Annotated in this window: 55 protein-coding genes and 1 pseudogene (1 of these 56 cut by a window edge); 19 read left to right on the forward strand and 37 right to left on the reverse strand. The window is 67.6% G+C overall.

The features are described from left to right. Positions 1-109: 109 nt before the first annotated feature. From HPC46_RS07095 to lepA, 4 genes and pseudogenes are all read right to left on the reverse strand, one after another. A pseudogene (locus HPC46_RS07095) lies at positions 110-460 on the reverse strand (IS110 family transposase); the annotation flags it as partial. Positions 461-884: 424 nt separating this feature from the next. Then, the gene (locus HPC46_RS07100) at positions 885-1,589 is read right to left on the reverse strand and encodes a sensor domain-containing protein (RefSeq protein WP_179468256.1); all 705 of its coding nucleotides are present in this window, start codon (positions 1,587-1,589) and stop codon (positions 885-887) included. Positions 1,590-1,638: 49 nt separating this feature from the next. Next, positions 1,639-2,358, reverse strand: a complete 720-nt coding sequence (locus tag HPC46_RS07105) for a sensor domain-containing protein (protein ID WP_179468258.1) — start codon at positions 2,356-2,358, stop codon at positions 1,639-1,641. Between the two features lie 53 nt (positions 2,359-2,411). Continuing rightward, complete coding sequence (lepA, locus tag HPC46_RS07110) at positions 2,412-4,346, reverse strand: translation elongation factor 4 (RefSeq protein ID WP_407665475.1); 1,935 nt, start codon at positions 4,344-4,346, stop codon at positions 2,412-2,414. Between the two features lie 43 nt (positions 4,347-4,389). Here lepA and HPC46_RS07115 point away from each other — a divergent pair, with 43 nt between their 5' ends. Further along, positions 4,390-4,989, forward strand: a complete 600-nt coding sequence (locus HPC46_RS07115; protein WP_179468260.1) for a type II toxin-antitoxin system PemK/MazF family toxin — start codon at positions 4,390-4,392, stop codon at positions 4,987-4,989. On the opposite strand, the gene HPC46_RS07120 is transcribed toward HPC46_RS07115, so the two are convergent. After that, on the reverse strand, positions 4,986-5,420 hold the full coding sequence (locus HPC46_RS07120) for a CBS domain-containing protein (RefSeq protein ID WP_005144921.1): 435 nt from the start codon (positions 5,418-5,420) through the stop codon (positions 4,986-4,988). The genes HPC46_RS07115 and HPC46_RS07120 overlap by 4 nt on opposite strands. Before the next feature lie 107 nt (positions 5,421-5,527). On the opposite strand from HPC46_RS07120, the gene HPC46_RS07125 reads away from it, so the two are divergent. Beyond that, entirely contained in the window at positions 5,528-6,532 is a 1,005-nt protein-coding gene (locus HPC46_RS07125) for an aldo/keto reductase (RefSeq protein WP_179468262.1), read from the forward strand. A gap of 6 nt (positions 6,533-6,538) precedes the next feature. Here HPC46_RS07125 and HPC46_RS07130 read toward each other — a convergent pair whose 3' ends face one another. The 4 genes from HPC46_RS07130 to HPC46_RS07145 form a co-directional block, all read right to left on the reverse strand. Further along, a complete protein-coding gene (locus HPC46_RS07130; RefSeq protein WP_325096589.1) occupies positions 6,539-7,252 on the reverse strand; it encodes a TetR/AcrR family transcriptional regulator in 714 nt (237 codons plus the stop codon). Positions 7,253-7,314: 62 nt separating this feature from the next. Then, entirely contained in the window at positions 7,315-8,058 is a 744-nt protein-coding gene (locus tag HPC46_RS07135; RefSeq protein ID WP_179468264.1) for a creatininase family protein, read from the reverse strand. Then, positions 8,058-9,428, reverse strand: coding sequence for a type III glutamate--ammonia ligase (glnT, locus tag HPC46_RS07140; protein ID WP_179468266.1), 1,371 nt, complete (start codon positions 9,426-9,428; stop codon positions 8,058-8,060). The genes HPC46_RS07135 and glnT overlap by 1 nt, the downstream gene beginning before the upstream one ends. Positions 9,429-9,438: 10 nt before the next feature. Further along, on the reverse strand, positions 9,439-10,602 hold the full coding sequence (locus HPC46_RS07145; RefSeq protein WP_179468268.1) for an aromatic ring-hydroxylating oxygenase subunit alpha: 1,164 nt from the start codon (positions 10,600-10,602) through the stop codon (positions 9,439-9,441). A 269-nt stretch (positions 10,603-10,871) separates the two neighbouring features. Between HPC46_RS07145 and HPC46_RS07150 the strand changes: the two genes are divergently transcribed. Continuing rightward, positions 10,872-11,702 (forward strand): ribonuclease Z, encoded by an 831-nt coding sequence (locus HPC46_RS07150; protein ID WP_179468270.1) that lies wholly within the window; start codon positions 10,872-10,874, stop codon positions 11,700-11,702. 27 nt (positions 11,703-11,729) lie between these two features. Continuing rightward, entirely contained in the window at positions 11,730-13,280 is a 1,551-nt protein-coding gene (locus tag HPC46_RS07155; RefSeq protein ID WP_179468272.1) for a PepSY-associated TM helix domain-containing protein, read from the forward strand. Here HPC46_RS07155 and HPC46_RS07160 read toward each other — a convergent pair. The 3 genes from HPC46_RS07160 to HPC46_RS07170 form a co-directional block, all read right to left on the reverse strand. After that, positions 13,220-14,059, reverse strand: coding sequence for a transglutaminase family protein (locus tag HPC46_RS07160; protein ID WP_179468274.1), 840 nt, complete (start codon positions 14,057-14,059; stop codon positions 13,220-13,222). The two genes, HPC46_RS07155 and HPC46_RS07160, sit on opposite strands and share 61 nt — an antisense overlap. 67 nt (positions 14,060-14,126) lie before the next feature. Next, the gene (locus tag HPC46_RS07165; protein ID WP_179468276.1) at positions 14,127-15,104 is read right to left on the reverse strand and encodes an alpha-E domain-containing protein; all 978 of its coding nucleotides are present in this window, start codon (positions 15,102-15,104) and stop codon (positions 14,127-14,129) included. Beyond that, positions 15,104-16,795: a circularly permuted type 2 ATP-grasp protein gene (locus HPC46_RS07170; protein WP_179468278.1), complete on the reverse strand. Its 1,692-nt coding sequence runs from the start codon at positions 16,793-16,795 to the stop codon at positions 15,104-15,106. Before HPC46_RS07170 ends, HPC46_RS07165 begins: the two co-directional genes overlap by 1 nt. A gap of 157 nt (positions 16,796-16,952) precedes the next feature. On the opposite strand from HPC46_RS07170, the gene rpsT reads away from it, so the two are divergent. Then, positions 16,953-17,213: a 30S ribosomal protein S20 gene (gene rpsT / locus HPC46_RS07175; protein WP_179468280.1), complete on the forward strand. Its 261-nt coding sequence runs from the start codon at positions 16,953-16,955 to the stop codon at positions 17,211-17,213. 1 nt (position 17,214) lies between these two features. On the opposite strand, the gene holA is transcribed toward rpsT, so the two are convergent. Genes holA through HPC46_RS07190 form a run of 3 tightly spaced genes read right to left on the reverse strand, consistent with a single transcriptional unit; the run spans position 17,215 to position 20,454 of the window. After that, positions 17,215-18,186: a DNA polymerase III subunit delta gene (gene holA, locus HPC46_RS07180; protein WP_179468282.1), complete on the reverse strand. Its 972-nt coding sequence runs from the start codon at positions 18,184-18,186 to the stop codon at positions 17,215-17,217. Next, entirely contained in the window at positions 18,149-19,675 is a 1,527-nt protein-coding gene (locus tag HPC46_RS07185) for a ComEC/Rec2 family competence protein (RefSeq protein WP_179468284.1), read from the reverse strand. Before HPC46_RS07185 ends, holA begins: the two co-directional genes overlap by 38 nt. Then, the gene (locus tag HPC46_RS07190) at positions 19,672-20,454 is read right to left on the reverse strand and encodes a ComEA family DNA-binding protein (protein ID WP_179468286.1); all 783 of its coding nucleotides are present in this window, start codon (positions 20,452-20,454) and stop codon (positions 19,672-19,674) included. The genes HPC46_RS07185 and HPC46_RS07190 overlap by 4 nt, the downstream gene beginning before the upstream one ends. A gap of 117 nt (positions 20,455-20,571) precedes the next feature. Here HPC46_RS07190 and HPC46_RS07195 point away from each other — a divergent pair, with 117 nt between their 5' ends. Together HPC46_RS07195 and HPC46_RS07200 are read left to right on the forward strand one after the other, a co-directional pair. Beyond that, positions 20,572-21,642, forward strand: coding sequence for an NAD(P)H-dependent amine dehydrogenase family protein (locus HPC46_RS07195; RefSeq protein WP_179468288.1), 1,071 nt, complete (start codon positions 20,572-20,574; stop codon positions 21,640-21,642). Between the two features lie 93 nt (positions 21,643-21,735). After that, positions 21,736-22,287 (forward strand): YceI family protein, encoded by a 552-nt coding sequence (locus tag HPC46_RS07200; RefSeq protein ID WP_179468290.1) that lies wholly within the window; start codon positions 21,736-21,738, stop codon positions 22,285-22,287. Here HPC46_RS07200 and HPC46_RS07205 read toward each other — a convergent pair. Genes HPC46_RS07205 through nadD form a run of 5 tightly spaced genes read right to left on the reverse strand, consistent with a single transcriptional unit; the run spans position 22,274 to position 25,580 of the window. After that, complete coding sequence (locus HPC46_RS07205) at positions 22,274-23,137, reverse strand: DegV family protein (RefSeq protein WP_179468292.1); 864 nt, start codon at positions 23,135-23,137, stop codon at positions 22,274-22,276. The two genes, HPC46_RS07200 and HPC46_RS07205, sit on opposite strands and share 14 nt — an antisense overlap. A 2-nt stretch (positions 23,138-23,139) precedes the next feature. Beyond that, entirely contained in the window at positions 23,140-23,880 is a 741-nt protein-coding gene (gene octT, locus HPC46_RS07210) for a diglucosylglycerate octanoyltransferase (RefSeq protein ID WP_179468294.1), read from the reverse strand. Further along, the gene (gpgP, locus tag HPC46_RS07215; RefSeq protein WP_179468296.1) at positions 23,870-24,538 is read right to left on the reverse strand and encodes a glucosyl-3-phosphoglycerate phosphatase; all 669 of its coding nucleotides are present in this window, start codon (positions 24,536-24,538) and stop codon (positions 23,870-23,872) included. The genes octT and gpgP overlap by 11 nt, the downstream gene beginning before the upstream one ends. Then, positions 24,535-24,918 carry a ribosome silencing factor gene (rsfS, locus tag HPC46_RS07220; RefSeq protein ID WP_179468298.1) on the reverse strand — a complete coding sequence of 128 codons (384 nt, stop codon included), beginning with the start codon at positions 24,916-24,918 and terminating at the stop codon, positions 24,535-24,537. The genes gpgP and rsfS overlap by 4 nt, the downstream gene beginning before the upstream one ends. After that, positions 24,915-25,580 carry a nicotinate-nucleotide adenylyltransferase gene (gene nadD, locus HPC46_RS07225; protein WP_325096590.1) on the reverse strand — a complete coding sequence of 222 codons (666 nt, stop codon included), beginning with the start codon at positions 25,578-25,580 and terminating at the stop codon, positions 24,915-24,917. The genes rsfS and nadD overlap by 4 nt, the downstream gene beginning before the upstream one ends. A gap of 151 nt (positions 25,581-25,731) precedes the next feature. On the opposite strand from nadD, the gene HPC46_RS07230 reads away from it, so the two are divergent. Together HPC46_RS07230 and HPC46_RS07235 are read left to right on the forward strand one after the other, a co-directional pair. Beyond that, positions 25,732-26,916 carry a PE-PPE domain-containing protein gene (locus HPC46_RS07230; protein WP_179468300.1) on the forward strand — a complete coding sequence of 395 codons (1,185 nt, stop codon included), beginning with the start codon at positions 25,732-25,734 and terminating at the stop codon, positions 26,914-26,916. A 34-nt stretch (positions 26,917-26,950) separates the two neighbouring features. Next, positions 26,951-27,436, forward strand: coding sequence for a DUF6790 family protein (locus tag HPC46_RS07235; RefSeq protein ID WP_179468302.1), 486 nt, complete (start codon positions 26,951-26,953; stop codon positions 27,434-27,436). Here the strand turns inward: HPC46_RS07235 and HPC46_RS07240 are convergent. Genes HPC46_RS07240 through HPC46_RS07250 form a run of 3 tightly spaced genes read right to left on the reverse strand, consistent with a single transcriptional unit; the run spans position 27,433 to position 31,023 of the window. Beyond that, on the reverse strand, positions 27,433-28,878 hold the full coding sequence (locus tag HPC46_RS07240; RefSeq protein ID WP_179468304.1) for a vWA domain-containing protein: 1,446 nt from the start codon (positions 28,876-28,878) through the stop codon (positions 27,433-27,435). The genes HPC46_RS07235 and HPC46_RS07240 overlap by 4 nt on opposite strands. A 4-nt stretch (positions 28,879-28,882) precedes the next feature. Continuing rightward, positions 28,883-29,761, reverse strand: a complete 879-nt coding sequence (locus HPC46_RS07245; protein ID WP_005144981.1) for an AAA family ATPase — start codon at positions 29,759-29,761, stop codon at positions 28,883-28,885. Between the two features lie 17 nt (positions 29,762-29,778). Beyond that, on the reverse strand, positions 29,779-31,023 hold the full coding sequence (locus HPC46_RS07250) for a glutamate-5-semialdehyde dehydrogenase (RefSeq protein WP_179468306.1): 1,245 nt from the start codon (positions 31,021-31,023) through the stop codon (positions 29,779-29,781). Positions 31,024-31,090: 67 nt separating this feature from the next. Here HPC46_RS07250 and HPC46_RS07255 point away from each other — a divergent pair, with 67 nt between their 5' ends. From HPC46_RS07255 to HPC46_RS07275, 5 genes are read left to right on the forward strand one after another with little or no spacing between them, the layout of a single operon-like run. Continuing rightward, a complete protein-coding gene (locus HPC46_RS07255) occupies positions 31,091-31,945 on the forward strand; it encodes a ribokinase (RefSeq protein WP_179468308.1) in 855 nt (284 codons plus the stop codon). Between the two features lie 32 nt (positions 31,946-31,977). Continuing rightward, the gene (locus HPC46_RS07260; RefSeq protein ID WP_179468310.1) at positions 31,978-32,799 is read left to right on the forward strand and encodes an enoyl-CoA hydratase/isomerase family protein; all 822 of its coding nucleotides are present in this window, start codon (positions 31,978-31,980) and stop codon (positions 32,797-32,799) included. A 43-nt stretch (positions 32,800-32,842) separates the two neighbouring features. Continuing rightward, entirely contained in the window at positions 32,843-33,172 is a 330-nt protein-coding gene (locus HPC46_RS07265; protein ID WP_179468312.1) for an ArsR/SmtB family transcription factor, read from the forward strand. Further along, entirely contained in the window at positions 33,172-33,840 is a 669-nt protein-coding gene (locus HPC46_RS07270; protein WP_179468314.1) for a cation efflux transmembrane domain-containing protein, read from the forward strand. The genes HPC46_RS07265 and HPC46_RS07270 overlap by 1 nt, the downstream gene beginning before the upstream one ends. After that, positions 33,822-34,427, forward strand: coding sequence for a methyltransferase family protein (locus HPC46_RS07275; protein WP_179468316.1), 606 nt, complete (start codon positions 33,822-33,824; stop codon positions 34,425-34,427). The genes HPC46_RS07270 and HPC46_RS07275 overlap by 19 nt, the downstream gene beginning before the upstream one ends. Here HPC46_RS07275 and HPC46_RS07280 read toward each other — a convergent pair whose 3' ends face one another. Continuing rightward, positions 34,428-36,470, reverse strand: coding sequence for an NAD(+) synthase (locus HPC46_RS07280; protein WP_179468318.1), 2,043 nt, complete (start codon positions 36,468-36,470; stop codon positions 34,428-34,430). An 89-nt stretch (positions 36,471-36,559) separates the two neighbouring features. Between HPC46_RS07280 and HPC46_RS07285 the strand changes: the two genes are divergently transcribed. From HPC46_RS07285 to HPC46_RS07300, 4 genes are all read left to right on the forward strand, one after another. Continuing rightward, a complete protein-coding gene (locus tag HPC46_RS07285) occupies positions 36,560-37,099 on the forward strand; it encodes a cysteine hydrolase family protein (protein ID WP_179468320.1) in 540 nt (179 codons plus the stop codon). A 115-nt stretch (positions 37,100-37,214) separates the two neighbouring features. After that, positions 37,215-37,535, forward strand: a complete 321-nt coding sequence (locus HPC46_RS07290; RefSeq protein WP_179468322.1) for a hypothetical protein — start codon at positions 37,215-37,217, stop codon at positions 37,533-37,535. 74 nt (positions 37,536-37,609) lie between these two features. Then, entirely contained in the window at positions 37,610-38,197 is a 588-nt protein-coding gene (locus tag HPC46_RS07295; protein ID WP_179468324.1) for a YdcF family protein, read from the forward strand. 14 nt (positions 38,198-38,211) lie between these two features. Continuing rightward, positions 38,212-39,045: an NAD-dependent protein deacetylase gene (locus tag HPC46_RS07300; protein WP_179468326.1), complete on the forward strand. Its 834-nt coding sequence runs from the start codon at positions 38,212-38,214 to the stop codon at positions 39,043-39,045. Between the two features lie 9 nt (positions 39,046-39,054). Here HPC46_RS07300 and proB read toward each other — a convergent pair whose 3' ends face one another. From proB to HPC46_RS07360, 12 genes are all read right to left on the reverse strand, one after another. Further along, positions 39,055-40,155: a glutamate 5-kinase gene (proB, locus tag HPC46_RS07305; RefSeq protein ID WP_179468328.1), complete on the reverse strand. Its 1,101-nt coding sequence runs from the start codon at positions 40,153-40,155 to the stop codon at positions 39,055-39,057. Further along, positions 40,152-41,600: a GTPase ObgE gene (gene obgE / locus HPC46_RS07310; protein ID WP_179468330.1), complete on the reverse strand. Its 1,449-nt coding sequence runs from the start codon at positions 41,598-41,600 to the stop codon at positions 40,152-40,154. The genes proB and obgE overlap by 4 nt, the downstream gene beginning before the upstream one ends. 86 nt (positions 41,601-41,686) lie before the next feature. Then, the gene (gene rpmA / locus HPC46_RS07315) at positions 41,687-41,950 is read right to left on the reverse strand and encodes a 50S ribosomal protein L27 (RefSeq protein ID WP_005145025.1); all 264 of its coding nucleotides are present in this window, start codon (positions 41,948-41,950) and stop codon (positions 41,687-41,689) included. Positions 41,951-41,968: 18 nt separating this feature from the next. Then, complete coding sequence (rplU, locus tag HPC46_RS07320) at positions 41,969-42,292, reverse strand: 50S ribosomal protein L21 (protein WP_005145026.1); 324 nt, start codon at positions 42,290-42,292, stop codon at positions 41,969-41,971. Between the two features lie 159 nt (positions 42,293-42,451). Further along, complete coding sequence (locus HPC46_RS07325) at positions 42,452-45,349, reverse strand: ribonuclease E (RefSeq protein WP_407665476.1); 2,898 nt, start codon at positions 45,347-45,349, stop codon at positions 42,452-42,454. A gap of 284 nt (positions 45,350-45,633) precedes the next feature. Beyond that, a complete protein-coding gene (gene ndk / locus HPC46_RS07330; protein ID WP_005145030.1) occupies positions 45,634-46,044 on the reverse strand; it encodes a nucleoside-diphosphate kinase in 411 nt (136 codons plus the stop codon). A 69-nt stretch (positions 46,045-46,113) separates the two neighbouring features. Then, positions 46,114-46,539 (reverse strand): DUF4233 domain-containing protein, encoded by a 426-nt coding sequence (locus HPC46_RS07335; protein WP_179468332.1) that lies wholly within the window; start codon positions 46,537-46,539, stop codon positions 46,114-46,116. Then, complete coding sequence (gene folC / locus HPC46_RS07340) at positions 46,536-47,942, reverse strand: bifunctional tetrahydrofolate synthase/dihydrofolate synthase (protein ID WP_179468333.1); 1,407 nt, start codon at positions 47,940-47,942, stop codon at positions 46,536-46,538. The genes HPC46_RS07335 and folC overlap by 4 nt, the downstream gene beginning before the upstream one ends. Before the next feature lie 91 nt (positions 47,943-48,033). Next, positions 48,034-50,715 (reverse strand): valine--tRNA ligase, encoded by a 2,682-nt coding sequence (locus HPC46_RS07345; protein WP_179468334.1) that lies wholly within the window; start codon positions 50,713-50,715, stop codon positions 48,034-48,036. A gap of 53 nt (positions 50,716-50,768) precedes the next feature. Further along, positions 50,769-51,314, reverse strand: a complete 546-nt coding sequence (locus HPC46_RS07350) for a DUF937 domain-containing protein (RefSeq protein ID WP_179468336.1) — start codon at positions 51,312-51,314, stop codon at positions 50,769-50,771. Positions 51,315-51,358: 44 nt separating this feature from the next. Further along, on the reverse strand, positions 51,359-52,618 hold the full coding sequence (locus tag HPC46_RS07355; protein WP_179468338.1) for a saccharopine dehydrogenase family protein: 1,260 nt from the start codon (positions 52,616-52,618) through the stop codon (positions 51,359-51,361). 23 nt (positions 52,619-52,641) lie between these two features. Then, entirely contained in the window at positions 52,642-54,621 is a 1,980-nt protein-coding gene (locus tag HPC46_RS07360; RefSeq protein WP_179468340.1) for a S9 family peptidase, read from the reverse strand. On the opposite strand from HPC46_RS07360, the gene HPC46_RS07365 reads away from it, so the two are divergent. Beyond that, positions 54,620-55,795: an FAD-dependent oxidoreductase gene (locus HPC46_RS07365; protein ID WP_407665477.1), complete on the forward strand. Its 1,176-nt coding sequence runs from the start codon at positions 54,620-54,622 to the stop codon at positions 55,793-55,795. The genes HPC46_RS07360 and HPC46_RS07365 overlap by 2 nt on opposite strands. On the opposite strand, the gene HPC46_RS07370 is transcribed toward HPC46_RS07365, so the two are convergent. Further along, on the reverse strand, positions 55,792-56,221 hold the 3' portion of the coding sequence (locus HPC46_RS07370; RefSeq protein ID WP_179468342.1) for a transglycosylase family protein. The gene runs 62 nt beyond the window's last position; 430 of the gene's 492 nt are visible here — the last part of the coding sequence; its start codon lies beyond the right edge, outside the window — the gene reads right to left on this strand; its stop codon occupies positions 55,792-55,794. The genes HPC46_RS07365 and HPC46_RS07370 overlap by 4 nt on opposite strands.

A 56,221-nucleotide genomic window follows, 5' to 3' on the forward strand; every position in this document is an offset into this window, starting at 1 on the left:
CAGCTCGTCGACGCCCTGCGCCGACACGCTCACCCCGACACCGGCGCCGACACCAAATCTGTCGGTGCCGCCGCCTAGAGTTCATCGTGGATCGTCACCCAAATTCCACGCGACTCGGGACATGCTCCGCGATCACCCGGGCATCTTTAGCGTCTGTCTTGGCCTCCCCGCCACGATAGGTCGCCGACGCCTGCCACACCGAACGGCCCGCCAAATACCGCACCGGCTTGCCCGCCTCGGCCAGCACCGTCAACAACAACGAGGCATACACCGAGCTCAGATCGACCGTCCAGGACACCTCCTGGCCCAGCTGCTCGACCTCGGCGATCACCGCAGCGATCGGGTGCTCGTCGTTGACGAGCTTGCGCGAGAGCACCTGCTTGCCAGCGCCATCAACCACGCAGACCCAGTGATGTTCCTTACCGACATCCACACCAACCCAGAGCCGGTCCGCCGCCATCGCCACCCCTTTTCACTTGTCTGCCAACATAATCCCCACAGACAACCCCGCCAGCACATCCCTAAAACAGCGATCGCATCGCAGATCTCAATCAGCGGCCAGAGAAGTCCAAGCGGGTCGGGCGGCCAGTCCATTCAAGCCGCACTTGTCGAGCTCGGCAATCCCACCACAGCCTCACCCGACCCACCGGGTTGCAACACAACGTAGCAACACGCTGCAACTGCACCTACAAACTTAGGGATCCCACCACCAAACCTGCCCATGCTCCGCGGCGGCGTCAACGACTACCACCACCCAGAACGCCTCCTAGGCAAGGGTGACGAAGCGGTCTAGTTGGCTTGATCCCCGCGCCTGAGCGAGGCGAGATCAGCCAGGCAAAATCCGTGCCGAATTAATTGCCATACGAGGCGAATTGAGCTTTACGCTACTTCTTCGCCGCGTTCGCGAGCATCTCCGCGGCAATGCTCTCGGCCTCGTCGTCGATCGAGTTGCTGCACGCCCAGGCTTCCACGACCACATTGGACACCGACGCCAGCGCATGCTGGCAGCCCCATCCCCCGGCGTAGCGCTGCGTGGACTGCTGGGTCAGGATGTCGCCAGAAACGTTGGCCTCGCCGATCTTCCAGGTCGAGTGCACATCGGAGTTGTCGATGTCGATCGACGTGCCGCTGCACTTCTCCCACGATGTCCTGGATCCCTCGACGAACGCCCTCGCCTTCTCCGACGACGGATAGAGCACCGCGATCTGCTCGACCCAATGCTCGTTGTCGGTGTCCGGCTCCTGCAGCACCTCATCACGTACAGCCGTCCAATCACTGCCGCCGTAGACCAGTTCCTCGGCGCCGTAGATCGCGCCCAGGCAGTCGATGTCTGACACCCCGTCGGAGTTGTCGCTCAAGCTCTGCGCTGACGCGGTCACCCGGATTCCGGTGGCACCCATGACGCCGTTGACCTCACCGGAGCTGAGCAGGACCCGGTCGAGATCGGACTCATCAAGGCGAGCCACGTCGGTGGGAACGGGACCGCCGCCCTGGCCGCGCAACGCCGTGCCGCTGACGGTGGACACACATCCGGACAGCAATGCACCGACCAGGACGGCGGTGCAGAACGCAGGCGCGCAACGGTTCACGCTCGATATTGTCCCCCGGCTGGGAGTTTCCTGTGTCCCCAACGCCGGATTAACGTCCTCGGATGACCTTGTCCTGCATGGTCCTGACCAGGCTGACCGCCCGGCCCGAAGACTGCCGCTGAGCCGCCGTGCCGCCGGTGACCGCGGCGTCGACGTCGATGACACAATCGGCGGCCAGACCGACGGCTCGTTCGGTGGGAAACGCCGCGTCGCCCTGGTTGTCTGAGTTGATTACTGTCGCCGACAACACCCGCCCGTCCACCTTCACATCGGTGACCTTCTGATACAGCTCGATACCGGCCTGGTTGTGCAGTGGGGTGCGTACGGTTTTACCTTCGCACTCCTTCCACCGCGCGACGAAACCGTCGAACATACGTTGTGCATCCGTCTCGGAGCCGAGCTCGACGACACCCGCGTCCACGCTGGACACCGTCTGGCCGCCACCGAAATTCGAGAATTCCTGCCAGGCGGCACGACGGACGTCGCCGCCCTCGTAGACCACCCGCATGAACGGTGTGATCGGGCCGAGGCATTCGATGGGATCGGCTCCCGCGTTGTCCCGAATCCCGTTGGGCAACACGTCAATTCCGCCGATTGTCGGGAAGTCGGTGTCGGGCAAGGGGTTTCCCGCGGCCTGGCCGACCTCGGCCCTGGTGGGCAGGACGGCGGCGAGGTCACGCACCGAGCCTGCAGGGCCCTGGCGCGACGCGGTGCCGTCGACCATGCTCGTGCAGCCCGCCAGCATGACGATGCCGACAACGGCACCCACTGTCGATCGCCCCCGAACGACGGGTTGGTCGCGTGTGATCGAGCCGCCCCCTACTACTTCTTCGCCTTGTCGCCGGTCTTGTCTCCGCCGGCGTCGGTGGACAGCGCGGCGACGAAGGCTTCCTGCGGCACGTCGACCCGCCCGATCGTCTTCATCCGCTTCTTGCCCTCTTTCTGCTTCTCCAGCAGCTTGCGCTTACGGGTGATGTCACCGCCGTAGCACTTCGCGAGCACATCCTTGCGGATGGCCCGGATATTCTCGCGCGCAATGATTCTCGACCCGATGGCCGCCTGCACCGGCACCTCGAACTGCTGGCGCGGGATCAGCTCCTTGAGCTTGGTGGTCATCTTGTTGCCGTAGGCCTGCGCCGAATCCTTGTGCACGATCGCACTGAACGCGTCGACGGCCTCGCCCTGCAGCAGGATGTCCACCTTGACCAGTGCGGCCTCCTGCTCGCCGGCCTCCTCGTAGTCCAGGCTGGCGTAGCCGCGGGTGCGCGACTTCAGCGAGTCGAAGAAGTCGAAGATGATCTCCCCCAGCGGCATCGTGTAGCGCAGTTCGACACGTTCGGGCGACAGGTAGTCCATGCCGCCGAGTTCACCGCGCCGGGACTGGCAGAGCTCCATGATCGTGCCGATGAATTCGCTCGGCGCGATGATCGTGGTCTTCACCACCGGCTCGTAGACCTCGCGGACCTTGCCCTCAGGCCAGTCCGACGGGTTGGTGACGACGAGCTCGGTGTCGTCGTCCTTGATCACCCGGTAGACGACGTTGGGCGAGGTGGAGATCAGATCGAGGTCGAACTCACGCTCGAGGCGTTCGCGGGTGATCTCCATGTGCAGCAGGCCCAGGAAGCCGCACCGGAACCCGAAGCCCAGGGCCACCGACGTTTCCGGTTCGTAGGTGAGCGCGGCGTCGTTGAGCTGCAACTTGTCCAGCGCCTCACGCAGATTCGGATAGTCCGAGCCGTCGACCGGATACAGCCCGGAATAGACCATCGGCTTGGGTTCGCGGTAACCCGTCAGCGCCTCGGTGGCGCCGTGGCGGGCGGTGGTCACCGTGTCACCGACCTTGGACTGGCGAACGTCCTTCACACCGGTGATCAGGTAGCCGACCTCGCCGACGCCCAGGCCGTCGCTGGGCTTGGGTTCTGGCGAGACGATGCCGACCTCGAGCAGTTCGTGAGTGGCGCCGGTGGACATCATCTTGATCCGCTCGCGCGGGTTGAGCTTGCCGTCGACCACTCGGACGTAGGTCACCACACCGCGGTAGATGTCGTACACCGAGTCGAAGATCATGGCTCGCGCGGGAGCGTCGGCGTCTCCGACCGGTGCTGGGATCAGCCGGACCACCTCGTCGAGCAGCTCGGGGACACCCTCGCCGGTCTTACCGGACACCCGCAGCACGTCATCCGGCTCGCAACCGATGATGTGGGCGATTTCGGCGGCGTAGCGCTCAGGGTCGGCGGCGGGCAGGTCGATCTTGTTGAGCACCGGGATGATCGTCAGGTCCCGGTCCAGCGCCAGGTAGAGATTGGCCAGGGTCTGCGCCTCGATGCCCTGAGCGGCGTCCACCAACAGCACCGCACCCTCGCAGGCCTCCAGCGCGCGCGACACCTCGTAGGTGAAGTCGACGTGGCCCGGGGTGTCGATCAGGTGCAGGACGTAATCGGTGTCGCCCACTTTCCAGGGCAGCCGCACGTTCTGAGCCTTGATCGTGATGCCGCGTTCGCGCTCGATGTCCATCCGGTCGAGGTACTGCGCGCGCATGTCACGGTCGGCGACCACCCCGGTGATGCCGAGCATCCGGTCGGCCAGCGTGGACTTCCCATGGTCGATGTGGGCGATGATGCAGAAGTTCCGAATCTGCGCCGGCGCCGTGAAAGTCTTGTCGGCGAAACTGCTGATTGTGTTTCTCCTGGTCGGGTGGTGCTTCGAGGGGGCCCTCGGGTCTGTCCAGGGTATCGACTGGGGCCCTTCGGAACACAATCGCCGGCAGCCGAGCCTCCGCGTTCCGCCTAAGCTGTCGAGAATGGCGTCGCAGTGGAAGACGTTCCAGAGGTTCGCAGAGCACCTCGTCTTCAACGAGGCACCCAAATTCATCCGGCAGCTGCCGATCCCCCCGGCCGTGCCGCGCACCATCCAGCAGGGTCTCAAGCTGGGTATCGAAGCGCTGGTGGCCGGTTCGGTGGCAACCGAGGAGCGGCCCGCCGCGATCACGGCCGGCCGGCCGGTCACCGACAACAGCGTGCCGACCGCGCACCGCGCCCGCCGGCTGGTCTACGCACCGGATCTCGACGGGCGCGCGGATCCCGGCGAGGTGGTCTGGACCTGGGTGGTCTACGAGGATGACCCGACCAAAGGCAAGGACCGGCCGGTGCTGGTGGTCGGGCGCGACCGACGCACGCTACTGGGGCTGATGCTGTCCAGCCAGGCCCACCATGCCGAGGACGGCAATTGGATCGGTATCGGCACCGGCAGCTGGGACTACGACGGCCGGCCCAGCTGGGTGCGGCTGGACCGGGTGCTCGACGTGCCCGAGGAGGGCATTCGCCGCGAGGGCGCAATCCTGGAGAAGTCGACGTTCGAGCTGGTCGCCGCGCGGCTGCGCGCCGAGTATTCGTGGAGCTAGCCGCCTTGCGTGATGTAGGCCTGTAACTGCTCCTGCTCGGCCTGCAGCTGTTCCATCCGGTTCTTCACGACGTCGCCGATGCTGACGATGCCGACCAACCGGTCGCCCTGCATCACCGGGACGTGGCGTACTCGGTTGTTGGTCATCAACGCGCTCAGGTCGTCGATCTGGTCGTCGGCCGTGCAGGTCACCACGACTGTGCTCATGATGTCGGACACTGAGCTCCGTAGCAGCTCAGGGCCGTGATCGTGCAGCTTGCGGACCACGTCGCGCTCCGAGACGATGCCCACCACACGCCCGTCGGGGCCGACCACGACCATGGCGCCGATGTTGTGGATGACCAACTCGGCGAGCAGACCGGTGACGGTCGTCGTCTCGGTGACCGTGGCCACGGTCGATCCCTTGGTGCGCAGGATGTCGGCGATACGCATCGCCACCCCCTAGTGATGGATGTCACACCAGGCTAAGACTTTCCGCGCCCCCGCGGGAAGCAAACCGCGATGGTTGCGTTAAGACAGAACGGACGAAGGAGGTCGGCATGGGCACACTGCCTACGACGCAGTTGGGCGACGGACTGACGGTCAGTGCGATCGGTTTCGGCGGGATGGCGCTGACACCGGTCTACGGCGCGGTCGACGACGCCGAATCGCTGGCCACCCTGCATCACTGCCTCGACGTGGGCGTGACCTTCATCGACACCGCCAACGTGTACGGCGTCGGCGCCAACGAGAAGTTGATCGCCAGGCTGCTGGCCGACCGCCGCGACGAGGTTCAGCTGGCGACGAAGTTCGGCATCGACGGCGATCCGACCACCGGCAAGCGGATCGCCCGCGGTGACGCCGAGTATGTGCGCACAAGTATCGACGAGAGCCTGGAGCGGCTGCAGACCGATGCCGTCGACCTCTACTACATGCACCGCCGGGATGTGTCGGTGCCGATCGAGGAGACCGTCGGGGCGATGGCGGAACTGGTGGCCGCGGGCAAGGTGCGCCATCTCGGGCTCTCCGAGGTGACCGCCGACGAGTTGCGCGCCGCCGTGGCCGTGCACCCGATCGCGGCGGTCCAGAGCGAATGGTCGATCTGGAGCCGCGACGTCGAACGCAATGTGGTGCCTGCCGCTGCCGAACTCGGCGTCGGATTCGTCCCGTATTCGCCGCTGGGGCGCGGCTTCCTCGCCGGCGCGGTCCGGTCGGCCGATGACCTGACCTCGGCCGGCGACCTCCGCAGCTACATGCCACGCTTCGGCGCCGATGTCCTGGACGCGAATCTGGCTGTGGTGCAAGAGGTCACCTCGGTCGCCGAGGAGGTCGGCGCGACGCCGGCCCAGGTGGCGCTGGCGTGGCTGCGGCAACGGGCCGATGCGCTGGGGGTGGCCTCGTCGCCGATCCCCGGCACTCGCCGGGCCGCGCGCGTCGACGAGAACGCCGCCTCACTGTCGGTGACACTGACTGCCGACCAGATGGAGACGCTGGAAGCAGCAGGCGCCAAGGTGTCCGGCCACCGCTCGATCGACCCGGGCTGGGTGTCCTCGGCCCGCGAGTGAATGCGCTCACTCCGATAGGGACTGGCTGACCCGCAACGCCATTGCGGCATCGTCGAATTGTGCGGCCTGACTAGTGATCCGGCCGATTTCGCTGGGGCGCTTCAGTAGACCCCGAACCGAGATGACCGCGACCTGTTCGGCAACCCGGATCGCTTCGGCGACGCGGTCGCCTTCGTCGGTGTGCAGCCGGGTGCGTTTCTGGGCGCCCTCGTCGAAGTTCAGCAACAGCCCGGCCGTCTCCTCCCGATCGCAGTCGATGAACTTGCCTTCGGCGATCGCCGCGCCGATCAGGTCGGCCACCCAGTCTTTGAGCCGTTCGTAGTCGGTCCAGAACTGGTGGAATTCGGTGCGCTGGTCGTGGGCGATCCGTTGGATCTCGTTGAAGTCGATCGGCGACAACGCCAGCTGCATGGTGTCGAAGCGCAACAGCCGGTACAGCTTGACCGCAGGCGATCCGGAACCGGCGCCGACGCCGGAAATGAACTTCAGCGGCGCCCGGTTCACCAGCAGCGTCTCCCCCAGCAGCTGCTCCTTGTTGCGGAACCAGTAGTAGAGCGACGACTGCTGAAGTCCTGCGGCCCGCGCGATATCGCTCATCGTGGTTTGCGCGTAACCCTTTTCGGAGAACAGCCGGGTCGCGGCGTTGACGATCCCGGCGCGCGGCGACGTCCTCGCCGTCGACTCGGCGTCGTTGCGGGGTCGTCCGATGGATCTCGGCACGCCGCGAATTGTACGGTGATCATGGCCGATCACCGTCAGCTCCGGACCGGCGGAATCGGGCGTCATCGGCGCGGTGGGACCTCGGAGTGCGCCCGGTCGACCACATCGCGGGCGGCAGCCACGACATCTCGCCACAGCTCGAGGCCGAACGCCTTCGACGCGCGCGACGGGAATCCGGTCACCCCGTTTGTCGAAACCTGTTGGACCGGATAACGGAACACCGTGCCCGCGGTGCGATCGGGATCGTCGGCGGTCAGCATCGCATCGGTGTCGACCAGTTCGGGCCGCACCACCAGCATCAGCGCGGTCTCGGCCGCGTTGGCGTGCCAGTCGACTGCGTCCTCGGTGGCTCGGCGGGAGATGTCGGGCGTGAGATCCCACCACTGCATGACACCGATGCGGCGATCGGGGTGTATCCGCCGGAACGTGTCGCAGGCCAGCCAGAGGGGTGCGGAGTTGCCGACGTGGCCGTTGACGAACAGGATCCGGCGTACCCCGGAATGCACACAGGCCTGCGCGACGCGCACGGCGGCCGCCGCGGTCTCCTCCCCGGTGAACGCGACGGTACCTGCGAGCTCGGTGCCGTGAAAGAAGCTGGCGCCGAAGGCCAGCGGCGGCAACACCAGCGCCACGTCACCGGCGGCGGCCTCGGCCACCGCGACGGCCATGATGGTGTCGGTGCCGACCGGCAGATGCGGTCCGTGCTGTTCGGTGGCACCGACCGGGATCAGGGCCACCGTGTCGGGGTCGTGGGCCAGGCGCGCTGCGATCTGGACCGAGTTCAGCTCCTCCCAGCTGCTGCCCATCAGAAGAACCGCAGATAACGCTCTGACTCCCACGACGACACGTGGGCGTTGAACGAATCCCACTCCAACTTCTTCTCGGAGATGAACGAGTCGTACATCTCCGGTCCGAACACGTTGCGCACCAGCGGGTCTGCCTCCATCGCCTCGATCGCCTCACCGAGCGAACGGGGCAGCCAGCTGATCCCGCGGTCGATCAGCTCGGCTTCGGAGAGCCGGTAGAGGTTGTCGCGGTTGGGCTCTCCGGGGTCGAGCCCTTCGCGGACACCTTCCAGTCCGGCCGCCAGCATCAGCGCCCCACCGAGGTAGGGATTGTTGGCACTGTCGGCGGCCCGGCATTCGACCCGGCCGCCGCCCCTGGGGATTCGCAACATGTTGGTGCGGTTGTTGTCGCCGTAGCAGGCGAATACCGGCGCCCAGGTCAGTCCGGACATGCTGCCCTGCTTGACGAGCCGCTTGTAACTGTTGACGGTCGGCGCGATCACCGCGCAGATCGCCGGGGCGTGCCGCAGCACGCCTGCGATGAACTGATAGCCGAGTTCGGACAGGCCGCAGCCGCGCGGATCATCGGGAGCGGCGAACGCGTTCACCCCGTCGGGGGTTGCCAGGGACATGTTGTAGTGCGCGCCGCTACCGGTCCGGTCGGCGAACGGTTTGGGCATCCAGGACGCGAACAGGCCGTGCTTGCGAGCGATTTCACCGACCATCATCCGGAAGAAGACGAAGCGGTCAGCCATCGAGACGACGTCGGTGTAGGTGAAGTCGGTCTCGAACTGCCCGTTGCCGTCTTCATGGTCGAATGAGTAGACATCCCAGCCCAATTCGTTCATCGATGTGACAATCTCGTCCACCACACCGAAGTTGTGCAGCATGCCCCTCAGGTCGTAGCACGGCTTGTCGAGGTTGTCGTCCGTGCTGGCGGGCTCCGGTACGCCGGAGCTGTCGGACAGCAAGAAGAACTCGGTTTCGATGCCGAGGTTGAACGTGTAGCCCAGCGACGCCGCGTCAGCCGTCACCCGCTTGAGGATCTGCCTGCTGCACGCCTCGAAAGGTGTGGTTCCGATCCACAGATCGCCAGGAAACCAAGCGATCTCGCGGTTGAACGGCATGATGATCGCGGCGCTGAGGTCCGGGTGCGGAGCGACCTCGTCGTCGTTGACATCCTGGGGCACCCCATCCAGCGCGGCGCCGGTGAACATCTCCGACCCGAGTGCGGCCTGGTGCAGATGGCCGAGCGGAACCATCTTCGCCTTCGGTTTGCCGTGCATGTCGACGAAGCTGATCGCCGCGTAGCGGACTCCGGCTGCGGTGAGCTTCTCGGCCACCTCGTCCACTTGCGCGTGCTGGGTCTTGCCGTTGAGCGTGGCGGTCATCGTTTCCCTTTCAGCCTGCCGAGGCGAGATCGTCTGTCTTGCCGATGATTCCGAGCTCGCGCCCGAGATAGCGGTAGAACTCCCAGAGCGGACGTTCCAGATGTGACAGGCGACCGGTGGAGCTCACCCCCGACCGGATCGCCCGCTGTACCGCCGCGCAGACGTCGAGGTCTTCGCGATGGATATCGCAGATCATCTTGATCAGCTCACTACGACGGGCGTCGAGGCCCGGCGCGGCCAGCGCGGCCGGTGACATGCAGATGTCGAGGAACAGGTCGATCTTGCCGGCACCGACCGGAAGAACCTTGAGCCAGTAGAAGTAGCCGGGCCCCATGGCGATCTGCAACAACGGGTAGGCGATGAAGATGAGTGACTTGTGCGAATGTTCGGGACTCAACGTCGGCGCGCCCGGCGACAAGAACGGCGGGTCCGCGGGATAGCCGGGCGCCTGCTGCGACCACATCGTGGTGAAGTAGTCGCCGACCTCGCCGGTGTAGCTCAGCGCCGCCGGGAACTGCTCCTCCAGCGAGCCGCGGTGCGGGCCCATGTGGTGGTAGCACTCCATGAAGTTGTCCACCATGATCTTCCAGTCCCAGTCGCAGATTCCCCACTCGGTCTGCTCGACGGTCTGGTAGTTCTCGAAATCGTAGGGATCGACGACCGGTTCGAGGGCCGCATACTGCTCGGCGACGGGGCTTGCCTGGCCGTCGATGTTGACGAACACGAAGCCTTTCCACACGTCGTGACGGAACTGCTTGAGCGCCCAGTCTTTCCGCTCGAATCCCGCGGACTGCTTCATCTCCGGCGCGCCCGCCAGATGGCCGTCCAGGCCGAAGGACCAGAGGTGGTAGGGGCATTGCAGCACCCCGGCCGCGCCGGCACCACTGCATACCTCCATCCAGCGATGGGTGCAGTTGCGGGACAACACCCGGATGTCGTCGTTGCGGTCGCGGGTCACCACCAACGGCATGCCGAGGATGTCGATGCTGTAGTAGCTGCCCGGCGTGGCGAGCTGCTCGGTCCGGCACAGCGGAATCCAGCCACGCTTGAAGATGCGATCGACCTCGTCGGCGTAGAGGTCGTCGCTGCCGTAGGCCTCCGGCGGCAGGGTGATGGCGTTCTCAGGCGAGTCCACCGCGCAGGTGGTGGCGAGTCGGGAGTAATCGAATGACATTGCCGTTCCTCGTGTTGCGATGGAAAAGCGAGCGATGGCCGCCACAGGCGTCGTGACAGTGTCGACGGTACGGGCCGTCTGTAACTGTGCTGTTTCCGATCAGTGAATGACCTATTGAAACTCATTACGCCGATCGAGTGGTGATCACGAGATTTAGCGACCGGTTCTGGCCGGAAGGCCTCAATAGGCTATTGAAAATAGCTCGGCACGCCGGACCAACGGGGTTCAATTGCCGCTCTGTCACGTCCCAGCGGGGTACTAATGACGCCATGATCGACATCACGCTGCTGGGCACTGGAAGTCCGATGATCGACCCGAACCGCGCCGGACCGTCGACCCTGGTCAAAGCCGGCGAACAACTGTTCCTGGTGGACTGCGGGCGCGGGGCGCTGATGCGGGCCGCCGCAGCCGGTGTCGGCGCGGCCAACGTCACCGCGCTGCTGCTGACGCACCTGCACAGCGACCACATCACCGATTTGTCCGACGTCATCACCACCCGCTGGGTGACGACGTTCGTGCCCACCCCGCTGCCGATCATCGGCCCGCCGGGCACCAAGGCCGTCGTCGACGCGACGCTGGCCGCGCTGGCACCCGACATCTCCTACCGGATCCACCATCACCCCGACATCACCGAACCGCCCTCGATTCAGGTGTACGAGTACACCGAGGGCCAGGTATGGGACGAGGGCGGTGTCCGGATCACCGCCGCACCCACCGACCACCGGCCGGTCGAACCGACGCTGGGCTTCCGCGTCGAACACGACGGCGCGACGGTGGTGCTGGCCGGTGACACCGTGCCGTGCACCAGCCTGGACACGCTGGCGCAGGGAGCCGACGCCCTGGTACACACGGTGATCCGCGCAGACCTGGTCCAGCAGATACCGCTGCAACGTCTCCGCGACATCCTCGACTACCACTCGTCGGTCGAGCAGGCCGCGGCCACCGCGGCCCGCGCCGGGGTCGGCACGCTGGTGCTCACCCATTACGTGCCGCCGCTGGTTCCCGGGCAGGAGGATCAGTGGCGCGCACTGGCTGCCACCGAGTTCAGCGGACCGGTGGAAATCGGCGACGATCTGCTCCAGGTGTCCATCGGGAACTAAACCACCGCCGCGCACGACTGATGTGCGATGACGACGACGGCAGAACCCTCGACACGACGCGCTGACTCCGCGGTGCTGCGCCGGATCTGGCGGCTGCACTTCTGGGTGGGATTGTTCGCGGCCCCGGTCCTGGTGGTCCTGGCCTGCTCCGGGCTGGTGATCCTCTACAGCCAGCCGCTGGACGCCTGGACCAACAAACACCTGCTGGTGGTCGAGCCGGGACCGGAGACCGTGCCGCTGGACGCCCAGGTCGCCACCGCCAAGCAACACGTCAGCGCCACCGACACACTCGAGGCGGTCACCCCGCCTGACAGTCCGACCGGGTCGACACGCATGGACTTCTCGGCCGCCGACGCGCAGGGCTATCCGCAGGCCGAGGCCAACGTGATCCAGGTGTTCGTGGATCCGTACACCGGCGCGTATCTGGGCCAGCGCGATCAGCTGTCCGGTTTGGTCGGCTGGGCCAATCAGCTGCACCGGATGTTCGGCAACGACGGGCCGCACGTGCAGCTGCCGTCCTTGGGACACCTGATCAACCCGTCGGCGTATCCCGAGTCCACGATCCCGGTCGGGATCGGCAACCTCTGGATGGAGCTGACTGCGACGTGGATTCTGGTGCTGCTGGGCACCGGCATCTATCTGTGGTGGCCGCGGGCGATCGAGGCCGCCAAGCCGCTGCTGAAGGTCCGGTGGCGACAAGGTGGCCGGGTCCGGTGGCGTGACGTGCACGCGCTGACCGGCGTGATCATTGCCGTCATCCTGGCCGGCTACGTCCTGTCCGGGATGACCTGGACGCGCTACTGGGGTGAGAACTGGCGAGCGGTCACCGCCACAGTCACGCCCTCGAGCGAGATCGATGCTCCCTCGACTCCGGCGAAGCTCGGCGACTACGACCGGCTGGGCCGGCGCATCGCCTGGGCGGCGACCGACGATCCGATCTATGCCTCGCAACCCGACGGCACCGGTGCAGCCCGGCTGTCCTACGCCGACATCGACAAGATCGCGAAGGACGAGCACATGGTGCCCGGCTACTCGATCTTCCCGCCGTCGGACTCCAGCGAGGATGGCACGACGGTGTTCGGCAGCTACACCGTGGTCAACCGCTGGCCGCAACGGGTCTCCGAACAACGCACGCTGTACCTCAACCAGTTCACCGGCGCGACGATCACCAACGCGACCGCCGCTCAGGACGGCGCGCTGTCGAAATTGACCAGTTTCGGGATCGCGATGCACATGGGCAACCAAATGGGTTGGCTGACACGCATTTCGGCCACCGTCGCCTGCCTCGGCGTCCTGCTCAGCGCGCTGACGGGCCTACTGATGTGGTGGAAGCGCCGCCCGTCCGGACAGAGCGGACTGCCCGGTCCGGCCAGTGCGGCGACGCGCACCAACACACCGAAGCGGGCGATGGTGACCGTTGCCGTCGTCGCAATCGTGCTCGGGATCTTGTTCCCCGCGTTCGGCATCTCGCTGATCGTGGTGCTCGTCGCCGAGGCGATCATCGCCGCCCGGCGTGATCACGCCAGCCGGGTGACCTCCACCACCACGTCCAAGTCGGTGGACCCCTCCCCGGAGTAGATGCCCTTCAATGGGGTCACGTCGGCGTAGTCGCGGCCGACCCCGACGCTGATGTACTGCTCGTTGATCTGAGAATCGTTGGTGGGGTCGTAGTTCCACCAACTGCCCGTCCAGGCCTGGATCCAGGCGTGACTCTGGCCGTCGACGGTGTCACCGACCTTCGCGTTGCGTTTGGGATGTAGATACCCCGAAACGTAGCGCGACGGAATTCCCATGCTCCGCAACAGAATCAGTGTCAGGTGCGCGAAATCCTGGCAGACACCCTTCCCCTCGCGCAGGGCGTCGACGCCCGAGGAGTGCACACCCGTGGTGCCGGGGACGTAGTTCAGTTCGCTATGCGCCCACTGGGCGGCGGCGATAACCGCCGCTTGCGGGTCGTTCTCCTTGACGATGCGCCTGCCGACCCGCTCGAGGCGCTTGCTCACCGGGGTGTAGTGGGTGGCGCTGAGCACCTCATCGAAGCGGTCCCGAACCGCCTCGGAAGCGAGCTCGTTCCAGGACACTTCGTCAGTCGGGGCTTCGTCCTCCTCGGTCTCGACCACCGACGATGCCGTCACCTCGAGTTCGGTGTGTGGCGCGTGCAGGTCGAAAGCCGTTACCGCAGTGCCCCAATAGTCGACGTAGCGGTAGGACCGAGTGGCCGGAATGGTCTCGACGCGGTTGAGGATGACGTTCTGCCGTGAATCCGAGCGCGGCGTGAGCCGCGCTTCGTTGTAAGAAGCCGTGACCGGCGATTTGTAGGCATAGCCCGTCGCGTGCACTACCCGCATCCGCCACATCAGCTGCTCCTCTTCTTCGTCGGCTCTTCGCCCGAGAGGCTCATCGCTGCACAAGCGCTCATCAACGTCAGATCTCCCCTTCTTCGATGACCAGCGCGCCGTGCTGCCCGGCATCCGACCACGCCACCCACGGGGCGGAGTGGAAGTACTGCAGCGCCACCGCTTCTCCGACGTCGCGGCAGGTCTCCTGCAGGCTCGCGAGCCGTTCTTCCAGCGACTCGAGCAGCACGCCGGGTTGGATGAATTCCAGCTCGCTGCGCGCCCTGCCCAGCAGCCGCTGAGCTTCTGCGGTGGAGCCGACTCGGTTGTGCGCACGGTGCATGAGCTCGTCGAGACTGTGCTCGGCCAGCTTGAGCGAGTAGTAGATCGACCGCGGGAAAAGCCGGTCCAGCAACATGAATTCGACGACCCGACTGGCGTCGAGCACACCGCGGTAGGTACGCAAGTAGGTGTCGTGGGCGCCGGCCGAGCGCAACACCGTCACCCATGCCGGCGAAGAGGCGCTGTCCCCGACCCGGGACAGCAAGAGCCGCACCGTCATATCGACGCGCTCGATCGCGCGGCCCAGCACGAGGAAGCGGTAGCCGTCGTCGCGGGACAATGTGGAGTCGGCCAGTCCCGCGAACATCGCCGCCCGGCCCTCGATGAAGCTGAAAAACTCGTGCGGGCCGAGCCTGCGAGCCGCGCGCTCACGTTCGGCCAGCGCATTGTAGGTGGTGTTCAGGCACTCCCACATGTCCGAGGAGGTGACTTCCCGTGCAGAGCGGGCGTTTTCACGCGCCGCCGAGATCGCATCGACGATCGAGCAGCCGCCTTCCAGATCTCGGCTGAACGCCACCAGATCGGTCAGCGACCACAGGTCGAGCTGATGTTTGGGCGGCTCGATGCCCAACACCTGCAGCAAGATGCGGGACGTCTGGTCGGGGTCGACGCTGGAGTCCTCGAGGAGCTGGTGGACCGTGATGTCGAGGATGCGGGCGGTGTCGTCGGCCCGTTCCACGTAGCGGCCGATCCAATAGAGCGCTTCGGCATTGCGGGCCAACATCAGTGCATCACCTGCTGCTGCTGTTGCTGTTGCTGGCCTTGTTGCTGTCCTTGCTGTTGCTGGCCTTGCTGCTGCTGACCGGAGGATTCGGAGCCCTTCTCGGCCACCGGATTCTTGGCGGGTTTGGGGATCTTGCGGACGACCTCGGCGGCGCCGAGCTCGCGGGCCGCCACCGACGTCTTCGAGGCCAGCACCCAGGTGTCCTTGGACCCGCCGCCCTGACTGGAATTCACCACCAGCGAGCCCTCGATCAATGCGGTGCGGGTCAGGCCGCCGGGCAGCACCCACACCTCCTCGCCGTCGTTGACGGCGAACGGTCGCAGGTCGACGTGCCGCGGCGCCAGCGCATCCCCGACCTTGGTCGGCACCGTGGACAACTGCACCACCGGCTGCGCGATCCAGCCGCGCGGGTCGCCGATGACCTTCTTACGAATCGTGGCCAGTTCCTTTTCCGAGGCGTCCGGGCCGAACACGATCCCGTACCCGCCGGAGCCCTCGACCGGTTTGATCACGAGCTCGTCGAGTCGGTCGAGGACCTCTTCGCGTTCGTTGTCGAGCCAGCAGCGCAGCGTGTCGACGTTGGCCAGCGACGGCTTTTCGCCGAGGTAGTACTCGATGATGGTCGGCACATAGGTGTAGACCAGCTTGTCGTCGCCGACGCCGTTACCGACCGCGCTGGAGATCACCACATTGCCGGCGCGTGCGGCGTTGAGCAGGCCCGCCACCCCCAGCACGGAGTCGGGGCGGAACTGCATCGGATCGAGGAAGTCGTCGTCGATGCGGCGGTAGATCACGTCGACCTGGCGCTCACCCTCGGTGGTGCGCATGTAGACGACGTTGTCGCGACAGAACAGATCGCGGCCCTCGACCAGTTCGACACCCATCTGGCGGGCCAGCAGGGAGTGCTCGAAGTAGGCGGAGTTGAACGGGCCCGGGGTCAGGACGACGACGGTGGGGTCGGCCTCGTTGGTTGCCGCGGCGTTGCGCAGCGCCCGAAGCAGGTGCGACGAGTAGTCGCCGACCGCGCGCACCCGGTGGGTGGCGAACAGATTCGGGAAGACCCGTGCCATCGTGCGCCGGTTCTCCATGACATAGGAGACGCCCGACGGTGAACGCAGGTTGTCCTCCAGCACCCGGAACGTGCCCTGGGCGTCACGGACCAGGTCGATGCCGGCAACGTGGATGCGCACCCCGTTGGGCGGATTGATCCCGGCGGCCTGCCGGTGGAAGTGCTCGCAGGACGTGATCAACCGGCGCGGGATGACGCCGTCGCGCAGGATCTCCTGGTCGCCGTAGATGTCGTCGAGGTACATCTCCAGCGCCTTGACCCGCTGGGTGATGCCGCGCTCGAGCCGGGACCATTCGGCGGCGGAGATGACGCGGGGCACCAAGTCGAGCGGGAATGGCCGCTCCTGACCGGACAGCGAGAAGGTGATGCCCTGGTCAATGAAGGCGCGGCCGAGCGCCTCGGCCCTGGCTTCCAGCTCCTCGGCGTCCGACGGGGCGAGTTCGGCGAAGATCCCCTTGTACGGCCCGCGGACGTTGCCCTGGTTGTCGAACATCTCGTCGAAGGCCTTGGCGTATGAGCCCATGTTGTTGTAGCCGCCGAAGATATGGTCGTGTTTATGCGGCTGTCGCGAACCGTTGCGTGACGACCGGCTGGCTTCCGAAGGCAGGGTACGAAGGCTCACCCGTCACATGCTGCCGCAACATCGCCGTTTCGGCAGGCCAGTGAGCTCCGCTTTGGGAGATTGATGCCCAGACTGGTACCCTGAACAGTCGCTGCACGTGGGCCCGGCGGCCCCGGCAAGACAGAGACCCCCAAGCTTGAAGACGAGGAACTAACGCGTGGCCAACATCAAGTCGCAGGAAAAGCGCATCCGGACCAACGAGCGGCGCCGGGTGCGCAACAAGTCGGTGAAGAGCTCGCTGCACACTGCGATCCGCGGGTTCCGTGAGGCAGCTGCCGAGGGCGACAAGGACAAGGCGGGCGAGCTGCTGGTGGCGACCAGCCGCAAGCTGGACAAGGCCGCCAGCAAGGGCGTGATTCACAAGAACCAAGCGGCCAACAAGAAGTCCGCGCTGGCTCAGGCCTTCAACAAGATCTGATTCAGTCCCGGCCGCTACCGGCGGCCAGGTGCGCGACCTTGCGCACCGCATCCTCAAGGGCGTAGTCGGCGTCAGCCGCTACGCCTTTGACGTCTGCATTCAGCGCCGCCACCAGCCGGATCGCGGTCGCCACGTTGTCGCGTGACCACCGCCGCGACTGTTTCTGCGCCTTCTGGATGCGCCACGGCGGCATGCCCAGCTCGCCGGCCAGCCGGTACGGGTCTCCCGACAGCGGCGCCACGCGGGCGATCGTGTGCAACGCCTCGGCCAGCGCGTCGGCCAGGACGACGTGCGGGACGCCGGCCATCATCGCCCACCGCAGCGCTTCGGCCGACCCGGCGACGTCGCCGACCACGGCCTTGTCCGCAATTTCGAATCCGGTGACCTCGGCCTTGCCGCTGTGATAGCGCCGGACCGCGACCGCGTCGATCCGGCCGTCGGTGTCGGCGACCAGCTGTGAACAGGCCGCCGCGAGTTCCCGGATGTCGGAGCCAACGGCGTCGAGCAGTGCGGTGACCGTGTTGTCGTCGACCTTGACCTTCAGCGCGCGGAACTCGGCGCGGACGAAGTCGGCCCGTTCGGCGGGCTTGGTGATCTTGGCGCACGGGTGCACCTGGGCGCCGAGCTTCTTCAGCTGGTCGGCCAACGCCTTGGCCCGCCCGCCGCCGGAGTGCACGACTGCCAGCACCGTGCCCGGCGGCAGGTCGGCGGCCGCGTTGGCGATCAGCTCGACGGCCTCCTTGCCCGCTTCGCCGGCCGACTCGAGCACGACCACCCGCTCGTCGGCGAACAGAGACGGGCTGAGCAGTTCGGCGAGCTCGTTGACCGACACCTCGCCGGCGCGCAGCCGGTCCACCGGAACATCGGCGCTGCCGGCTGTGGCGCGGGCGGTCCGCAGCACCTCGGAGATGGCGCGGTCGACGAGTAGCTCCTCGTCACCCAGGATCAGATGCAGGCCCGCCGTCTCGCTCACCACCCGATCGTTTCACGACCGGCCGACGCCGGCCGACACCGACCTTGAACCCGCGCCACAGCACCACGACGGCGAGTGTGGTTCCGGCGACCGTCGCCACCCCGGCGAACCCGGACGGCACCGACACCGAGGCGCCGGGAAGCTCCGCGGAAACCGACGCCACGCGCAGCAGCCACCACAGCTCGGGACCGGTGAAGCGAATCAGCAGACCAGCGGCAGGCGGCGCAAGCCAGCAGACTGCCGCTGCCGCGGTGCCCAGCACGGTGATCGGCGGAATGACCACAGCGACAGCCAGATTGGCGAGCACTCCGACCAGGCTGAGCCGCCCGGAGATTGCCGCCACCAGCGGTGCGGTGACCAGCTGGGCGGCCAGCGCGATGCAGACCGCCTGGGCCAGCGGCTTCGGCCAGCCGCGTGCGATCAGCCGCGCGGCCCAGCCTGGCGCCAAGACGACGAGCGCGGCGGTCGCCGAAACAGACAACGCGAAGCCGGCGTCGACCGCCAATTGTGGTGCCAGGATCAGCAATCCGAGCACAGTGGCCGAAAGCACCGGGATGGCCTGGCGCCTGCGGGCGCTCAGGATGGCGACCAGCGCGATCGCGCCCATCACCGCGGCGCGCAGCACACTGGCGGTGGGCTGCACCACGACGACGAACGCCAGCAGTGCCACCGCCGCCAGGCCCAGTGCCGCCCGCGGGCCGACGAGGCCCGCCGACAGCAGCACCGTCCCGCACACGATCGTGACGTTGGCACCCGATACGGCCATCAGATGGGTCAAACCGGCGGTCCGGAATTGCGTTGTGGTGTTGGCGCTCACGGTCGAGGTGTCGCCGAGCACGAGCCCGGGCAGGATCGCGGCCTGATCGGCGGGCAGCACGTTGCGCGCCTGAACAGCGAAGCGTTCACGGACCGTGCGAGCCGCGCGCTGCAGCGGCGACGCCCGGCCCAGCGTCGGCTCACCGGTGGCATTGAGCACAGCGACCGTGAGGTCGTGGCGGGTCGGCCGGGTGATACGGGCCTTGAACCGGGCGGGCTGGCCCGCCCTCAGCTCGCCAAAACCCGACATCGATGCGAAAACCACTACACTGCCCGACATTTCGCCACCGTTCAGCTCCGCCAGCGCACCCCGAAACATCAGCCGCCCGCTGCCCAACGCCCGGGGATCCTCCCCCGGCGTCACCGTCACCGCGGCTACCGTGCCGAACCGTTGCGTGATGGGATGGTCGCGCACGGCGCTACTGCGCAGCGTGGCCGCCAGGGCGAAACCCGCCCCGATCACCGCAGCGCCGATCACCGCGACGGCACCCGTACGCAGCACCGGCCGAGTATCCCCGCACCAACGGGCCAACCCCGCCCAGCCGATCCCCACCGCCGCACACGCCGCGATCAACACCGGCCCGATCGCCCAGGTGATGCCCGCGGCGGTGACCACCCAGGCGGCCGTCGCCGCCGGTACCAGGCGCAGATCCAGCGCGGCCGCGTCCGTCACACCCGGACCAGCGCCCGCAGTTTCTCCAGCCGCGCCGGGCCGATGCCGTCGACATCGCCGAGTTGGTCGACGCTGCCGAACTTTCCGTTGGCGTCGCGCCAGGCCACGATCGCGGCGGCCGTCACCGGGCCGACACCGGGCAGTGCGTCGAGCTGTTCGACGGTGGCGGTGTTCAGGTCCACAGGTTCGGCGGGTGGGCCCTTCCCCGGCGCAGCCGGTGGCGTGGAGGCGGCCGGCGGTCCCCCGCTGACCGAGCTGCCGAGTGCGGTCGGCTGGCCTGCCGGAGTGCCGATACCGACGACGATCTGCTCGCCGTCGCTGAGGTGGCGGGCCAGGTTCAATCCCAGGGTGTCGGCCCCACCGATCGCGCCACCGGCGGCCGATACGGCGTCGGCGACGCGGGCGTCGGGGGCCAGCGTCACCAGGCCTGGCTTGGCGACTAGTCCGACGACGCTGACGACGACGGGGCGGTTGGCGTCCGGGGTGGGCCGCGCGGACGCGGAGGACACCATCTCCACCGGCGGGAGTTTGGCCGACACGACGGGCGGTGGATCGTCGCGCATCAGGGCGAACACCGTGATGAGCACGGCGACGACGGCGATCACCGCGAGGGCGATGCCACCGGCACGGCCGGGATCGGCCCGGATCGCGGCAACCCAGCCGCGGGAGGCGTTCCCGTCGGGAATCCAGCTGGGCACTTCGATCTCGTCGTCGGCCTCCTGCTCGGCGTCAGCGGGTTCGCCGACACGCAGGCGGGCCAACGGCTGCTCGGTTCGCATGCCGCGAACGTAAGCCGCGCGGGCCACGCGAATCCGCTGTGCGAGACGTCCGGTGGCGCACCTGTGGATGAATCCGCAACTGTGTACACGCAAGCGCCTAGCCAGGGAGGACCGCCCATGACCGTCATCACCGACCGCCCCATTCGCGTGATCCAGTGGACCACCGGCAACATCGGCCGCCGGTCGCTGCACGCGATCATCAGCCGGCCGGACATGGAGCTGGTCGGGGTGTACGCCCACGGCGCCGACAAGGTCGGTGTCGATGCCGCCGAGCTGTCGGGCTGGGCCCAAGAACATGGTCAGCCCACCGGGATCACCGCGACCAACGACATCGACGCGCTGCTGGCGGCCGAGCCCGACGCCTGCTGCTACAACCCGCTCTGGCCGAATGTCGACGAATTGGTGCGGCTGCTGGAGGCCGGGGTCAACGTGTGCTCGTCGGCGGCGTGGATCACCGGTGGGAAGCAGTCCCCGGAGGATCTGGCGCGGATCCGAAAGGCTTGCGAGCAAGGCAATTCCACGATCTTCGGCAGCGGCGCGCACCCCGGGATGACGAACATGGTCGGCATGGTGCTCTCCGGCTCGTGTGAGCGTGTCGACGAGATCCGGATCACCGAGTCCGTGGACTGTTCGACCTACGAGTCGGCGGGCACCCAGTCCGCGATGGGCTTCGGCTGCGCCCCGGACACTCCCGGGCTGGAAGAGAGTGTGCGCCGCGAGAGCGAGGTCTTCGCCGAGTCCGCGGCGATGATGGCCGACGCGATCGGCGCCACCCTGGACCGGATGACGTTCGACGTCACGTTCACCACCGCCACCGGCGACAGCGACCTCGGATTCATGACGATCCCGGAGGGCACCGTCGGCGGTGTGTACGGCTATCACCGGGGCTGGGTCGGCGACCGCAATGTCGTCAGTGTCGGCTTCAACTGGATCATGGGCGATCACGTCGTTCCGCCCAAACCGCTCGAGCACGGCCACGTCATCCAGGTATTCGGTGTGCCGAACATGCGCACGGTGCTGCACTGCCTGCCGCCGAAGAACTGGCCCGAGCCCGGCTTCATGGGTTTGGGCATGATCTACACCGCCCTGCCGGTGACCAACGCGGTGCCTGCCGTCGTCGCGGCCAAACCGGGCATCGTGACGCTGGCCGACCTGCCCCCGGTGACCGGCAGATTCTTCGCATCGTAGGCCGACGGGAATGGATCCGGACTACAGTCCGTTTACTCCGGGGTGTAGCGCCGGGCACCGGGTCCGGCAGCACCGGATCAAGGAGAACCCCCGATGACCGCACCGGCTCAGACCACCGACCTCACCGCTGGAACCTGGGCGATCGACCCGATCCACTCGTCGATCGCCTTCTCGGTACGCCACCTCGTCGTCAGCAAGGTCCGCGGGACCTTCGGCACATTCAGCGGCGCGGTGACCGTGGCCTCCGACGGCACCCCGTCGGTATCGGCTGAGATCGACGTCGCGTCGGTGCACTCCGGCAACGAACAGCGCGATGCCCACCTGCGCGCGGCCGATTTCTTCGACGTCGAGAAGTACCCGACCGCCACCTTCGTCTCGACGTCGGTCACCCCTGACGGCGAGAACTACCTTCTGGACGGCGACTTCACCCTCAAGGGGGTGACCCGGCGGATCAGCCTGGCGTTCAAGTTCAACGGGGTGAACCCGGGCATGGGGCACGGCGCGGTCGCCGGCTTCGAGGCATCGGTTGTGTTGAACCGCAAGGACTTCGGTATCGACATCGACATGCCGCTGGAGACCGGTGGAGCCGTCGTCGGCGACAAGGTCACCATCACGTTGGAGATCGAAGCACTCAGGCAGGCCTGATCGGTCCTGGCGGGGCGGGGTCGACGGCGACGACGACCCCCACCGCGCCGGCGCCGACATGCACGCCGAGCACCGGGCCCAGGTCGGTGATGACGGCGTCGCCACAACCGGGCAGGGCCGCAGCGAGAGTGGCCGCCAAATCGGTTGCGACGTCCGGGTTGTCGATATGGTGGACGGCGAGCGATGCCCGCTGCTCGCCGACCACCTCGAGCACCTGCTCGATCATCGCGGCCTGGGCTTTGGATGCGGTGCGCACCCGCTGGGCCAGCACCAGCCGACCCTGCTCGTCGATGCGCAGCAGCGGCTTGAGCGCCAGCGCGGTGCCGAGCCAGGATGCCGCGGTGCCGATCCGGCCGCTGCGACGCAAGTTGTCCAGTCGTTGCACGACGATGTAGGCGCGCACCCGCGAAACCGCCGATTCACCTTCGGCGGCAACGGTTTCGAGGTCGGCACCCGCGAATGCCGCCCGGGCGGCGGCGAGCGCCACAAATCCGGTGCCCATCGCCGTCGACTTCGAGTCGATCACTCGCACCGCCCCGCCGAACTCGCGGGCCGCGTATTCGGCGGCGCCCAGCGTGCTGGAGAGCTCGCCGGAGATGTGGACGGCCACCACGCCGTCACCACCGCTGTCGCGCAACGCATCCCGGTAGGCCTCGGCGAGTTCGCTCGGGGTGGCGCCCGCCGTCGTCACGTGCCCGCGCTGGTACAGATCAGCAGGGACGGCATCGACACCGTCCCGCAGATCCTGGCCGTCAACCAGGATGTGCAGCGGCACAACGCGGATATCGCAGGCCCGGACCTCATCTATCGGCAACCGAGCCGACGAGTCGGTGACCACGATGACGGCCATGGTCAGGCGCGCGGGTTGTCGAGCGGAACACCGGCTTCGGCAAGCGCTTTCAGCATCAGATCCGCAACGCCCTGGTGCGCTTCGAAATTCCAGTGGATACCGTCGGGATTGCCGCGGCCGGCCATGACCTCCTCGGCCACCGCCGCTTTCAGGTCGACCACCGGAATGTCGTGCAGGTGTGCCCATTCGTTGATCGCGGCAACCGTTCCCGGCCGGCCACGATGCGACATGCCGTACGTGGGAGCGATGTGCACCGAAGGCACCGAAGCAACCATCGGGATACCGGGACGGTTGAAATCGATAGCGCCACGGGTCATTTCAAGATACTCGACCGTCACGTGCGGCGGCAGCGCCGGACGGGCGATCGGCGACAGCTTTGGCTGCGCCCAGCCGTAGCCGTCGCGAACCCAGCGACGCAGCCAGGCCGGCCGTACATAGCGGATCAGTTCACGCAGCGCCGTCGGCAGCGGCGAGGGCAGCGAGTCCATGCCGCTGGTCGCGAAGATCACCGCACCGGCCCGCGGCAGGGCGGCCCAGGCCCGTGGATCCTGAGTGGCGGCCCACCACACGTCGCGGCTGGTCCAGCCAATGCGGCCGATCAGTTCCACATCCCAGTCCAGTTGGTGAGCAACGATATTGGGCCAGATCCGCGGATCGTCGGAGGGAAGCCCGCCCTGCGGCCCGTAGTAGGACAGGGAATCGCAGAAGACAAGCAAGGTTTGGCGGGCAGCGTCAGAGGACATCGTTGGCCACCTGAGCCGAGGCGTTCCACACGTCCAGGCGCCAGCGGATCGCCTCGAACGGAGCATCGTCGTCGCTGTGGCCGGACAGCTGCGCCCAGCTGGCGTTGCCCATCCCGCCCAGCACCGGCCAGTTGTCAACGGGCAGCCCGAGCAGGGCCGCACACAGCGCGGCGATCAGCCCGCCGTGTGCAACCAGCACCAATGGCCGGTCCGGGTCATCCAGACCCCATTCCCGTTCTCCGGCAACCAGTTCAGCGACCAACGGCACACTGCGCTCGGCGACGTCGATACGGCTTTCACCACCGTGCGGCGCCCAGGTGGCGTCGTCGCGCCAGGCCAACCGCGCGCCCGGCGAGGCAGCGTCCACCTGATGGTGGGTGAGGCCCTGCCAGTCGCCGAGGTGAGTCTCCCGGAGCCGGGTGTCGACGTCCACGTGAAGTCCCGTGCGCTCCCCCAGCGCCACCGCGGTGTCGTAGGCACGGTGCAGATCCGAGGAGACGATCAGCAGCGGCTGGCGCTTGGCCAGCACCTCGGCGGCGGCGACAGCTTGCGCCCTGCCGAGATCGGTCAGCTCGCTGTCGAGCTGACCCTGCATGCGGCTGCCTGCGTTGTACTCGGTCTGGCCGTGCCGCAGCATGACCAGCCGGCGCACTCTCACAGCGTCTCCTCGGTCTCGACGTCGTCGAGGTTCACCGCGACGAACGGGCAGTCCCGCCACAACCGGTCCAGGGCGTAGAAGGTGCGCTCCTCCTGGTGCTGGATGTGCACCACGATGTCGACATAGTCGAGCAGCACCCACCGGCCTTCCCGGGTGCCCTCCCGGCGCGCGGGCTTGTAGCCGGCCAGTCGCATCTTCTCCTCGACCTCGTCGACGATCGCGTTGACCTGACGCTCGTTGGATGCCGACGCGATCACGAAGCAGTCGGTGATCACCAGCTGGGCGGACACGTCGATGACGACGATGTCCTGCGCGAGCTTGGCTGCGGCCGCCCTGGCCGCCACGGTGGCCATCTGGACGGCTTCGTCGGACGCGGTCACGTGAGGGTCTCCTCGGTTGTCGGGGCGGCCAGCCGGCTCACCTGGCCGCCTCCGCTGTAGAGGCCGCGCTTGGATACGTATTGCACGACGCCGTCGGGGACCAGGTACCAGATCGGCCGGCCCCCGGCGGCGCGGACGCGGCAGTCGGTGGACGAGATCGCCAGGGCGGGCACCTCGACCAGGCTCAGCGCCTCTTCGGGCAGCTGGTCGAAGGCGGCCACGATGTGCTGACCGTTGAGTTCGTAGCCGGGCCTGCTGACGCCGACGAACTTGGCGAGGGCAAACAGCTCCTCCCAGTTCTGCCACGAGAGGATCGAGGCCAGCGCGTCGGCGCCGGTGATGAAGAACAGGTCGGCGTCGGGGTTCAACGCGCGCAGATCGCGCAGCGTGTCATTGGTGTAGGTGGGCCCGCCACGGTCGATGTCGACCCGGCTGACCGAGAACCGCGGGTTGGAGGCGGTCGCGATCACCGTCATCAGGTAGCGATCCTCGGGGGGAGTCACCTCCCGGGACTTCTGCCACGGCTGGCCGGTCGGGACGAACACCACCTCGTCGAGATCGAAGAGGGCTGCCACCTCACTGGCGGCGACCAGGTGGCCGTTGTGGATGGGATCGAACGTCCCACCCATCACGCCGAGCCTGCGTCGAGCCGAGGAAACCACGATTGACCAGCTTACGGGAGGCGGCCGGGCCTTTCGCGACGCCGACGAACCGCCGCCTCAACTGTGCGCTGGCAAAGATCTCGGCGGGGAATCGTTCCGGTTCAGGTAGCATTTTCCCCTGAGTCGAGTTATGCCGATCAAGGGGAATTCAATGACGAAGTTCGGTAACCGACGCATGACCCTGCCTGTGACGGGTGTGGCCGCTGCGATCGCGGCGGTTGCGGTGGGATTGACCCCGACGGTGTCGACCGCGCCTGTGCTCACCGCGGCGACGGTGGATTACCTCCGCGGGACCAACATCGGCTGGACGCCGACCGACCAGGAGTACCGCGCCTTCATCTCGCGAGTGCTGGACGGTACCGACACCCCCGCCGACGCGCCCGTCTCGAGCGGCAACATTCCCTACAACGCCGGTTTCTGGCCATTCTCGAAGAACTTCATCTTCGATCTGACCTGGAACAAGTCCGTCGCCCAGGGCGTGAAGAACCTCGAGAACAAGGACCCCCAGGGCGATGTCGTCTTCGGGCTGTCGCAGGGCGCGGTGGTCATCTCGCGCTACAAGGCGGCGCATCCCGACGGGACGGGGAACACCTGGGTCCTCGTCGAGAATCCGAGCCGGCCCAACGGGGGGATACTGGAACGGTTTGCCGGGCTGTACATCCCGGTGCTCGATATCAGCGTCAGCGGGGCCACTCCCGACAACGGCGATACGACGGTCGACGTCGCCCGCCAGTACGACGGCTGGGCGGATTTCCCGACGTATCCACTCAACATTCTGGCGACTGCCAACGCCATCGCGGGGATGATCCTGGTCCACGGGCAGACGCAGACCGAGCTCACCGCTGCCGATATCGAGGCGGCCAAGGCCGGTGGCAGCGCCTACTACCAGGAGCACGGCGACACAACGTATTACCTGATCCGGACTCCGTTGGTGCCAATCCTGATGCCACTCAAGGGCATTGTGCCCGACCCGATCCTCGGCGCCATCGACCCGGTGTTGCGGACATTCATCGAAATGGGTTACGACCGCAGCGATTACAGCAAGCCGACGAAGGCGCAGTTGCTGCCGGGCATCCCGCTGCTCCCCTCAGTCAGCCTGCCCAGCCTGCCCGCTCCCGCCGCCACCGCGCAGAAGACCGTCACCCCGAAAGCCGAACCGACCGACAGCACCGCCGCAACGACGGAGACACCTGCGGCGGTGAGCGCGCCGAAGGCCGGCACGCCCAAGTCGAGTGCTGCCAAGTCCGGCGCTCCGAAGAAGCCGGCAAGCGCGAGCAAGGACGGCCATAAGAAGGGCACCGGCGGCAGCGCCAGACCGGCCAAGGCCGCCGACTAGTACCTCCAGCGCCCGGTGCGTGCGAAGATCGGCCATGCCCACAGTCGTTCTCGCATTGGTCGCGATCATCGGCGCCCTCGTCCAGAGTCGCCGCCACTCCGACCGCAACCCGGCCGATGTCCAGCTGGTGTGGTGGATGGTGGCTGTCGTCGGAGTAGCGTCGCTGCTGGGCGCCGCCTACCACATCTTCGACGGTCCGCAGACCGCCGAGCTGATCGGCTACACCCGGGGCAATGGTGGCTTCCAGTGGGAAAATGCCATGGGCGACACGGCAATAGGCGTGGTCGGCATCTTGGCCTATTGGTTTCGGGGCCACTTCTGGCTGTGCGCCATCATCGTGCTGACCATCCAGTACATCGGCGACGGCGCCGGCCACATCTACTACTGGTTGGCCGAGAACAACACGATGCCCTACAACATCGGATTTCCGCTGTGGACGGACTTCCTGCTGCCGATCATCATGTGGGCGTTGTACATCTGGTCGCGGCGCACCGGCGGCGACGCGGTGCCGAAGGCTTAGACCGGGAGCAGCTGGTCGATCACCGCGGCAAGCTGTTTGGCAGAACGGCATTCGTGCATGGTGATGACGTCCTCGTAGCGAGCGGTCGCCGAGTCGCCGCTGCCCCACAGATGCCGCGGCTCCGGGTTCAGCCAGTGCGCATGGCGGCTCGCGCTGACCATGTGGGCCAGGATGTCGACGGCAGGGTTGCGGTAGTTGGTGCGCGCATCGCCGAGCACCAGCAGCGAGCTGCGCGGTGACAGCACGTTGTGGAAGTTTTCGGTGAACGACACGAACGCGTTGCCGTAGTCGGAGTGCCCGTCGCGGGTGTAGACCCCCGCTTCCCGGGTGATGCGCTGAATCGCGACGGCGAGGTCGGCGTCGGGTCCGAACAGGTGGGTGACCTCGTCGGTGGTGTCGATGAAGGCAAACACCCGCACCCGGGAGAACTGCTGGCGCAGGGCGTTCACGAGCAGCAGGGTGAAGTGGCTGAATCCGGCGACCGACCCCGAGACATCGCACAGCACAACAAGTTCCGGCCGTGCCGGTCGCGGCTTGCGCAGCACGACGTCGATCGGCACTCCGCCGGTCGACATCGACTTGCGCAGCGTCTTGCGCAAATCGATCGCCCCGGCGCGGTGCCGACGGCGTTTGGCCGCCAACCGGGTGGCCAGCATCCGGGCCAAGGGTTGGACCGTCTTGCGCATCTGGCGTAGCTGATCGCCGGAGGCGCGCAGGAATTCGACGTTCTCGGCCAGCTGCGGGATGCCGTACATCTGTACGTGGTCGCGGCCGAGCTGCTCGGCGGTGCGCCGTTTGGTCTCGCTCTCCACCATTCGGCGCAGCTGTGCGATCTTCTGCGCGGCAAGCGCTTTGGCGATCTGCTCCTGGGTGGGCGTCGGGTCGTCGTCGTGCGGCGCCAGCAGGCCGGCCAGCAGCCGGCCTTCCAGTTCGTCCAGTCCCATCGCCTTGAGCGCCTGATACGAGGAGTAGGACGGGCCGCGACTGGAGGTGTAGCGGCCGTAGGCTTCGACGATCTGGGCGATCATTGCGACCAACCGGTCGTCCATGTCGCCGATGTCGGGGTTGTCGGCCAACAGGTCGAGCAGCATCTGCCGCATCGCCTCGATGTCCTCGGGCGGCAACCCCTCCTGGCTGTCCTCGTCGGCATCCTCGTCGACGAGCACGGTGCGGCCGCCCAGCGCCGACGGCCACCACAGGTCGAACAGCGCGTCGTAGGTCTGCCGGTGGTCGGCGCGGCGCAGCACCGCGCAGGCCAGTCCTTCACGCAAGGCTTCGCGTGAACCGAGACCCAGCACGGTCAGCACCCGCCCGGCGTCGACCGTCTCGGACGGGCCGACCGAAATTCCCTGGGCGCGTAGCGCTTCGACGAAGCCCACCAGATGTCCCGGCAGGCCGTGTGGGGCCAGCGGTTGCGGGGGGCGCACCCTGCGGACGGCCATCGGTTTAGTTCAGCCGCAGTTCGCCGGCGGCGCGCTGTTGATCGGACTGGTGCTTGAGCACCACGCCGAGCGTCGCGGCGATGGTGGCGTCGTCGATCGTGTCCATGCCCAGCGCCAGAATGGTGCGGCCCCAGTCGATGGTCTCGGCGACCGACGGCAGCTTCTTGAGCTGCATGCCGCGCAGCACGCCGATGATGCGCACCAGTTCGGCGGCCAGCGACTCGGGCAGCTCGGGCACCCGGGACAGCAGGATGCGGCGCTCTAGATCCGCATCGGGGAAGTCGATGTGCAGGAACAGGCAGCGCCGCTTGAGTGCCTCGGACAGTTCGCGGGTGGCGTTGGAGGTCAGCACCACGAACGGCGTGCGCGTTGCGGTGATCGTGCCCAATTCGGGGACGGTCACCGCGAAGTCGCTCAGCACCTCCAGCAGCAGACCTTCGATCTCGATGTCGGCCTTGTCGGTCTCGTCGATCAGCAGGACCGTGGGCTCGGTGCGCCGGATCGCGGTCAGCAGCGGCCGCGATAGCAGGAACTCCTCGCTGAAGATGTCGGACTTCGCCTGGTCCCAGTCGTTCGAGCCGGACTGCATCCGCAAGATCTGTTTGGCGTGGTTCCACTCGTAGAGGGCACGGGCCTCGTCGACACCCTCGTAGCACTGCAACCGCACCAGACCCGACCCTGTGGTCTGCGCCACGGCGCGGGCCAGTTCGGTCTTGCCCACCCCGGCCGGACCCTCGACCAGCAACGGCTTGCCCAGCCGGTCGGCCAGGAACACCGCGGTGGCGGTGGCGGTGTCGGGCAGATAACCCGTCTCGGCCAGCCGCTTGGCGACATCGTCGATGTCGGCGAACAGCGGGGCCGGACGCGCCGGGGTTTCAGTCATGGTTCTCCTGTCGTGCCTCAGGCAGGGCGGGTATGGCCGTCTCCCCAGACGATCCATTTGGTTGAGGTCAATTCGGGCAGACCCATCGGGCCGCGGGCATGCAGCTTCTGGGTGGAGATGCCGATCTCGGCTCCGAAGCCGAACTGCTCACCGTCGGTGAACGCCGTTGATGCGTTGACCATCACCGCGGCTGCGTCGACACGTTCGGTAAAGAGCTGTGCCGCAGCAAGATTGGTGGTCACAATGGCCTCGGTGTGACCGGTGCCGTAGGTGTTGATGTGCTCGATGGCGGCGTCGAGGCCATCGACGGTGGCGACCGCGATATCCATCGACAGGAACTCCGCGCGCAGCTCGTCGTCGGTCGGATTGTCGTGGACGGTCACGCCGGCCTGTTGCAGGGCGCCCACCAGCCGCGGCAGGGCGACAGCTGCGACGGCAGAGTCCACCAGCAGCGTCTCGGCCGCGTTGCAGACACTGGGCCGCCGGGTCTTGGCGTTGAGGATGATCCGCTCGGCGACGTCGAGGTCGGCCGCGGAGTGCACATATACGTGACAGTTGCCGACGCCGGTTTCGATGGTGGGCACCGTGGCGTCGCGCACGACGGCGTCGATCAGGCCGGCGCCTCCACGCGGGATCACCACGTCGACCAGGCCGCGGGCCTGGATGAGGTGGGTGACGCTGGAGCGGTCGCTGCTCGGCAGCAGCTGCACCGCGTCTTCGGGCAGGCCGTCGCCCGCCAGCGCGCCGCGTAGCGCCGTGACCAGTGCGGCGTTCGAGTTCGCGGCCGAGGAGCTGCCGCGCAGCAGGACCGCGTTGCCGGATTTCAGGGTGAGGCCGAACGCGTCGACCGTCACGTTGGGCCGGCCCTCGTAGACGATGCCGATCACGCCGAGGGGAACGCGCTGCTGCCGCAGTTGTAGTCCGTTGGGCAGCGTGCGGCCGCGCAGGACCTCGCCGATCGGGTCGGGCAGGCCGGCGACCTGGCGCAGGCCCGCGGCGATGCCGTCGATGCGTTGCGGGTTCAGGGCGAGCCGGTCCAACATGGCCTCGGCGGTGCCACCGGCCCGTGCGGCGTCGAGATCTACGGAGTTGGCTGCCAGGATCTGGTGAGCGTGGGCCAGCACGGCATCGGCGGCGGCGTGCAGGGCCCGGTCTTTGACGGTCGTGGTCAGCGATCCCAGGGTGCGCGAGGCGACGCGTGCCCGGCGGGCAGCATCGAGAACCTCGTTCTTCAGATCAAGCGACTCCGCCTGAACACTCATTCCCCCAGGGTATCGGTCTCCCCACCAACCGGCAGGTGGGGGCCGACCCAGGACTAATCTCAGCCGCGTGACACGGGTATGTGTAGTGGGCAGCGTAAACGTTGACCAGTTCTTTCGGGTCACCGCTCTGCCCCACGCCGGGGAGACGGTCCTGGGATCGGCGGTGGCCACCGAACCGGGCGGCAAAGGCGGCAATCAAGCGGTGGCAGCGGCCCGCGCCGGCGCCGACGTGCAGTTCGTCGGAGCGATCGGCACCGACCCCGCGGGCGCCCGGTTGCGGGCGCACTTGAGCACCAACGGCGTCGGCCTCGACGGCCTGCAAGAACTGACCGTAGCCAGCGGCAGCGCTGTCATCCTGGTCGACGACCACGGCGAGAACATGATCGTGGTGGCGCCCGGCGCCAACGGCCATCTGACGCTGAGTTCGGCCGCCGCGCGTGCGGTCATCGCGGACTGTGAGGTGCTGCTCGTCCAGTTGGAGGTGCCGATCGCGACGGCCGTTGCCGCCGCGCGCGAAGCCCGGTCCGTCGGAGCCACCGTGATCGTCAACGCCTCGCCGGTCAGCACCGACCCCGGCCTCGGTGACCTGGCAGACGTCACCGACGTGGTGATCGTCAACGAGGCCGAGGAGCCGCACTGGACTTGGCCGACAAGGCATTTCGTGGTCACCCGCGGCGCTCGCGGTGCCGGCTACCGAGGCCCCGACGGAGACGTCGACGTCCCCAGCCCCGAGGTCGAGGCGATCGACACCACAGGCGCAGGCGATGTCTTCGCCGGTGTGCTCGCTTCCGCCTGGGCGACCGGACATGACCGCGCTCTGCGCCGCGCGTGTGCGGCGGGCGCGCTGGCGACGCTGGTGTCCGGCGCCGGTGATTGCGCGCCGGTGGCCGAGGCCATCGATGACGTCCTCACCCAGTACTGAACGCCCTACGGTTGTGGCGATAGTCTCGCGCGATGACACACAGCGACGCTCCGCGGCCCCCTGAGGGTGACTGGCTGGGAACCCCGTTCCTGAAGTTCACCCGCGAGGGCGGGTTCGGGGTGTGCACCCTGGATCGCCCCGAAGCGCGCAACGCGATGACCCCGGCGATGTACTTCGGCATCAAGTACGCGGTCAACCACGTCGGGTCCGATCCCGATCTGGCCGGCCTGCTGATCACCGGTACCGGGGACGTTTTCGCGCCGGGCGGCGACATGGGCGGCGGCGGAGCGGACAACTGGCTGACGTTCGGTGCGGCGCTGGGCATGGACGCCCTGCCGTTCGACACGCTGCGGCAGTCCGCCAAGCCGGTGGTGGCCGCCGTCAACGGGCTGTGCCAGGGCGGCGGGTTGCAGATCGCGCTGTGCGCCGACATGGCGGTGGTCAGCGATCGGGCGACGTTCCGCGTCCCCGAGCTCTACCGCGGGATCGCCGACACCTACTACAGCCAGATGCTGGCCCGGCTCATCGGCCCGGTGCGCACCCGCGACCTGATGTTCACCGGCCGCACGCTCAACGCGGAGGAAGCCCTGGACTGGGGCATGGTCGCGCGGGTGGTACCGCACGACGATCTGGCCGCGGCGGCCCGCGAGATCCTCGCCCAATGCTGTCGCACCGCACCGATGGCGCGGTCGGTGGTGAAGTCCAGCCTGGACAACTATCTCGGTCTCTACGACCGGATCGGGATGCAACGCAGCCTCGGCTCGCCGGAGTCGATCGAAGGCTTCATGGCCTTCAAGGAACGCCGCTCCCCGAACTGGGTGCACCCGGACCTGCGCATTGACGGCAGGCTTTAAGTTCAGCCTTTTCTGAATACAGATCTGGCTGTACTGTTGGGTGATGCAGACCGTCACCCATCGCGGCGCACTCGCCCGGTTCGGCTACGCCCTGTCCGATCCGACCCGCGCCGAGATCCTGCTGCTTCTGCGCGACGCCCCCAGCTATCCGTCGGAGCTGGCAGACACGATCGGGGTGTCGCGCCAGATTCTGTCCAATCACCTAGCCTGCCTACGTGGTTGCGGGTTGGTGGTCGCCGAGCCCGAAGGCCGGCGTAGCCGATATGAGCTGGCCGACGAGCGGATCGCCACGGCACTCGAGGATCTGATCGGGCTGGTGCTGACGGTCGATCCGGCGTGCTGCCCGGCCGCCGAGGCCGACAACTGCTGCTGATGTCGACGATCTCGACCCCGGCCCGCCGCACCCAACTGATGCGGCGGATCCGCCTTCTGGTCGCGACCACGATCGCCTACAACGTGATCGAAGCCGCCGTCGCGCTCACCGAAGGCGCGCGGGCCTCGTCGGCGGCGCTGATCGGATTCGGGCTGGATTCGCTGATCGAGGTGTCCTCGGCGGCCGCGATCGCCTGGCAATTCGCCGCGCATAACCCGGAAACCAGGGAGAAGACCGCGCTGCGGATCGTCGCATTCTCCTTCTTCGCGCTGGCGATCTATGTCGCCGTGGACTCGGTCCTGGCCCTGACGGGATCACAGGAACCGCGCCATTCACCGATCGGCATCGGGTTGGCCACGGTCAGCCTGCTCGTCATGCCGGTGCTGTCGCTGGCCCAGCGGCGCGCGGGACGTGAACTCGGGTCGCTGTCGGCGGTGGCCGATTCCAAGCAGACCTTGCTGTGCACCTACCTGTCGGCGGTACTGCTGGCCGGACTGTTGCTCAACGCGCTCGCCGGCTGGTGGTGGGCTGACCCGCTCGCCGCCCTTGCCATCGCGGCGGTGGCAGCGCGGGAAGGACTGCAGGCCTGGCGCGGTGACGCGTGCTGCGCCCCGGTCGCCATGGACGATTGCTGCTCAGGAGACACGCCATGCCCACCATCGCACTGATTCTGTTCACCGTATTCGCCGCACTCGGATTCGGCTGGCGCAGTAGGGATCAACACCGCCGCATGGGTTCAACAGGGTTCAAGGGCATCAGCGGGCAACTGGGGTCGGTCGAGTGGCTGGCCGGCGTCGGGCTCGTCGTGGCGCTGATCGCCGCCGTGGCGGCACCCCTCCTCCAGCTGGCCGGTGTCGTCGCACCGGTGCCCGCCTTGGTCGCGACGTGGATTCAGTTGACGGGCATCGTGTTTGCGGTAGCGGGTACCGCGATGACGGTGTGGGCTCAACTCGACATGGGCGACTCGTGGCGCATCGGTGTCGACGAGGGCGAGACGACGACATTGGTCCGTTCCGGGTTGTTCGGCCGGGTGCGCAACCCGATCTTCGCCGCGATGCTGCTGTTCGGTCTCGGGTTGACGCTCGTCACGCCGAACATCGTGGCGCTCATCGCCTTTGCGTTGTTGGCCGTATCGATCGAAGTGCAGGTCCGCCTGGTCGAAGAGCCGTATCTTCTGCGCGTGCACGGCCAGTCCTACCTGGACTACGTCGCCACGGTCGGGCGTTTCGTTCCACACGTCGGCCTACGCCGCTGATCAATCCTCGGGAATTTCCCGTTCGATCTCCGCCAGCCAGATCCGCGCCGACATGTCTGACGGTGCGCGCCAGTCGCCGCGCGGCGACAGCGAGCCACCGTGCGAGACCTTGGGCCCGTTCGGCAGCGCCGAACGCTTGAATTGGCTGAACGAGTAATACCGCTGGGCGAAGACCTGCAGCCAGTGCCGGATCTCCTTGAGCGAGTACGCCGGCCGCTTGCCGACCGGGAACCCGGGCGGCCAGCTGCCGCTGTCGGGATCGCTCCACGCGTGCCAAGCCAGGAACGCGATCTTGGACGGCCGAAAGCCGTACCGCAGCACGTGGAACAGTGAAAAGTCCTGCAGCGAGTACGGGCCCACCTTGGCTTCGCTGCTCTGGATCTCTTCGTCCTCGCCGGTGGGTACCAGCTCAGGGGTGATCTCGGTGTCGAGCACGGACTGCAGGATCTCGCCGACTTCGTCCTCGAACTGGCCGGACGAAATCACCCACCGAATCAGATGCTGGATAAGGGTTTTCGGCACACCACCGTTGACGTTGTAGTGGGACATCTGGTCGCCGACCCCGTAGGTCGACCAGCCGAGGCCGAGCTCGGACAGGTCTCCGGTGCCCAGCACGATGCCACCTCGCTGATTGGCGAGCCGGAACAGGTAGTCGGTGCGCAGGCCGGCCTGCACGTTCTCGAAGGTGACGTCGTAGACCGGCTCGCCACGACCGAACGGGTGGTCGATCTCGGTCAGCATCAGTGTCGCGGTATCCCGGATGTCGAGCTCGGCGAAGGTCACGCCCAGGGCGCGAGAGAGCTTGACGGCGTTGGTCTTGGTGCGCTCACCGGTGGCAAAACCCGGCAGTGTGAACGCCAGGATGTCGCTGCGCGGCCGCCCCTGCCGGTCCATCGCGTGCGCCGCGACGATCAGCGCGTGCGTCGAGTCGAGCCCACCGGACACCCCGATCACCACCTTGGGGTAATTCAGTGCGCGCAAACGCTGCTCGAGCCCGGCAACCTGAATGTTGTAGCCCTCGTAGCAGTCCTGTTCCAGCCGGAACGGATCGCTGGGCACGAACGGAAACCGTTCGACCTGTCGCATCAGACCGATGTCGCCGCCGGGCGGATCGAGCTGGAAGCCGATGCGCCGGAACGATTTCAACCGGTCTTGGTGATGACGGCGATTGTCGTCGAAGGTGCCCATCCGAAGCCGTTCGGAGCGAAGGAGATCCAGATCGATGTCGGCAACCGAGCGGCGCTCCCCTGTGGGAAACCGTTCGGATTCGGCCAGTAGACGGCCGTTTTCGTAGATCATCGTCTGACCGTCCCAGGCCAGATCGGTACTCGACTCCCCCTCGCCGGCCGCGGCGTAGACATAGGCCGCCAAGCAGCGCGCCGACGCCGAGCGGGCCAACAGCTTGCGGTCCTCGGCCCGGCCGATGGTGATCGGGCTTCCGGAGAGGTTGGCCAGCACCGTCGCACCCGCCAGCGCGGCCTCCGCGCTGGGCGGCACCGGCACGAACATGTCTTCGCAGATCTCGACGTGCAACACCAGCCCCGGCACGTCGTCGGCGGTGAACAGCAGATCCGGACCGAACGGCACCTCGGCACCACCGATGCGGATCGTGCCGTGGAGGTCATCGCCGGCGGCGACCTGGCGTCGTTCGTAGAACTCCCGGTACGTCGGCAGATAGGACTTCGGCGCCACCCCGAGCACCACACCGCGATGGATCACCACCGCGGTGTTGTAGATGCGGTGCAGGAAGCGCAGCGGCGCACCCACGACCAGCACGGGAAACAGGTCGGCCGAGGCCGCGACGACATCCACCAGGGCGTCCTCGACGGCATCGAGCAGCGAGTCCTGCAGCAGGATGTCCTCGAGGGAGTAGCCGGACAGGGTGAGCTCGGGGAACACCGCCACCGCGACGCTGTCGTCATGGCAGGTCCGGGCAATCCGCAGCACCGATTCGGCATTGGCGGCAGGGTCCGCCAGCACCGTGCGGTGGGTGCAGGCGGCCAGCCGCACGAAGCCGTGCCGGTAGGCGGAGTAGAAATCCATGCCCTATTGTTGCCTGCCGTCCCGTGGCCAAACCACCGAACCCGCTCTTCAGGCGTGTCCGCCGGCGCCGAGTGGGTAACCCGCCAGACATGGCCGATACCGCGCTACTGGTAGTGGACATGCTCAATGCCTACCGGCACCCCGACGCCGAGGAGCTGGCAGGCAACGTCGCCGACATCGTGGAACCGCTGTCCGAATTGATCAGCCGGGCCCGTGATCGCGACGATGTCGAGCTGATCTATGTCAACGACAACTATGGCGATTTCACCGCCGAGCCCAGCGACCTCGTCCACGCCGCACTGGAAGGCACCCGGCCGGATCTGGTGCGCCCGATCGCCCCGGAGAAGGGCTGCCGGGTGATGACCAAGGTGCGCCACAGCGCCTTCTACGCCACCCCGCTGGATTATCTACTCAGTAGGCTCGAGGTCGAGAAGGTGATCCTGACCGGGCAGGTCACCGAGCAGTGCATCCTCTACAGCGCCCTCGACGCATACGTCCGCCACTACGCCGTGGTGGTGCCGAAAGACGCAGTGGCCCATATCGATACACACCTCGGCTCGGCGGCGCTGGCCATGATGGAGCGCAATATGGGCGCCGAGATCCTTCCGGCCGCGCATTGCTTGACGTGACCTGAGTCACATAGCCACCCGCGTTGTGGCCCAAGGCTTTTGCGTGGTCTGTGTGCGGGTTTCGAGTATGGCTCTACGCGTTCGCAACCACGGCGACGGCCATAGGTTTTCAGCCATGAGGCCGGACTTCGCCGGCCGCCCAGATCGGGGGATCGAAATGTTGTCACTACCCGCTCCTGTCCAGCAGCAGCCGTCGACTGCGACGCCGCGCGTCGTCGACACCCGGCCGACGGTGCTGATCACCGAACACGAAGTCAAGCTGTTGACCGCAGCTGCCATTGCCACGACGGCGCCGGCCAAGCCCGGCGTGTTCGCGCGGTGGATCGCGTCGCACCGGGAGGCTCGCGACGCCCGGCGCAGTCGGCAGCGGTATTCGCCGGCGCACTACGAGTTCCTGGAGCACTCGGCCATGGCCCGCGCGATGGAACGGCTGTAGGACGTTGATCCGGTAACAACCTCGCACGCCCGGGCGATTACGCCAACAGCAATTTCAAACGGGTCGGAGGAAACGTGCGACGTCGGTGGAAGACCCTGTGCGGCGCGTTGGCGCTGGTTGTCGCTGCCACGATCGGCGAACTCGCACCCACCGCCGCGCACGCCGCCCCGCCACAGCCCGCACCCGTCACCAAGGATTTCTCCAATCCGGCGATCGTCGTCCTCGGGTACGGCTTGTTGCCGGATGGCTCGATGCGGATGATCTTGCGCCGCCGGGTGCTGACCGGGCTGGCGGTCGCACAGATGTACCCGCACTCACCGATCATCGTCACCGGCGGTAACCCGCAGAACGGGGTGACCGAAGCCGCGCAGATGCGCCGCATGCTGTTGATGTTGGGCTTTCCCGACCATCGGATCATCGTGGAGGACAGGGCCAACAGCACCGTGCAGAACGCGCAGTTCTCGGTCCCGCTGGCCAAGCAGGCCGGCACCTCGGGCATCATCCTGGTGACCTCCTCGACACATCAGGGCCGCGCCGACGGCGATTTCGTCGATGCCGGTGCCAATCTGCTGGCCACGGTCAGCTATCCGGACGGCAATCCGACGCTGAACATCACGCAGTTCACCCAGGACGTACTCAGCCCGCTCACCAATTTCGGCTGACTACTCTGGAGTTCGTGGAAAGCCCCGAACTCGTCGCCCTCTTGGCGGGCCGACGTGTCGCGGTGCTCACCGGCGCCGGGATCTCCACCGACTCCGGCATTCCCGACTACCGCGGCCCGGACTCGCCGCCGGCCAACCCGATGACGATTCGCCAGTTCACCTCGAGCCGTGCGTTCCGGCAGCGCTATTGGGCCCGAAACCACCTGGGCTGGCGGCACATGGCCCAGACGTTGCCCAACGCCGGGCACCGGGCGCTGGCGCACTTGGAGCGGGCCGGGGTGGTGAGCGGTGTCATCACCCAGAACGTAGACCTGCTGCACACCAAGGCCGGCAGCCGTAATGTCATCAACCTGCACGGAACCTACGCGCAGGTGGTGTGCTTGAACTGCGGTTACACGATGTCGCGCGCGGCGCTGGCCGACGAACTCGAGGCGGCCAATCCCGGATTCACCGAGCGCGCCGAACAAATCGGGGGCATCGCGGTGGCACCGGACGCTGATGCCGTCGTCACCGACACCGCATCGTTCCACTTCATCGACTGCCCGTCGTGCGCGGGGATGCTCAAGCCGGACATCGTGTACTTCGGCGAAAGCGTGCGCAAAGAGATTGTCGCGCAAGCATATTCGATGGTCGAAGAATCGGAGGCGCTGCTGGTCGCGGGTTCCTCGCTGACGGTGTTCTCCGGCTACCGGTTTGTGCGGCAGGCCGCCGCGCTCGGTATGCCGATCGCGATCGTGAACCGCGGCGTCACGCGCGGTGACAACCTCGCGACAGTCAAGGTGGACAGCGGTTGTTCGCCGATGCTCGCGCTGCTGGCAGACGAACTGTCCGGGCTGATGTCGGCCTAGCAACGATCGCTAGACAGCCACCAGATCATCGGCATGCACCGCGGGTCGGCGCATTTCAGCAGGCAGGTCCGAGGTCGACTGGCCGATCATCGTCGTCAGCTCGGCGGCGTCATAGGCCACCACCCCGCGCCCCACCATCGTCCCGTCCTGATCGTGCAGCTCGACCACATCGCCGCCGAAGAACCGGCCCGCGACCGCGGTGATCCCGGCCGCCAGCAATGAGCGCCGCTGCTTGACCACCGCCCGCACCGCGCCGGCATCCAGCGTCAGCGCACCGGCGGCCTCCGCCGCATAGCGAACCCAGAACCGTCGCGCCGACATCCGGTCGGGTCGCGGTGTGAACACGGTGCCCACCGACGCATCTGTCAGCGCGGCGGCGGCATCGGCGGCGGCGGCCAGCAGCACCGGAACCCCGGCATCGGCGGCGAGCAGCGCCGAGGACAGCTTCGACCGCATCCCGCCGGTGCCCAGCCGGCTGCCCTGACCGGCCACCACGCCGTCGAGATCATCCGGGCCGGCCACCTCCGGGATGAACCGGGCGTCACCCTTGCGCGGATCGGCGTCGTAGAGCCCGTCGATATCGGAGAGCAGGATCAGCGCGTCGGCGCCCACCAGATGAGCCACCAACGCCGAGAGCCGGTCGTTGTCGCCGAAGCGAATCTCGTTGGTGGCCACGGTGTCGTTCTCGTTGACGATCGCCACTGCGTGCAGGGCCCGCAGCCGGTTCAGCGTCCGCTGGGCGTTGGTGTGCTGCACGCGCATCGAAATGTCGTGCGCGGTCAGCAGCACCTGGCCGACCGTGCGGTCGTAGCGGGCGAACGCCGCACTCCACGCGTTGACCAGCGCCACCTGCCCCACGCTGGCCGCGGCCTGCTTGGTCGCCAGATCCGTCGGGCGCCGGTTCAGTCCCAGCGGCTCGATACCGGCCGCGATCGCACCCGAGGACACGATGACGACGTCGGAGCCGGCCTCCATCCGAGCCTCGATCGCGTCGACGAGCTGGGCCAGCCGGCCGGCGTCGAACAGCCCCGACTTCGTGGTCAGGGCGGTGGTGCCGATCTTGACGACGACGCTGCGCGCCGCGCGCACCGCGTCGCGGTACTGACTCACGTGTCGTCCTCGTGCTCCCGGCGCACGCGGCGGGCCTGCTTACGCTCGGCCGCGCCGATCCGGTCACTCTGCTCCAGCCGGGCATCGGTGCCCCGGCCGGTCGGGGTGACGTCGACCCCGGCGAGCGTCTGCGGCTCCCAGTCGAAGGTCATATCGCCGATCGTGACCGCACAGCCGGGCTTGGCGCCGCGGCGTAGTAGTTCATCCTCAACGCCGAGGCGGGCCAGCCGGTCGCCGAGATAGCCGACGGCTTCGTCGTTGTCGAAATTCGTCTGCGCGATCCAGCGTTCCGGCCGGACACCGCGGACGATGAAGCCGCCGCGATTTGCCGGGTCGGGCTCGACGGTGAAACCGGTCTGGTCCACCGGAATCGGCCGGATCACCGGACGCCGCGGCACCACCTCGGGCTGCGCGGCCCGGTGGGCCTCCACCATGTTCCACAGCGCAAACGTCAGCTCCCGCAAGCCTTCCCGGCTCGCGGTGGACACCTCGAACACCGGCCAGCCGCGCGCCTCGACATCGGCACGCACGAAGTCCGCCAGCTCCCTGGCCTCGGGAACGTCGATCTTGTTGAGCACCACCGCCCGTGGACGGTCGGCCAGATCACCCAGCGTCGAATCACCTTGCAGCGTCGGACGATACGCGGCCAGCTCGGCTTCCAACGCATCGATGTCGGAGATCGGGTCGCGACCGGGTTCCAGGGTCGCGCAGTCGACGACATGCACCAGCAGCGCGCAGCGTTCGATGTGCCGAAGGAAGTCCAGGCCGAGACCGCGACCTTCTGAGGCGCCGGGAATCAGCCCGGGTACGTCGGCGACGGTGAAGGTGTGATCCCCCGCCGACACGACACCGAGGTTGGGCACCAACGTGGTGAACGGATAGTCCGCGATCTTGGGCTTGGCCGCCGAGATCACCGAGACCAGTGAGGATTTGCCCGCCGACGGGAAACCGATCAGGCCGACGTCGGCGACGGTCTTGAGCTCCAGGGTGAGCTCGCGCTCCTCACCCTTCTCGCCGAGCAGCGCGAACCCGGGAGCCTTGCGGGCCCGGGACGCCAGCGCGGCGTTGCCCAACCCGCCGCGACCGCCCTCAGCGGCGACGAAACGGGTTCCCGCACCGACCAGATCGGCCAGCAGACGGCCTCCTGCGTCGAGCACGACAGTGCCGTCGGGCACCTTCACCTCGAGATCTGAGCCGTTGGCACCCTCGCGGTTACTGCCCATCCCCTGTGTGCCGGACGGCGCCGCGACGTGCGGGTGAAAGTGGAAGTCCAGCAGGGTGTGCACCTGCGGATCGACGACGAGCACGACACTGCCGCCGCGTCCGCCGTTACCGCCGTCGGGCCCGCCGAGTGGCTTGAACTTCTCCCGGTGCACCGACGCGCACCCGTTCCCACCATTGCCCGCGCGGGCGTGAATGACGACGCGGTCGACGAAACGGGGCATCGGAGAGTCCTTTCAACCGCCGAGTGTGAATCTGGTGCGAGTTATGGGTCTGGACCTCGCAGTGGTTTCACACTCGCGATGCAGACCTACTCCGGTCGTTCGGCGCTGACGATGTTGACGGTCTTGCGGCCGCGCTTGACGCCGAACTCCACCAGGCCGGCGGCCGTGGCGAACAGGGTGTCGTCACCGCCGCGACCGACGTTCACGCCGGGGTGGAAGTGCGTGCCGCGCTGGCGGACGAGGATCTCGCCGGCCTTGACCAGCTGGCCGCCGAAGCGCTTGACGCCCAGCCGCTGGGCGGCTGAATCGCGACCGTTGCGTGAGCTGGAAGCGCCCTTTTTGTGTGCCATGTCAGTTCGCTCCCTCGACTACTTGATTCCGGTGACCTTGAGCACGGTCAGCGGTTGACGGTGACCCTGCCGCTTGTGGTAGCCGGTCTTGTTCTTGAACTTGTGGATGCGGATCTTCGGACCCTTGGTGTGCTCGAGCACCTCGCCGGTGACCGCGACCTTCTCCAGCGCCTTGGCGTCGGTGGTCACCTTGGCACCGTCGACGACCAGCGCGACCGGCAGAGACACGGAGCCACCGGCCTCGACCTCGAGCTTCTCGACCTTGACTATGTCTCCGACGGCGACCTTGTACTGCTTGCCGCCGGTCTTGACGATTGCGTACGTGACCTTATCGCCTGCCATCGTGGGTCCTTCGCTCTTGCTCTGCGGGCGCGCGCTAACCGAAGCTGCGTGCGCGGGTCTGGGGGTGCGGGATCTTGAGCCCGCTGCCACCGGCGTCGGACGCCTGGCGACAACTGCTCAAGGTTACGTGACCAGCACCGGGAGGGTCAAACCGCCACTCTATGCGGATGGCGGCCCTGCTGGGCGTGCCGCCGCCCGGCGCCGATGCCTGCCTGCCGACGCAGACGGTGCCTGAGCCACGACAGGCTGGTCGACGTCGTATTCGTCGGATTCATCCTCGTCATCATCCTCGTCGTCGAGGTCGTCCTCATCCTCGTCGTCGTCCTCATCGTCCGCGTCGACATCGAGGTTGTCCTCGTCGAGGTCCTCGTCGTCTTCATCGAGGTCGACGTCGATTTCGTCGACATCCTCGTCGTCGTCCTCGTCGTCGTCCTCATCGTCGGAGTCGTCGTCATCCAGATCTTCGGCGGCGACTTCCTCGCTGACCTGCTCGGCGATGTCGGCATCGTCCCCGGCTTCGGCTTCCCGCTCGAGCTCGTCGGCCAGCTCTTCCTCGGCCTCGTCGTCCTCGTGCTTGCCGTTGGCCGCCGCCATCGCCTTGAACATCGGATGCTCGCTGGTGTGCTGCGGCACCTTGGCCACCGGCGCTTCTTCAGCGCGGCCCCGCTTGCCCCGCTTGCCGCGCCGGCCACCGCCGTTACCGCCGGATTCGGACTTGCGCCCGGCGGCCTGCGTCGTGTCGACCGGATCGGCATGCAGCACGATGCCCCGGCCGCTGCAATGCGTACAGGTGGTCGAGAACGCCTCCACCAGGCCGGTGCCCAGCCGCTTACGGGTCAGCTGGACCAGCCCGAGTGAGGTCACCTCGGACACCTGGTGGCGGGTGCGGTCGCGTCCCAGAGCCTCGGTCAGCCGCCGCAGCACCAGGTCGCGGTTGGACTCCAGGACCATGTCGATGAAGTCGATGACCACGATGCCGCCGATATCGCGCAGCCTCAGCTGACGGACGATCTCCTCGGCTGCCTCGAGGTTGTTCTTGGTGACCGTCTGCTCGAGGTTGCCGCCCGCACCGGTGAACTTGCCGGTGTTGACGTCGACGACGGTCATCGCCTCGGTCCGGTCGATCACCAGGGTGCCGCCCGAGGGCAGCCACACCTTGCGATCCAGCGCCTTGGCCAGCTGCTCGTCGATGCGATGCACCGCGAACACGTCGGGCCCGTCACCACCGGGCGGGTCGTACTTGGTCAGCTTCGAAACAAGTTCGGGCGCAACTGAACTGACGTAATCGTGGATGGTGTCCCAGGCGTCGTCACCGGAGACGATCAGCCCGGAGAAGTCCTCGTTGAACAAGTCGCGGATCACCTTGACCAGCACATCGGGCTCTTCGTAGAGCGCGACGGCGGCACCGGCCTTGTTGCCCTTGATCCGCTCGGCTTCCTCGGCGATCGTCGTCCACCGCTCCTGGAGTCGGGTGACGTCGCCGCGGATGTCGGATTCCTTCACGCCTTCCGAGGCGGTCCGGATGATCACGCCGGCGTCGTCGGGCACCACGTCGCGCAGGATTTCCTTGAGTCGCTGACGTTCGGTGTCGGGCAGCTTGCGGCTGATCCCGGTCGACGACGCGCCCGGCACGTAGACCAGGTAGCGCCCGGCCAGCGACACCTGGGTGGTCAGTCGCGCGCCCTTGTGACCGACAGGATCCTTGCTGACCTGGACGACGACGTAGTCGCCGGGCTTGAGGGCCTGTTCGATCTTGCGGTTCGCCCCGCCCAGGCCGGCGGCCTCCCAGTTGACCTCACCGGCGTAGAGCACACCGTTGCGGCCGCGCCCGATGTCGACGAAGGCGGCCTCCATCGACGGCAGCACGTTCTGCACGATGCCGAGGTAGATGTTGCCGACCAGCGACGCCGAGGCCGCCGAGGTCACGAAGTGCTCGACGACGACCCCGTCTTCCATGACGGCGATCTGCGTGTAGCGAGCGCCCTCGTGCGGGGGTTCGGTGCGGATCTTGTCGCGCACGACCATGACCCGTTCGACGGCCTCGCGGCGGGCCAGGAATTCGGCCTCGGACAGGATCGGTGGGCGCCGGCGGCCGGCGTCGCGGCCGTCGCGACGGCGCTGACGCTTGGCCTCGAGCCTGGTCGATCCGCTGATGCCCTGGATCGCATCCGGGTCGCGTTCGGCCTTGGCCCGAGGGGCGCGCTCGTGGACGACGGTGTTCGGCGGGTCGTCGACCGAAGTGCCCTCCGCGTCATCACCGCCGCCGCCGGACTTGCGGCGCCGGCGCCTGCGGCGACGGCGGGTCGCGGCCTCACCGCTGCCCGACTCATCGTCGCTCTCGTCGTCGTCGCTGTCAGAGTCGTCACCGGACTCACCGGACTCGGCGGTCTCCTCGGCACCTTCGGACTCTTCGCCGTCCGGGCCGCCCTGCTCACCGCGGCCGCGACCACGGCCACGGCGGCCGCGCCGACGACGCCGGTTGGCGGGGCGTTCGGACTGGTCGCCGTCGGTTTCGGCGGACGACTCGTCGTCTTCGTCCTCGTCGTCCTCGTCGTCGTCCTCTTCAGCAGCCGGACGAGCGACGCGGCGCTGTTCGGCCTCGACGGGCTGGGGGGCGACGAACAGCGGCATGTACGCCGCCTGCTCGACCGTGGCGGTCTCCAGGATCAGCCGCGATTCAGGCTCCTCGGCGGCGGCCGCGGGAACTTCGGCGTCCACGGCTTGGGCTGCCTGGTCGACTTCGGGCGCGGGCGCATCAAGGGTGAGGGCTTCCTGCACCGCGGTCTCGTCGGCGCTGTCCTCGGGGCTGGCCGCCAGCACGTCGCGGACCCGCACCGCATCGGTGCGATCCACGCTGGAATGCGGACTGCGCACCCGGCCGTCGAGCTCGCTCAAGGCGTCGAGCACGCGCCGGCTGGTGGTGCCGAGCACCCGTGCCAGCGAATGCACCCTCAGGCGGTCAGGCAGGTCATCGCCAGCGGCAGCTGCCGCTGGGGGTCCCCACTGCTCCTGGGGTTCTGTTTCGGGTAGTTCCTGATAGAGGTCATCGTCGGCCACGTATTCTCCTCAAGCCCCCGGGCGCGTCACATCGACGCGGCCACGCGAGGGCTTCCGCTATGTGCCCGGGTTAATGCGCCCGGACTTGTTTATGGTCTCGCTCCGAACGGTCCATGGAGAACGCGTCCGGTGCCTGGCTGAATGACGGCTGTGACGGTCGGCGCCTCACCAAGTGGTGGTCGCGCACGTCGTAAGTCTTCATCCGGATGCGCTTTGGGGGCACATCCGGAGCCAGTATCCCACACCACACGCCCTGTTTTGACGACAGTGGCCTTAGAGCGCGCTCAGCCGCCCGGAAACCAGAGCGCGATCTCGCGCTCGGCGGACTCTGGGGAGTCGGAGCCGTGCACGAGGTTGAACTGCGTTTCCAGGCCGAAATCGCCGCGGATCGTGCCTGGTGTGGCCTTCTCCACCGGGTCGGTGCCACCGGCGAGCTGGCGAAACGCCGCGATCGCGCGGGGGCCTTCGAGGATCGCTGCCACCACCGGGGCTGAGGTGATGAACTCCAGCAGCGAGTCGAAGAACGGCTTGCCGTCGTGCTCGGCATAGTGGGCGCGGGCCAGCTCGTCACTGACCTGCTTGAGCTCCAGGGCAGCGATCGTCAGGCCTTTGCGTTCGATTCGGCTGATGATCTCGCCGACCACCCCGCGCTGCACACCGTCGGGCTTGATGAGAACCAGCGTCCGCTCAGTCATTAGCGCCATTCCTCCTCATCGCTTCGCTCTGCATCGTCATCGGCGCGGTCACGGCGCACAGCGTACCCGTCAGTCAGGTGGTCGCTGCTGGCCGGGCAGCAAGCCCCGGCGCTGCCTGCGCAGAACCTCGACGCGCAGGTAGGCGATGATCCCCCACACGATCGCGAAGACCACCCCGACCATCCCCACGGCCGGGTACACGACGAATCCGGCGACCAGGATGAGCTGCACACCCAGGTTCAGCCAGACCGCCCACGGCCTGCCCTGCACGCCGGACAGCAGGACCAGGAACACCGCGAACCCGACCAGGTATGACGTCGACCATGCGGTGAGCCCACCACCGACCATGCCGACCACGGGCAGCGCCAGCAGGACCACGATCGACTCGAGGATGAGGGTGCCGGCCATGACGCCGCGGAAACTTTTCCAGGGGTCGGGCGGTGAGGCCGCTGGGCCGGCGACATCGGACTGGGGCACGTCGGGCGTGTCGCTCATTGCGGGTCCTTCCCGAACAGGGTGCGCGCCGCGCCCGCGGTCACCACCGAACCGGTGATGACGATCCCGGTGCCGGCGAATCCGTCGGTATCGGCCGCGGACTCCTCGACCAGCGCGGTGGCGGTCTCGATCGCGTCGGCCAGGGTTTCGGCGCGCAGCACCCGGTCGGGTCCGAAGACCTCCTCAGCCCGGATCGCCAAGGCGTCGACCTCGAGTGCGCGGGGTGACCCGTTGTGGGTGACGACGATCTGGTCGAACGCCGGCTCCAGCGCGGTGAGGATGCCGGTGACGTCCTTGTCCCCCATCACCGAGAGCACGCCGACGAGGAACCGGAAGTCGAACTCTGTTGCGAGCGCGTCGGCGAGCGCGGCGGCTCCGGCGGGATTGTGGGCGGCGTCGACGAAGACGCTCGGCGCGCTGCGCATCCGTTCGAGCCGGCCGGGGCTGACCGCCGCGGCGAATCCGGCCCGCACCGTGTCGACGTCGAGTTGGCGGTCGGCCCCGGCCCCGAAGAACGCCTCGACCGCGGCCAGCGCCACGACGGCGTTGTGGGCCTGATGCTCGCCGTGCAGCGGCAGGAAGATGTCGGAGTACACCCCGCCGAGACCTTGCAGCTGCAACACCTGTCCCCCGACGGCGACCTGGCGGCCTAACACAGCGAATTCGGAGTCCTCGCGTGCGACCGCGGCATCGGAGGAGACCACCTGGGCCAGAATCACTTCCATCGCTTCGGGCACCTGGCGGCCGATGACCGCGACGGTGTCGGTCTGGACCAGCTCGCCGCGCGGCGAGCCGATGATGCCGGCCTTCTCGGCGGCGATCTCAGCGACCGTGTCACCGAGGTACTCGGTGTGGTCGATTCCGATCGGCGTGATCACCGCGACGGGTGCGTCGACGACGTTGGTGGCGTCCCACCGCCCGCCCATCCCGACCTCGACGACGGCGACGTCGACGGGTGCGTCGGCGAACGCGGCGAACGCCATCGCGGTGAGCACTTCGAACTTGCTCATCGCCGGTCCGCCATCTTTGACAGATTGCGCGTCGACCATGTGCACGAACGGTTCGATCTCGCGGTAGACCTCGACGTAGCGAGCCGGGCTGATCGGCTCGTTGTCGATGGCGATGCGCTCGACGGCGGACTGCAGGTGCGGGCTGGTGGTGCGTCCGGTCCGGCGGCTGAACGCCGTCATGAGTGCATCGACGATGCGCGCCACCGAGGTCTTACCGTTGGTTCCGGCGATGTGGATGCACGGGTAGCTGAGCTGCGGTGAGCCCAGCATCTCCATCAGCGCCTCGATGCGTGCCGTGCTGGGCTCGAGCTTGGTCTCCGGCCAGCGCTGGTCGAGCAGGTGCTCGACCTGGAGCAGCGCGGCGATCTCGTCGGGTGTCGGCGGTTCGGTCACTTGCGCCCCATAACCCGTTGAGTGAGCGTCCACGACGCGATTTCGGCGATATTTTCGCCCTCAGTGCTCACTCGAATACAGAGTGGTTGGATCATGCCAGCGCAGCCAGTCGGGCGGTGATGCGCTCGACCTCCTCGCGAGCAACCTGCTGACGGCCGCGAATCTTGGCGACGACGTCTTCGGGTGCCTTGGCCAGGAACGCCTCGTTGCCGAGTTTGGCTGTGGTGCCTGCCAATTCCTTCTCCGCGGCCGCCAGGTCCTTCTCCAGACGGCGACGTTCGGCGGCCACGTCGACGGTGCCCGAGGTGTCGACCTCGACGCTGACGGTGCCCGACGACAGCCGCACCTCGATGTGCGCACTGGCGTTGAAGTCTGCGCTCGCGTCGGTCAGCCACGCCAGCGCGGTGACCGGTGCGACCTGGCCGTCCAGGCCCGCCTGGCCGATACCCGATAGCCGGGCGGGAACCTTCTGCCGGTCCGCCAGGCCTTGATCGCTGCGGAACCGCCGGATCTCGGTCACCAGCTTCTGCACATCGGCGATCCTCCGCGCCGCAACCGGATCCAGCGCAATCCCCGAGGCGGCCGGCCACTGCGCGATCACCAGCGACTTCGCCTTTCCCGTCGCTTCGCTCGCCCCGGACCCGCCGGTCAGCGCCTTCCACAACGCCTCGGTGACGAACGGCATCACCGGGTGCAGCAGCTTGAGCAGCGTGTCCAGCACCGCGGCGAGCACGGCGGTGGTGTCGGTAAGTCCCTCGGCCAGCTGGACTTTGGCGAGCTCCAGGTACCAGTCACAGAATTCGTCCCAGGCGAAATGGTAGAGCGATTCGCAGGCCCGGCTGAACTCGTAGCTGTCGAGGGCCGAATCCACTTCGGCCCGAACCTCTTCCAGGCGGCCCAGGATCCAGCGGTCGGCGTCGGTGAGGTCGGCGGCAGTCGGCAGCGGTGCCGGTGCGGCGCCGTTCATCAGCGCGAACCGGGTGGCGTTGAACAGCTTGGTCGCGAAGTTGCGTGAGGCGCGGGCGGCGTCTTCACCGATGGACAGGTCGCCGCCGGGGCTGGCGCCGCGGGCCAGGGTGAACCGCAGCGCATCGGCGCCGAAGAGTTCCACCCAGTCCAGCGGATCGATCCCATTGCCGCGGGACTTGCTCATCTTGCGGCCGTGCTCGTCGCGGATCAGCCCGTGCAGGAAGACGTTCTCGAATGGCACCTGCGGTCCGCGCGCGCCGTCCAGCGTGATCGTCTCGTCGCCCGACACGAACGTGCCGAACATCACCATGCGCGCCACCCAGAAGAACAAAATGTCGTAGCCGGTGACCAAAACGCTTGTCGGATAGAACTTCTCCAGTTCGGGCGTGCGGTCGGGCCAGCCCATCGTGGAGAACGGCCACAGCGCCGAAGAGAACCAGGTGTCCAGCACGTCGGGATCCTGCTCCCAGCCCTCCGGCGGGGTTTCGTCAGGCCCGACGCAGACCTTCTGGCCATCGGGGCCGTGCCAGATCGGAATGCGGTGCCCCCACCACAGCTGACGTGAGATGCACCAGTCGTGCATGTCGTCGACCCAGGCGAACCATCGCGGTTCCAGGCTCTTCGGGTGAATCACGATGTCACCGCCCCGGACCGCGTCGCCGGCCGCCTTGGCCATCGATTCGACCTTCACCCACCACTGCAGGCTCAGCCGGGGCTCGATCGGCTCGCCGCTGCGTTCGGAGTGCCCGACGCTGTGCAGGTACGGCCGCTTCTCGGCGGCGATGCGACCCTCTGCGGCCAGCGCTTCACGCACCGCGACACGGGCCTCGAAGCGGTCCATACCGTCGAATTGTGTTCCGGTGTCGGCGATCCGGCCCTTGGTGTCCATGATCGACGGCATCGCCAGGTTGTGCCGCATCCCGATCTCGAAGTCGTTCGGGTCGTGTGCCGGAGTGACTTTGACTGCGCCGGTGCCGAATTCGGGGTCGACGTGCGCGTCGGCCACGATGATGATCTGCCGGTCCAGGAACGGGTGCGGCAGGGTCTGACCGACCAGGTGCCGGTAGCGCTCGTCGTCGGGGTGCACCGCGATCGCGGTATCACCGAGCATCGTCTCGATCCGGGTGGTGGCCACCACCAGGTGTGGCTCGTCGTCGTTCATCGACCCGTACCGGAACGACACCAGCTCGCCCTCGACGTCGGAGTATTTGACCTCGAGATCCGAGATCGCGGTCTCCAGCACCGGTGACCAGTTGACCAGCCGCTCGGCCTGATAGATCAGGCCGGCGTCGTAGAGCCGCTTGAAGATCGTGCGGACCGCGCGGGACAGACCCTCGTCCATCGTGAAGCGATCCCGGCTCCAGTCCACGCCGTCGCCGAGGCGGCGCATCTGGGCGCCGATGGTGCCGCCGGATTCGCGCTTCCAGTCCCAGACTTTTTCGACGAACAGTTCACGGCCGAAGTCTTCTTTGGTCTTGCCGTCGACGGCGAGTTGTTTCTCCACCACGCTCTGGGTGGCGATGCCGGCGTGATCCATCCCGGGCAGCCACAGCACCTCATAGCCCTGCATCCGCTTACGCCGGGTCAGCGCGTCCATCAAGGTGTGGTCCAGCGCGTGACCCATGTGCAGGCTGCCGGTGACATTCGGGGGCGGCAGCACGATCGAATATGCCGGCTTGTCGCTCGTGGCATCGGCCTGGAAGTAGCCGGCGTCGACCCAGCCCTGATACATCCCCGTCTCTACCGACCCCGGTTCCCAGGACTTGGGCAGGGCGTCGGCGCGAGAGTCGTCAGTGGTGGTCACCCGACAATTCTAGGAACGCGCGACGCAGCGCTTCCGACCGCCCGCAATCCGCGCTATTTTTTCCCGCCAAGCAGCCCGCCCAGGATGTCGCCGGTGGCGCCACCCTGTTGACCGCCGAGAACATTGCCCAGAATGCTCCCGAGCGGGTTGTCCACGTTGCCGCTGCCTCCGGTCGCCCCGCCGAGGATGCTGCCCAGCACGTCGCCGAGCCCACCACCGCTGGTCCCGCCCTGAGCCGAGCCGGCGGTCTGCTTGCTCAGGTAGGCCAGCACGATCGGGATGAGGATCGGCAGCAGCTTCTTGATCAGGTCGCCGCCCCCTGCGCCGGATCCGGAAAGCGCCGAGGCCACCTGACCGGTGTCGTGTCCCCCGAAGATCCGTGCGACGAACTGCTCGCCCTGGCCGGTGTCACCGGCGGCGATGGCCGATTCGAGCTCGGTGGAGTCGATGTCGTCGGAGACGACGTTGTGCTGGATGCTGCCGACGAGGGTGGGTACCAGGGTCTGGATGGCCTGGTTCACTTCCCCTTCCGGCGCTCCCAGCTTGCCGGCGATATCCGCGACGGGAATCTGACTCATAAGATCATCGAGACCGGCCATGGTACCCACCTTCATCGCTGGATGTGCGGCTCTGCCAGCCGACTCTAGTCGTCGAGACGGACGGTCTGCAGAGAAATCTCGGCGGCCGGGAACCGGTCGAGCAGCGCGTCACCCATGGCCGCGGCGGGGGTGAGCACACCGCGCAGATCGGATAGCTTGTCGCGGTCGAGGGCCAGCGCCAGCCCGCATTCACCGAGCATGACCGAGGTGGCCTTGTAGCCCGGATCGCCCTGCTGGGCGATGGTCGCGCGGTAGCGCGCGCCGGTCACGGTGGTGGTGTAGGTCTCGGCGCGGTAGTAGCCGCGGTCACGGGTCTGCTCGCTGGGTCCGGTGCCGGGCTTGGGCGCGACGCGTTCGACCAGCCGGTTCGGCAGGAAGCGGAAGAATCGGCTGGCAAAAGCGACCACACCATTGTTGCCGGCACTCGCGACCGCCGACACCACCGGCGCGGCAACCGAGTCCCCGACACTCATGTTCTCCGCGTAGCGGAAGCGGCGGCCGTACGCGTAGTGCTGAAGAGCGTTGCTACGCCGCACGATTCGGGTGTTGTACATCGCCATCACGAAACCTGTGGTCCATACCCCGGCCAGTTCCGGCGCGATATTGGCACCGCGCCGCCACGGCAGGTCGGGCTGGGGACCGAGTTCGGGTTCGACGGCGCGATCGTCGGTGAGCGTGTAGGGGTCCTCGAGCATGCGCCGGGTGTTCGGGTCGTTCGACGATGCGCGGAACACTTCGATCATCGAGGCGACGGTGCCGCCCGACACGCCGCCGGAGAATCCGCGCAGCACGAAGTCGGTGTCACCGAGTTCGCCGGTGCCGTCGCGCTGGGCCCGACGGTAGAGGGCGAACACGCTCATATCCGAAGGGATGGAATCGAATCCGCACGCGTGCACGATGCGCGCACCGGTGTCGACGGCCTGCTTGTGATAGTCGTCGATGCTCTGCCGCACGAACATCGCCTCACCGGTGAGGTCGGCGTAGTCGGTGCCCGCCGCCGCGCAGGCAGCCACCAGCGGCAGGCCGTAGCGGGTGTACGGGCCCACGGTGGTGATGACGACGCGGGTCCGGGCAGCCATGTCGTTCAGCGACGACGGTGATCCGGCGTCAGCGGTCAGGATCGGCCAGGACTGGGCCGCCTCACCGAGCGTCGCCCGCACCGCGAGCAATTTGTCGGGCGAGCGACCGGCCAGCGCGACTCGGACGTCGCCACCCTTGCGGGCCAGGTACTCGGCGGTGAGCTTGCCGACGAATCCGGTCGCCCCGTATACGACGATGTCGAATTCCCGCTGCGCTGCCGTCATGAGCGCCAACATACCCGCCGGGTTCAGCCCAGGGTTTCGGGCAACTGCAGCTTCTCCCCCAGCACGTGCTCGGCCAGGAACGTCGTCACCACCTGGTACCAGATCTTCGCGTGTTGCGGGGACAACACCCAGTGGTTCTCGGACGGGAAGTACAGGAACCGGTGCGCCGTGGTGCCGTCGTCGGCGGCCGGCAGCCCGGATTCGGTCAACAGCTCGTACCAGAGACGAAGCGCCTCGCCGATGGGCACCCGGTAGTCCTTGTCGCCGTGGATCACCAGCATCGGCGTGGTGATGTTGCCGACGAAGCGGTGTGGCGAATTCGCTTGGGCCATGGCAGGTGTCATCTCGCGGGCCCAATAATAGGCGCCGTCGGTGGTCGGGCCGAACTGGTCGAGCGCCCACAGGCTGGCGTGGGTGACGATCGCCGCGAAGCGGTCGGTGTGCCCGGCGACCCAGTTGGCCATGTAGCCGCCGAATGAACCGCCCATCGCAGCGGTGCGCCCGGCGTCGATCCGCGGGTCGGCCACCGCGGCGTCGACGGCTGCCATCAAGTCCTCGTAGGGCGGCCCGCCCCAGGCGCCCCAGCCGCGCTGGATGAACTGCTGGCCGTAGCCGGTGGACAGCGCTGGGTCGGGCAGCAGCACCGCATAACCGCGTGCGGCCATCAGCCAGGGGTTCCACCGCCACGACCACACATTCCAGCTGCCCAGCGGTCCACCGTGGATCCACAGCAGCAGAGGGGCGGGCTCGTCAGTGGAAGGCAGCACCAGCCAGGACCGCACCGGCGTGCCGTCGGCGGCGGCGACAATCTCGGTGAGTTCACCGGGCAGCGTTGGCAATTCGATACACGGCAATGCGGTGACCTCGCCGGACGGGTCGATGCGCACCGGGTGCGGCGGAGCGGCATAGGAGGTGCGCAACGCATAGACGAAGCCGCCGGGTGCGGCGACGACGTCGGAATAGCTGAAGTCGTCGACGGTGAGCTGCCGGACCTCGCCGTCGAGGCTGATCGCGAACACCGGGTGCCGGCCGTTGTCGTCGGCGGTGACCAGCAGCACCGAACCGTCGGGAGACCAGCTCACCGAGGCCGGCCAGCGGTCCCATCCGGTGGCCAGCTCCGCCCACTCCCCCGAGGTCAAACTCAAGTGGCACAGCGTGATTCGTGGCGCCAGCTCCGGTGTGGACACCGTCTCGCGGGTGAACGCCACCGCCGTGCTGTCCGGCGAGATGGCCGGATGCTCCAGATCGGCGACGGGGTCCTCGGCGAGGACGGCACGCTCACCGGTCTGCAGGTCGACGCGCATCAGAACCGAACGCAGCGCAGCGCGCGGGCCGGGCACCCGCCAGCTCGTGACGGCGAAGGTACCGTCCGGGCTCACCACGAAATCGGTGTCGCCGAGTGCCTGGCCCGGCCGGCGGGTCAGGTCGGTGAGAGCACCGTCGGCGGCGACCCGGAAGAGGTGCGTCTCCTCCGGGCCCAGATCTTTGTCCCAGTGCCGCACCGGATAGCCGGCGTGCAGAATCGCGCTGATCTTGTTGTCCTTGCGTAGTTTTCGCAGCCGGCGTTCCTCGTCGAGGGTGTCGGCCGACGGCAGCAACGGCGCCCCGATCACGACGACCGACGCGGCGCGCGCGGCCCGCACGCTGCCGATTCCACCGGGCAGCTCGGCCAGCTGGGTGGCCTCACCACCCGCGGCAGGTAGCGTCCACAAGGCGGCAGGCGGCTTGTCGTCGTCCTCGGTCGGCCGGACCGAGGTGAACAGCAGATCCCCGTCGGCGGTGAAGACCGGCGCGGATTCCCCCTTGGCGCCGCGGGTCAGCCGGCGCGCGGGTGCCACCCCGGCCGGGTCGAGCTCCCACACCGCGCTGATGAATTCGGTCTTGGCGGTATTGAGTTCGGCGATGGTGGTGACGACGCGTGAACCGTCCGCCGATACCGCCAAGCCGGAGACTCGCGGCAGAGCGAGGTAGTCGTCGAGATCGTCGAAGGCACCCGAAGTCATGAGCACACGTTACGTTCAGGAGATGGCCGACATCGCTGTCGTGGGAGCGGGCATCGCGGGGCTCGCCTCGGCCGCGGCACTGTCGCACCGGGGACATTCGGTCACAGTGATCGAGGAGCGGACCGACACCAGCTCGGGCGCCGGCATCAGCATCTGGCCCAATGCCCTCGCCGCGCTCGACCAGCTCGGCCTCGGCGACCAGGTGCGGGCGGCCGGCGGCCGGATCACTGCCGGCGCCATGCGCTGGAAGGACGGCACCTGGCTGCGCCGCCCCTCCGGCGAGCGGATCGTCACCGCGCTGGGCGAACCCTTGGTCGTCCTGCAGCGCGCCGCCCTGCGCGACATCCTGACCGGGGCGCTGGCGCCGGGCACCGTCGTCGACGGCGTCGCGGTCCGCGAGCTCAGCACGACCACCACCGGCGTGCGCCTGCACCTCACGGATGGCGCCACCCGCGACGTGCAGGCCGTCGTCGGCGCCGACGGCACCCGCTCAGTGGTGGCCCGCCACCTCAACGGCCCGCTGCCGCATCGCTACGCCGGCTACACGGCCTGGCGCGGGGTGGCCGCCCTGGCGATCGACGCCGATCTGGCCGGCGAGACCATGGCGGCCGGGGCTGAGGTCGGCCACGTCCCGATGGGGCCGGATCAGACCTATTGGTTCGCCACCGAACGGGCGCCCGAGGGCGCCACCTGCCCGCAGGGCGAGCTGGCCTATCTGCGCACCAAGCTGGCTGCCTGGGCCGCGCCCATTCCGGCGATGCTGGCGGCCACTGATCCCGCCGGGGTCCTGCGCAACGACCTCTACGACCGCGCCACCGCCCAGCGCTGGGCCTCGGGGCCCGTGGTACTGGTCGGCGACGCCGCCCACCCCATGCGCCCACATCTGGGCCAGGGCGGCTGTCAGGCGCTCGAGGATGCCGCCGTGCTGGGCGCGTTCGTCGACCTGGCCCCCGATCTGCCCCGCGCGTTCGCCGGATTCGCGGCGTTTCGGAGGCGTCGGGTCAGCGCCATCGTCGCCGAGTCGCGGCTGATCGGCCGGATGGTGAACCTACGGCCCGCGGCGCTCAGCGCGCTGGCCAGCCGGGCCACGGTGGTGCTGCCGGAATTCGCGGTGACCCGTCATCTGGCGTCGATCGCAGCCGGCTCGGCGTTTCGGCTGCCCGGTCGCCGCTAGCGCAGGCCGAGGGCGTTGGCGATGGCGCGGCCCGGGTCGTGGAAGGCCTGGCACATCTTGTTGAAGTCGACCGACTTGAACGGGCCGCTCAGCACGTTGGCGCAAGCGCCCTGAGCCGGGGCGGGGGCGCCACCGGAGACCGGGGTGGCGAACGCCGGGGTGCCTGCGGCCTTGCCGCAGGACGGCCATGCGCCCATGCCCTGCTTGCGGGCGACGTTCTCGGCGACCCGGATCTGCTCTTCGCGGGTGGCCTGGTGCGGGGCACCGACGCCACCGTTGGCGGTCCAGGTCGCCTGCTTGAACTGCAGGCCGCCGGAGAAGCCATTGCCGGTGTTGGCGGCCCAGTTGCCGCCGGACTCGCACTGTGCGACCGCATCCCAGTTCACACCGCTGTCAGCGGCGGCATTTCCGATGCTCAGAACGAAT

It is taken from the genome of Mycolicibacterium vinylchloridicum (genome assembly GCF_013404075.1).
Taxonomy (GTDB): Bacteria; Actinomycetota; Actinomycetes; order Mycobacteriales; family Mycobacteriaceae; genus Mycobacterium; species Mycobacterium vinylchloridicum.

What these genes read in the sequence shown, in the direction of transcription:
- HPC46_RS07150 (WP_179468270.1), top strand. Translation starts at nt 10,872, where the DNA reads ATGATCGACATCACGCTGCTGGGCACTGGAAGTCCGATGATCGACCCG.
- HPC46_RS07195 (WP_179468288.1), top strand. Translation starts at nt 20,572, where the DNA reads ATGACCGTCATCACCGACCGCCCCATTCGCGTGATCCAGTGGACCACC.
- HPC46_RS07125 (WP_179468262.1), top strand. Translation starts at nt 5,528, where the DNA reads ATGGGCACACTGCCTACGACGCAGTTGGGCGACGGACTGACGGTCAGT.
- obgE (WP_179468330.1), bottom strand. Translation starts at nt 41,600, where the DNA reads ATGCCCCGTTTCGTCGACCGCGTCGTCATTCACGCCCGCGCGGGCAAT.
- HPC46_RS07335 (WP_179468332.1), bottom strand. Translation starts at nt 46,539, where the DNA reads ATGAGCGACACGCCCGACGTGCCCCAGTCCGATGTCGCCGGCCCAGCG.
- HPC46_RS07205 (WP_179468292.1), bottom strand. Translation starts at nt 23,137, where the DNA reads ATGGCCGTCATCGTGGTCACCGACTCGTCGGCTCGGTTGCCGATAGAT.
- HPC46_RS07200 (WP_179468290.1), top strand. Translation starts at nt 21,736, where the DNA reads ATGACCGCACCGGCTCAGACCACCGACCTCACCGCTGGAACCTGGGCG.
- ndk (WP_005145030.1), bottom strand. Translation starts at nt 46,044, where the DNA reads ATGACTGAGCGGACGCTGGTTCTCATCAAGCCCGACGGTGTGCAGCGC.
- HPC46_RS07165 (WP_179468276.1), bottom strand. Translation starts at nt 15,104, where the DNA reads ATGTTGGCCCGCAATGCCGAAGCGCTCTATTGGATCGGCCGCTACGTG.
- HPC46_RS07145 (WP_179468268.1), bottom strand. Translation starts at nt 10,602, where the DNA reads ATGTCATTCGATTACTCCCGACTCGCCACCACCTGCGCGGTGGACTCG.
- HPC46_RS07155 (WP_179468272.1), top strand. Translation starts at nt 11,730, where the DNA reads ATGACGACGACGGCAGAACCCTCGACACGACGCGCTGACTCCGCGGTG.
- HPC46_RS07350 (WP_179468336.1), bottom strand. Translation starts at nt 51,314, where the DNA reads ATGGCCGGTCTCGATGATCTTATGAGTCAGATTCCCGTCGCGGATATC.
- HPC46_RS07280 (WP_179468318.1), bottom strand. Translation starts at nt 36,470, where the DNA reads ATGGATTTCTACTCCGCCTACCGGCACGGCTTCGTGCGGCTGGCCGCC.
- HPC46_RS07260 (WP_179468310.1), top strand. Translation starts at nt 31,978, where the DNA reads ATGACACACAGCGACGCTCCGCGGCCCCCTGAGGGTGACTGGCTGGGA.
- HPC46_RS07355 (WP_179468338.1), bottom strand. Translation starts at nt 52,618, where the DNA reads ATGACGGCAGCGCAGCGGGAATTCGACATCGTCGTATACGGGGCGACC.
- HPC46_RS07115 (WP_179468260.1), top strand. Translation starts at nt 4,390, where the DNA reads ATGGCGTCGCAGTGGAAGACGTTCCAGAGGTTCGCAGAGCACCTCGTC.
- HPC46_RS07240 (WP_179468304.1), bottom strand. Translation starts at nt 28,878, where the DNA reads ATGGCCGTCCGCAGGGTGCGCCCCCCGCAACCGCTGGCCCCACACGGC.
- HPC46_RS07250 (WP_179468306.1), bottom strand. Translation starts at nt 31,023, where the DNA reads ATGAGTGTTCAGGCGGAGTCGCTTGATCTGAAGAACGAGGTTCTCGAT.
- HPC46_RS07245 (WP_005144981.1), bottom strand. Translation starts at nt 29,761, where the DNA reads ATGACTGAAACCCCGGCGCGTCCGGCCCCGCTGTTCGCCGACATCGAC.
- HPC46_RS07190 (WP_179468286.1), bottom strand. Translation starts at nt 20,454, where the DNA reads ATGCGAACCGAGCAGCCGTTGGCCCGCCTGCGTGTCGGCGAACCCGCT.
- HPC46_RS07230 (WP_179468300.1), top strand. Translation starts at nt 25,732, where the DNA reads ATGACGAAGTTCGGTAACCGACGCATGACCCTGCCTGTGACGGGTGTG.
- glnT (WP_179468266.1), bottom strand. Translation starts at nt 9,428, where the DNA reads ATGACCGCCACGCTCAACGGCAAGACCCAGCACGCGCAAGTGGACGAG.
- HPC46_RS07160 (WP_179468274.1), bottom strand. Translation starts at nt 14,059, where the DNA reads ATGTGGCGGATGCGGGTAGTGCACGCGACGGGCTATGCCTACAAATCG.
- HPC46_RS07360 (WP_179468340.1), bottom strand. Translation starts at nt 54,621, where the DNA reads ATGACTTCGGGTGCCTTCGACGATCTCGACGACTACCTCGCTCTGCCG.
- HPC46_RS07265 (WP_179468312.1), top strand. Translation starts at nt 32,843, where the DNA reads ATGCAGACCGTCACCCATCGCGGCGCACTCGCCCGGTTCGGCTACGCC.
- HPC46_RS07235 (WP_179468302.1), top strand. Translation starts at nt 26,951, where the DNA reads ATGCCCACAGTCGTTCTCGCATTGGTCGCGATCATCGGCGCCCTCGTC.
- HPC46_RS07365 (WP_407665477.1), top strand. Translation starts at nt 54,620, where the DNA reads ATGAGCACACGTTACGTTCAGGAGATGGCCGACATCGCTGTCGTGGGA.
- HPC46_RS07290 (WP_179468322.1), top strand. Translation starts at nt 37,215, where the DNA reads ATGAGGCCGGACTTCGCCGGCCGCCCAGATCGGGGGATCGAAATGTTG.
- HPC46_RS07120 (WP_005144921.1), bottom strand. Translation starts at nt 5,420, where the DNA reads ATGCGTATCGCCGACATCCTGCGCACCAAGGGATCGACCGTGGCCACG.
- HPC46_RS07135 (WP_179468264.1), bottom strand. Translation starts at nt 8,058, where the DNA reads ATGGGCAGCAGCTGGGAGGAGCTGAACTCGGTCCAGATCGCAGCGCGC.
- rplU (WP_005145026.1), bottom strand. Translation starts at nt 42,292, where the DNA reads ATGGCAGGCGATAAGGTCACGTACGCAATCGTCAAGACCGGCGGCAAG.
- HPC46_RS07270 (WP_179468314.1), top strand. Translation starts at nt 33,172, where the DNA reads ATGTCGACGATCTCGACCCCGGCCCGCCGCACCCAACTGATGCGGCGG.
- rpmA (WP_005145025.1), bottom strand. Translation starts at nt 41,950, where the DNA reads ATGGCACACAAAAAGGGCGCTTCCAGCTCACGCAACGGTCGCGATTCA.
- HPC46_RS07275 (WP_179468316.1), top strand. Translation starts at nt 33,822, where the DNA reads ATGCCCACCATCGCACTGATTCTGTTCACCGTATTCGCCGCACTCGGA.
- octT (WP_179468294.1), bottom strand. Translation starts at nt 23,880, where the DNA reads ATGTCCTCTGACGCTGCCCGCCAAACCTTGCTTGTCTTCTGCGATTCC.
- HPC46_RS07285 (WP_179468320.1), top strand. Translation starts at nt 36,560, where the DNA reads ATGGCCGATACCGCGCTACTGGTAGTGGACATGCTCAATGCCTACCGG.